Source organism: Thalassotalea litorea (genome assembly GCF_043642205.1).
GTDB classification, from domain to species: Bacteria; Pseudomonadota; Gammaproteobacteria; order Enterobacterales; family Alteromonadaceae; genus Thalassotalea_A; species Thalassotalea_A litorea.
In genome coordinates this window covers 1-45,045 of sequence record NZ_JBHZSG010000028.1, presented here as the reverse complement: position 1 = coordinate 45,045, position 45,045 = coordinate 1, and the positions used below count along the sequence as shown (strand labels likewise).

The window sequence follows — 45,045 nt, the reverse complement described above, 5'->3', positions numbered from 1 at the left end:
TATCAATAAAATCTATGTTGTAACTGAACCTCTGCCCTAACTCTGAGTTGTGCACAAACTTAATGTGATTGGTATAAGAGCTGCTTTTACCCGCTACCCGAAGCGATGTGGTTTATCGCGTACCCGAAGTGGCGCCGTTTGCCACGTACCCGGAACAATCTTCGATTGTGTACCTAGATTACATTTAATTCGGATTTTCGACCTATAGGCATTTAAAACCGATTGATTTATAATATGCGGCACTTTAGTACCATGAGTTGTTTACGAATGTTAGAGACCACCTTAGCCGTTGATTTTGATTACACCTTTCCTGCCAAGCCAGCAAAGTTGAGTGATGCCGAAAAAGCCGAATACAAAGCCAAAATCAAACAGTTGTTAAAGGAAAAGAACGCGGTTCTGGTTGCCCATTATTATACCGATCCTGAAATTCAGGCATTAGCGGAAGAAACCGGGGGCTGTGTTGCCGATTCTCTTGAAATGGCGCGCTTTGGTAATCAACATTCTGCAGACACACTGATCGTCGCTGGTGTGAAATTTATGGGCGAGACCGCCAAAGTCTTAACACCAGAAAAAACCGTGCTGATGCCAACGCTGGAAGCCACCTGTTCTTTGGATTTAGGCTGTCCGATCAAAGAATTTAATGCCTTCTGTGACCAACATCCGGATCGTACCGTGGTGGTGTATGCCAATACTTCCACAGAAGTAAAAGCCCGAGCGGACTGGATTGTAACGTCATCTTGTGCACTGGAAATCGTTGAGCATCTGGACGAGCAGGGCGAAAAGATACTTTGGGGCCCGGATAAACATTTGGGTGCTTATATCGAAAAACAAACCGGTGCCGATATGCTGATGTGGGACGGCGCCTGTATCGTCCATGATGAGTTTAAAACCAAAGCACTGGCCGATATGAAAGCCTTGCATCCTGATGCCGCCGTATTGGTGCACCCTGAGTCTCCAGCATCCGTTATCGATCTAGCCGATGCCGTAGGATCAACCAGTCAGTTGATCAAAGCCGCCCAGGAGATGGATAATCAAAAATTCATCGTCGCCACCGATCGCGGTATTTTTTACAAGATGGAGCAGTTGTGCCCAGATAAAGAGTTTTTCGAAGCACCAACCGCAGGCGAGGGCGCAACCTGTAAAAGCTGTGCACATTGCCCCTGGATGGCAATGAACGGCTTAAAAGCCATTCATGATGCCCTAATCGATGGTACCGGTCGAGAAATCTTTGTCGATATGGATCTACGCGACGGCGCATTAAAATCCTTAAACCGCATGCTCGACTTTTCGGCGCAATTGAAACTAAGCGAGAAAAATAATACATAGTGCGAAAAAACAGCAATCAGTAAGCTGTTGGTGGATTAATACTTGCGTCCTCGCAAAATTTTCCCTAACATACGCGCACATTCAAACGCACAGCGATTGAAAAAATATTTAAACAATGTGACCGAAAAATTAGCGCATTGACAAAGTGATTTAGGTGACGTGTCCGAGTGGCTGCCAAGGGGTATTAACACGCCTGGCGTGCTCAGCCAAATCACCAAAACGTGAAAAGAAACACGATTATCAAATTCTTCTACAATTCGATTTAAGGTGACGTGTCCGAGTGGCTGAAGGAGCACGCCTGGAAAGTGTGTATACGGAAACGTATCGAGAGTTCGAATCTCTCCGTCACCGCCATTATTAAAGGGATGTAGCTCGATTGGGAACTTTATGGGAACTTTTGAGCTACATACACCGACTTCTGATTTCAATTCTTTCTCTATCTACTCCTAATCATTTTCGTTCTATACAAAGCTTAATTACGGAGAGTTTCCTAGACCAGAGGAGGCTAACTTGTTCGCGGTTTCGTCACAGGGAAGAATTTTAGTGCTGAGCTACGCAGCGAAGAATTCTTTTAATATCATTAATACCTCTTAAAATCAACGTCTTATCAGTGCGTTGAGTGAGGTGTTTATGTGGTCAGTTGAAAAAGCCAAGGCTTTCTGCAAGAAAAATAAAATTAAGGGCCTGGATATCCGAGGGCCATATTCGGTTCGCGCACATATAAAACTGGATAAAACCATATATCGATTTCGCCTTGATGAGTTCGAACTCACTCCTAAGAGGGTGCTTAAAGCAGGCGATGAAGTGAAGCAATTAAAATTGCTAGCTAAATACAATTTTGAGGACTTCCTTAAAAAATATAAAGAGCAGCGTCCTAAAAGTTCCCGAAGTCCAAAAGGCCAATCTTCTAATCCTGACGCTCGCCCACTAAATGAATTCATAGAATATTTTTACATGTCTAAGCAAGGCTCGCTTGCGCCTTCGTCGATTAGCAATTACCAGAAGAAAATCGAACGCTACATCACCCCTAAATTCGGTAAAGTCCCAGTCGCTGAAATAAAACCATTACAAATTCAGCGTTGGCTACTTGAAGATTTGAGCCACTTATCGAATAAGACTGTTAAAGATCTGGTTTGCTTCCTAAATCAAATCTTTTTATTGGCTATCCTTGATGATGCAATCATGGTGAACCCTCTCGACAAGTTAAAAGCAGGAAATGTACTGAAACTAAAATCGGTAGCCCCTGAACCACAGCCTTTTACTGATGATGAAATACAAAAAATCGTGTCGACACCTACTAGCAGAAAAAGTGAAATTAACCTGTTTCACTTTAACTGCTATACGGGGTTGCGGTTGGGTGAATCAATGGCGCTTTCCTGGACTGATATTGATTTGGCGAAACAGACCCTTCATGTAAACCGTTCTGTAGTAAACAACACGTATAAATCGCCGAAAAACGCATCCAGTCAACGCACTATTAAGTTGTTGCCACAAGCCATAGCGGTGCTCGAAAGGCAATTGCAATTAGCAAGATTAAAACCACAAACGCTTGAAGTGTTGACTTGCGATAATAAAACCATGCGTAAAGATAATGTGTGTTTTGTCTTTTACAATAGCAATACCATGTTGCCATTTGACAATGATAATCAGTATCGACAAAGATTTTTTCAAAACCATTTAAAGAAAGCTGGCGTAGTCTATCGCGGTGCCAATCAAGCGAGGCATACTTATGCGTCTCATTTAGTCTCAGCAGGCTTACCGCTGACTTGGGTAGCCAGACAAATGGGACACACCAGCATAAAAATGATCGAGAAACATTATGCTAAATGGATGCCGACACATGAAGACAAATTCGCAAATTTGGCTAGTCAGGCATTCTCCTAAAATAATTTCCCTTTAACGGGCCTAGATATATCCGAGGTTAACTAAAAGAGGATATATCAATGACCCAAAAGACAGAAAACACACAGTTTAATTGGATTCATAAAATGGTACGTCGTTCTCGCTGCCCTTGGGGCAATGGCGATAAACCGGATGATTTGCGAATTTGCTGGTATCTCGACGAAGAAAATAAACAAGCAATATACGAATACCGTAATCAAGCGGGCGGCACGAATGGCTTTGCCATAACCAGTTTATTGCAAGAGCAGCTGCCAGAGCACATCAACCGGAAGTATTTTTTCCCGGAAGAGCGTGCATGGGTATTCGGCTTTTTCTTTAGTGAAATTAGTCAGTTTATCGAGCATAACGTCGATGATATGGCCTTTTTCAATTTCACCGGGGTATCGAAATCTGTGTTCTTTTCCAGTGAAAATTATGAATCGTTTTTATCGTTGTGTGAAAACTCAGTCTAATCAGGGGAGCGAAAGCTCCCTTTTCTTTTTCCGGCAATAATTTCCCCACATTGGAACTAGTTAATAGGGCAGTCGGAAGTTATGTTGGGGCAAGGTGCCGCTGTCACTTATTACAGCAAATCAGTGAAGTTTCCGAGCTTTGCGTTTTGACTGAGTTGACGTTGACCTCGATGACCAGCTCAACGCTCCGTGGGTGATCGGAAGCTCATACCGGATGTCGCCGACGTCATTGCGACAATGGTGAGAAAAGGAAAGCATATCGACTGTAAAGGGAGCCAGATTGGCTCCCTTTCCCCATATTTCGCCTGGGGTGTTTCTACATAGTTATGGAAGACAGTTCCATGAATGAAAAAGGAAACACTATGAAAAATAAAGAATCTTTAATTTATATCTATGAATCCTCACAAGGCTTATGTGAAATTGGCTTGAGGATACTACAGGCCACATCGATTTCGCTGATTATGATAGTCATCTTTTTGCAAGAAGATTTAGATACTCAGCTTCATGTCATTGTTGGCTTGACGGTATTGGCTTTGACAATGGTTGGTATCAGCATCGGATTACGATGCTATGTCGCCAAACACCGACCCGATATGATTAAAGATTGACGGGCAACCCGTTACGATTAGGCACCGCTATGCGGTGCCTGTTTTTATGCCTTTAATTGTTAGTTGGTATGTCTGGATGTTTAATGCCAAGTGTTCGAAATACATCGGTTAAGCCTTGTTGATACTCGTTGGATGAGTTTACCGAGTACAAGGCCACTGCTTGCTCAATTCTGTCTTGGTCAATTTTGATGTGACTGTCTTTATCCAACTTAGAATCCGGGTTCCAGAATAACTCGTAAAGAGTAGGGCAAAATGAATGGACATACTTTAATGACGCCGTTAATACCTCAATATCCTTATCGGTATAGCCCAGCGCATTCTCTTTGATGATTTCATCTGTTCTAGCGGCAATTTGTCGTAGGAAACGCTCACGATGACTGAAAAATAGTACCCGGGAATAGAGACCATCCTCCGCGACTAATTGACGCCGGTACTTTTCCAGAATTTCGGGGCGCAGATAATTATTAGCGGCCTTTTTATTCTTAGCGTTGGCCGTCTCAATTTCAAGAGAATGCCAGCCGGAATTGGACTCGCAATGGCGGTCGCAAAAGTAAATAAGGCTATCTACAGCCCTTTCGTTTCTGAGCTCGCCAAAACTTCCGTATCCAGCAGCCCGAAGCTCCTGCTCTGTAATAAATGCTGTATACTGGCCACTATTTTTACTTTCACTATTGTATTTGAGTAATCTGTTAATAACACATATTTGAACACTCAAGTCGTGAATTTCGTTTTTATAAGCGTGTTGGCTTGTATCGGTTTTCTGATGATATTCCAACTCCGTTTCAAAGCTGATGAATCGCTTTCCTTTGGCACTTAAGTAATACACCGCACCATCTTTGCTACCGAAACTTTTTCGCTCATTTATCAAGCCATCTATCACTAACTTTCTAAATAACTTGTTGATGGCTTCACGGCTAATTCCCAAAAGATACTGAATAACGGTTTTACTACTAAAGCCAAATCGACCAATAACATAGAGAACCGAAATTTTCCTGGCATGACCGATTTGAGTTGGATTGTTGTACTCTGGGGGAATAAGAAATTTAGTCCCCAGATTTTGATAGATTGATAATTCTTGCATCGCATCTCCTTCTTGCTTGTAAATCTTTATCAAGGTTCAGCCAAGGATAATTTTGCCACCATGTATCAAACTCGCTTTGCCTGATGCCTGGCATCAGGGTAGGGCTTCGCCACGCTTTGCATACTGCAAGCTAAATCAACTGTTGTTGTAAAAACTTCGTTTAGGCTATTTCTCTGAACGCCAGACTATTCGCGACTTGTCGCGGTCTGGCTTTCCTTCCTTCGGGCGTCTCGGGAAATAGCCCGGCCATCAGCGGTGACCGCTGATTTGGCCGATTTCCGCCCATAAATTTCGCCCGGCGGAGACGCCGGAGAGAGGCTCAATTTATTGCATCACTTCGTGACGTTAGGTTTTCCTATTTTCCCTTGGAAAATCGAAAAATTTCGCTTAAGGCGAAACTCCAATCAGCCAAATCAGCACTTGGCTGATGGCCGGCTTCACCAAACAAGCCACTCTCGTGGTTGTTTGCTTCCGCGATTTGATGCGAATTACATTCGCTTATTTTGAATTTTTAAATCCTTAAAAATTTGGTTGCTTTGCCTTCGGCAAATCATGCGCATTGAATCGGAGGTGAGCGCGAGAAGAGGCAGGTTTGTTTGTCAGAATGGTAAGAATTTTAGGTCGCGTTCGCGTACGAAGAATTCATCAAATTATCAGAAAAATCCTTAAAATGGAATAGGTTGATAATTAAGCATGGAGAAAAATATGAGACTATTAAATTGGTTATTCGGCTCTGATGATACCACCTCAACTGTACATTCAAGCTCAAGTAACACTAGCTCAACACCAATCGTAAATTGTGATGGTACACCTATGATCCCCGACTCTATGATAGATGTGGAAGGCAAGGTGTATGGACAATGCAGCAATGACATAGATATCACAAGCTCTGTCGGTATCGATACTTGCACGAACAGTTTTGATGATTCATTTTCTTCGAGCTTGATTGACGATAGCTTTTCGTCAGTCGATAGTTCTATAGGCTCATCGTTTAGCGACGACTGGTAAAAAAACAGCCCCGAAAGGGGCTGTGTTTTTTATGAAGGCAAGGACTAGTATTCCGCGCCTTCGGTTTGAAGCCTGTCAATGAATTCATTTAAGCTGAGCGCCTCATTGTCCTGCTTCTCATACCCCAGGTAATTGTCCTCAATCAATTCATAATAGGCTTCAGCCGAGGCACTAATAACAGTCCGAGTAATCGCCATTAACGCTTTGCGTTCATGCGGTAAAAGTTCAGTGAAGTATTTCTGCAGATGCTCGCAAAAAATATAATCATCGTGAACTCCCCACTTATTTACTATTACATCGCGCAATACATCTTCTTCCAGGCGAAACGCCTCATTGAGTTGGTTTAGCAATTGGCTGACAAACTTAATATTTAGATAGTTTTGTTCCATATTCATAAGTTTTCCTTGTTGTTTGGTTGGGCACAAATAACAAGGAACCGATAGGGGGAATTTCGACAATTTTGATCAAAAATGGTAGGAGCTGAGTGTCTCTTATGTGCCAGGAACGGTCTGTTAGCTATTGCTAATATACCACTCTACAGACTGTCATCTAATAAATGGTTATTCACTAGTATTTGACTTATCGTTTACCACTACAACCCATGCGATAAACCCCGTGATGAGCGCAGTCCCTGCAGCAGCTATAGCTAACCCTAAAAGTACGCTACTTATAGTTACAGAATCAGCCTTTCCATACATATACAACAAACATAGCCTTAGGCCTAGCACAAAAAGCATTGCTAAAAATATAAGCTTGAAGCCAACTTTCCAAATGGCATAAAAACCTTTTTTATTGAACATCATTTATTGATTCTCCGGCTCTTTAGCCCAATTCTCGGCGGCTTCAACGGCTGTATTGTCGATGCCATATCCTTGGTTGAACGACTGTAGCTCGCAGCTCGTTATAGTCATCCCAACCTGGATCAGACCATACTTATCTGGTTCGGGTCATGTGCCTGTTTCATACGAATATACAAATTTTCTCTGATACTCAGATTTTCTTCTTGAGTAATACAAATTGATTAATCACTGATACTACAACGATACAGAAAAGTGAACCGTAGATTAACGGGTGATTAATAAAATTGAGAACAAAACCCATGCTTGCATACTGGCCAATATCATCACCTTCAAAATAATCCAGGATCACATTTAGAGGCAAGATACCTATTAGCATGAAAACATAAAATTGAAGAGCGGCAAGAACACCTTTTTTAATTGCTTCGAGTATTTTCAACGTCACATCCAATTTTATTCAATACGTATGTCTGCAATTCGCTCAACTCAGACGCTGGCATACATGCTCATTACTGCTGTACCAATCCTAGAGGGACGGACACAAATAAAATAATGAATCCTAGCGTGTATATTGAAATAAATATCAGCATCCACTTGCTCAACGAAGCCAGTCCAGGATCTTCAATATCCCGCCATTCTCTTTTGAATAAATACTTCATAAACGTTCGATTTGTGTTTAATGAGTTATTCATGATTAGACTTGGTTCACCCATTGATTTGTATTTTTCTGGGTGTCTGGTTTCTAGTATCTTAAACAAACGATGACAAAGAAAAAACCAAACAAAAACAGAACCAAACAATATAGCAAATAGAATTGGGAAAACTTCCTTCACTCGATACTCCTTCCATTGAATGACTGTAGATCGCTCTTCAGAGACATTAACCTTTTCAAGGAGTTAATATCAACCTCGGATATAAGAATTATGGAAAGACTAATAGCTACTGACAACCCTAGTTAGGAGTTAAGTCCGAATTCATCACACAAAGTGCCTTGATGGTATAGCATTTGCCACCTTCCATTTTTCAAAGACCATATGGAACAGCGCAAAGAGAAAATCGGAGTCCTCTCACCGCTCTTTTCCATTACAGATTTATAAAGTAACTGAACACAATCAGATGCTAAATATTTAACTTCATAGTGTGATGCGTTTATTTTTGGCGGCAATTCATTGGGTAAACGATCAAGGACTTCTTTTTTACCAAATCGGCAGCCAGAGCCACTAACTTCAGTAAAGTCTTCCGCAATTAAGTTGTTTAGTTCACTAAAAGATGATCTAGTTTCAGCTCTAAACAATCGCTCTTCTAATTCGATGAGCTTTTCCTTAAGGTTTTCCACAAACTCTCCATGTTAGCCAAGCGGCTAATATTCAAATATTTGGATAGTATTCATTTTTGAATTTTGAATGACTGTAGCTCGCTCATTGAAGCCGTCCAGACTCCTGGCGGCAACTTGAGAATCAGAATATACAATCATCGGTGATAATTAAAGCGCTTTCGATAAAAGGAGCGCTGTATGAATCACTTAACTCAAGACAAACCCTTCATTCCCTGGAACAAGGCTCAAATCGTAGGACAGCGTAAACCGCTGAAAATATCTCATATCTGGGGTATCCGAGTCCGGCTTGAACTAACGAACAATCACCGTGATTTGGCATTATTCAACATGGCACTGGATAGTAAGCTTCGCGCCTGTGACCTGGTATCACTGAAAGTATCTGATATTTCCCATGGCCGTAGAATATTATCCAGAGCTACTATAACCCAAAAGAAAACCGGAAGTCCGGTGCAATTCGAAATCACTAAGGCCACCAGAGAATCTGTAATTGCCTTGATTGCCATAGCTGGACTAGATGCTAACGATTACCTCTTTAAGTCCCGTCTAAAGGATTCTGAGCACCTTAGTACGCGTCAGTACAGCAGGATATTTCATGGCTGGATATCAGCTCTGCATTTAGATCACAGCCTGTATGGTACTCATTCTTTGCGTCGCACAAAGCCATATCTGATATACAAGAAAACCAAGAATCTCAGGGTGGTTCAGTTGCTCCTCGGCCATAAAAAGCTGGAAAGTACCGTTCGTTACCTTGGCATCGAGGTTGACGATGCACTGGAAATATCGGAGTCTATAGAGGTATAAATTATTGCCTGGTGGGGATACCCCTATCAGGCCGTGATGAGCGAACAGCGGTCATAGAAGATCTAAAGTTTATTATGGGTACAAAGAAGCAAGCGACGATAAATACTCTTCGGAACGAACTGGAAAGGTTTGTTTGTGAGGTATTTTCGGGACAATACGCTGAACATCCTGAGGTTAAAAATAAGCCTGTACTAGATAATCCCTTTCTCTTGGCTGAAATTAAGAAACGTTGCCCAGGTTTCGATATGAAAACATATGCAACAGAGTTCTCCATTGCTTACCGTAATAACCGATAGGCAACCGTGTTCGTCTAGGTATGTGATTTAAGCCTTTTTACTCAAGGACTGAATTTGGTTGATTGCCTAAGTAGGCTTAATCCGGTAATTTGGATGACCCGAACCAGATAAGTATGGTCTGATCCAGGTTGGGATGACTATAATGAGCGATAAACGGACGTGGAGAGATAGGTCGAGGGATCTAATGCGAATACTAATCATATTATTGTTTTCGAGTTTATGCATTTCTTGCGCTGTAAATACCCAAAGCTTATCTAGCCATTATTCGAATTATGTTGGCGGCGAATTTGAGTTGACTGAAGATATGACTTTATATGAACAGCCAGAGGGTAACTTTAGCTTTTATAATGTTTTATTGGTAAGGCAAAGCGATTGCTGTCACCAGGGAAGGTTAATAGCAAATTTACCTGAAGGAACAAAAATTACTGTTGATGATGTTTTGCGTTATGCGTTTTTTACAAACGACTGTAACGAGGCAATTGGCAAGATTAACTTTGACGACAAACTTATAAAGTTTGAGTTTTTTATCAATTGTAATTACGAAGGATTGAAAATATCTAAGTCACTTCCTTGGGAAAATCAATAGCCTAATAATGGGATGACTATATTGAGCGAACCGCAGCCGCTGCATAGGTAACGCAATTTCACTTTTATTAGGAAAAGAACAATATAGATGTGGCTATTCAAGAACAACAAACAACATAAAAAGATTTCAAAAAATATAGAAGAACATGGTTGGCAATTTCAATTCGTATTTGATGAAAATGGTGAGAAAGTAGATTTCGCTTATACCATTGGGTTTGAAGAAACTTTTGCACATCCAGAGATTATGATTTTTGGACTCAAAAAAGAAACAATGCATACCATACTTGCAGATATTGCATATGAGCTAAAAAGTGGAAAAGTATTTACCCCCAATAATCGTATTCCTGATGTAATATCGGGAGGGTTAGATGTAATGTTTAAGCCTCTTAAAAATGAATGTATTGCAGACTTTGCAGGAATTGCGAGTCAATATTACGATAAGCCATTTCGTGTATTAGTGATGCTTTGGCCAGATAGAAATAACATTCTCCCCACGGAAGCTAACTGTGAATTAACTATCCAAAACGAAGCCTTAAAGGTTGTTTCCTAAAGCAATAATAACATTGGTGACTTTCCCCTATATTCATGAAAATGAGCGATTTGCTTACTTTTGTCTTTCTCAAAAAATTAATAACGCATATTTTTAATAACTCTGGCAACATGTTGTCAACTTTGTTAAAACTATCCCATTCAGAAAAGTGCGCGATTTGCACACTATTAAATTGTTAGGGCAACCATGAATCGAGCGATGATCCTCATAGCAGTACCATTTCTGGCGGCTGCCATAGGTGTAGCCTGGTGGGTTGACTATACCTATGAGCCTAAATCTGATGCATCAAAATATAGCAGCAAATTTTCCGCTCTTGAAATATATTCTTGCGCTGACAATAAGTATTTTACCCCCCAACAATGTGCTGAAATTGCTCACAACAAAGGTATGTTTAGCGCGATTAGAGATTTAAACCGCGATGGAGTTCAGGAACTATGGAGCGTTGGTGTCGCAAAATACAAATCGGGCAAGTATCCTTATGCGAATGTCGTCATAGTCAGCGACCTAAACACTAAAGAAATTAAGCAGGTCCTTACAGTAGATCTTAACAAACCTAGGTTTGCAGTGTTGTTTGGCAAAGCTAACGAACTATCGCTGTTCTTCTGTATGGAGTGCGGCAGTTACGCAGATATACAGTGGCAAAATAATCAGTGGGCATTGGTATGGCCTGAGCCATACGGGTAAAAGCCCTAATAAATTTAGGCAAGCGAACAAATGACTACGCCTTGAGCTGCACAAATTGCAGCGGCTAAAGGTGTTAACGCCTCGAAATCAGCGTATATTAGAAAATGCTAACAGGCAGCTATTGGCACAAAACGGTCGTTCGCTTCCAGCCAAATTCATCAATTTCACCCAGCCAGAACCTCTTGAATGCCTGGCTCAACATCGGCTCTCATACTGAATCTCCACTAACAGTCTAGACACTTTTGAGTTGTCCTCGAGAGTTTGTAAACTCACTCCTTGAGTTAGCGAACTAAATAGTAATTCAAGCAATAAAAAATTCCTGTGTTATTTCGGATACCTGTTGTAATAGGAGCTAACCGACATCCCAAAGAACTTTATAGCAGCGACAAGAGGGACGTTGTATTCTTTGACGAATGTTCTTACCGCCTCCAATTTCTCTTCTTTGTTTAATGTGTTTGGGAAAGTTGAACCGCATGCTAAGAAAAATACCTGGAGTTCCTTGTTTTCGATTTTTAGAAGATCATTAGCTCGTTCAAGTTCAATCATTTTGTCTATTTGACTTTCGGTCATTGAGCCGAATTTTCGTTTCCAGTTGACGATCGAATTTGTCGACATTCCGAGTTGCGCAGATACCTCTTTGATGGTTTTTGACGCTGAAACTTCGTCCAAAGCCTGCTTAATTTGAGCCGCAGAGTATCTGTAATTGTCTGGTTTACCCATTTGGTTTATTCCAAAATTTACTTGTTTTCACATATCAACCCCTATTTTACAGGGCTCTGATGAGAAAATGAAAAAAGGCGTCATTGAGTGAGTGTTTTTGTGCTTAGTTTTTCGGTTTACTTGAATACATTAAATTTCGAAAGAAAGGAGAATGTTATGCAAAAAATTTTACTTGGTTGGGTCTCATATCAGAAAGTGGAGGAACTGAAAGGCTTTTCTTACGACACATTAAAAAACTGGCGATCAACTTGTATGGAAGAAGGTGTGCATTTTAAGAAAAAGGGGAAAAACTATATATACCATTTTGAAAATCTGGATCAAATGCTTTCCGAAAAGTAACCGAGTACAGCCAATTTCTAGTTAATCGATGAAAAATTATTGATTTATGTTGTCAGAATTTCCTAATAAAAATATGAATGCCAATGAAGTTGTTGCCAACTTTGCGGCTACACCGGATCTTAAGTTATCAATGACTGAGATAAAATTATTGAAAAAATGCCTGAATATTAAACATCTTGAGGCGCACGGAGCTGGGTTTCGATTTGTACGAAAATTCGTGAAGTATCGGCCACAACCTTTTAAGTTCAGCGTCAGAGGCGGGTTTACCTATCAAGGGATACTAGTAGCGAAAGCGGATGCAGAGGAGTTGAAACGACTCAGCTATGATCAGCTTCTGGATAAAGAGCTTTTAGTGAGTTCAATTTACTTTGGGCAAGTGATTGATGAGTACAATAATTTTGACGGAAGCGGACTTGAAGAAAATACAACGAAGACTTATGAACGCGACTGCAAAAGACTGTACAAAGCATTTGGAACATTTTTAATTCAAGACATTAATCATAATCTCGTGGAGGAATGGGTGTATTCCTCTAAACTAGATGCTGATGGGATTCAGGAAGTTTTAAGACATTTGGGCAAGATCCTGGATCTTGCCTTGAGACAAGGGTATCTCAGAAAACACAATATAGATATCAATGATCTTAGACTTAAGGTAAGGCGAAAGGATATTAGGTCGAATAATGGGTTAACTCATCACTCTCAAGAAGAAGTAAATTGCTTGGCGTCTTTAGATCCAAAAATCGTTTCATCACATGGATTAACCGCAGTTTGGGCAATGGAAAACCTGAGAACTAAAAACAGTGGTAGTCGGGTAGGCGAGGCAATTTCGATGGCGACAGCTGATTTCAGTTATGTGGGAAAACAGCTCAAAGGCAATGTCAGAAGGTCTAAGTCTAACAACTATTACAAAACGCCTAAAATAGCCAAAGGGGATGTTTCTAGCTTTGACATCTTGCCGTCTAATAAAAAATGGCTGGATATGTTAGTGAAAGACTCTGATCAGTACATGGAACACGAAATTGAGATCTTCGAGAAGAGGCAACTTGTGCGGAAAGAGCAAGTGAAATTCTTAATGAACAATCCGAAAACCGGATTACCTTATACTGAGCAACAATATCGGAGGGCCGTTAAAAAGCTACAGGCTCTTGCCGGTATTTCCAATGTATTGCCACCTAGAAACTCTAGAACAACCTTTGCGACAAATAGCTGTGAAATGGGGGTTTCAGAGACCATGGTGGCTAATCAACTAACTCATGCTAGTGCTCAAACCACAAAAACTCATTATATAAAGGCTAAACATAAAAACACAGAAGATGAAATTAATAGAGCGGACAAAGCATTGGTTAAAGCAACCGGACGTTCTCAACGTGAAGTTATTACCACACGGACTCGCGAGGTTGTGAAAAAACTGTTTTCAGGGCTATTATCTCAAGACGAAAGCTCGTATGAGAACTCAGAGTTCGAAAAATTTGCCCGGAACAAATTTTCACGCGCTCGAGCGCTAGCAGGGGCAAATATAAGACGTATTTAATAAATCCCTCCGTTGCAATCATTTATTGCACCCATAGAATGATTGCATATACGACATTCTTATCGATAATTGCCATTTTTTAGCAAGAAGCCCCAGTAAACACCGGGGCTTTTTCGTTTCGTGAACAAGAGTAAGGGGTAAATTACTCATCTGAGTAAAGTGTCTACTCTATTCCGCTTGAGTTGTCATATCATTCAAATCAACTAGTTTTTAGACATCGTTATTTGATTCAAGCATTAACAAGTTATGTCAAAGCCTAAGATTCGTAATTGTTCTATCGGTAAAAAATGCAGTCAGAAATGGAAGCAACTTACTGAAACCGAAGATTCTGATTTACGTTATTGTGGAGAGTGCGACAAAGGCGTTTACTTTTGTCATAGTCCAGAAGAACTGGCGATGCACATAATGGAAAACCACTGTGTTGCTATATCAAATGAAGTGCTTTATGTGTTAAGACCTGCAATAAAAATTGGATTGGAAGGTGATTTTGTAGGCGAACCGTCAACAAAAGTTTTGTACGAAATTGGTGAAAAAGACGACATTGAATAATTGTAGGAAGGGTTCGATTGAATTAAATGAATAAGCCTAGACTTTTTCGTTATCTGCAACGCATACCATTTGCAATGAAACTGTATGCGTTACAGTGACAGATAACGAAACGGCTCCAATTACAGTTTCTATAAAATAAATAATTAATTCTTTAGAAACCCTGAATACTGTATGATTTAAGCATCAGATTTAGCTGGGAACTTTTTGGGAACTTTTCCCAAAAAAATTGCCCTTTAACTAACTGCAACTACCCGTAAAACCCAATAAAAACGTTGCTTTTAGGCTGGGTTCTATCTTTCGAATCTCTCCGTCACCGCCATCTTCTACATCCATGTGATGTCGGCATACAAAACATCCATGTTTATAACCGCCATTATTCAGCAAAAAGCCCCGGTATTTACCGGGGCTTTTTCGTTTCTGTCTTAGGAGAGATTAGGGCCTGAATAAATTAGATGCCTAGTTTTTTTATGAGACTTTCTGGTGCTTGTTGCTCTGGAAAGTTTGCTAACCACCATGCGTATTCCTGTTTTGCCTGTTCAACGAAATCTAGCTCTAAATTAGCTGAAATCAGTGCGAGTTGGTATCTTGGTTGAAACTCGACAACATGTTCTCTTAGCTGCGCCATTAACTTTAGTTGGAACTGTTTTTGCTCAGGCGTTTTAGCGATTTGAAAAGCGTAATAACCGTATAACGCCATATAGTTATAATCAAAAGCATCTGGCTGTTTAGCGATTTCTACGTCGATTAGATTTAACCCTTCATTTTCAGCACGAGCTAATAAATCAAAGGTGGCCTCGTCTTTAAACAATGCGCGTGTTTTTGGTTTTAATCCTAATTTAAGCACCAGGGCATCGGCCGCTTTCGCTACCGACATCGGGTTTTGTGCGGTAATTAAATTTCCGTCTTGTTCCACGTATGGCAACATGGGTTTGTTCGAAACAAAATTAGCGCCACGTTTTTCCAACTCTGTTTGTACGATAAATGGATATAGCTCAATGTGTTCTTTTTTAAAGGCCTGATCTTCGGTAAGCGTAAAACTATTGACGGTTTTTCCTGCCACAAAGTAAGTGCCATCTTGTAGTTTTATATCAACCAGCGCTGCCGGGCCATGGCAAACCGCCGCTATCGGTTTGTCTTGTTCCGCAAAGTCCTGTATCAGGCTTTGTATGCCTTGGTGTCTGGGCAGGTCGAACATTGCGCCATCGCCACCAACAATGAACAAACCATCGTAGTGTTGTGTCTTGGCTTGTTCAGCTGACAGGGTATTCGCTAACTGGGTTAATGCCTGAGTGTTGTTTTTAAACTGCTGAATATACGGTAAGTCATCTTTGTTGGTTTTAACCAGTACCGCACCGCCTTGGGGGCTGACAATATCGATGTCGACGCCATTGTTAAACAAGGTCAGGTAACTTTGCGCTAATTCTTCCTGATCATAGCTAAGTGCTGGATTGCCTTGACTTGCATACCCAGAAATCACCAAAGCGACTTTTTTCTGTTTTGTAGTCTTGTCTGCGCTTGCGGCTGTTGCTATGCAACTAGCAAGCAGGAAAATAACCAATGATAAACTTCTCATTTTAATGTCTCCATTTTGATAATATTTAATACCAATACATAAAGTTTGTGCACAATTCAGAGTTAGGGGAGAGGTTCAGTTACAACATAGATTTCATTGATATAGTCATTCTATATTAATGAAATATAAGGCCGTAAATGGGCCTCTGGTTAACCCTTACGGGTGAGTTTTAAAGGCGTTTATCCTACGTTACTGATTTTGGCTGTTTTTGAGAGCGGAATACCATTCTCTGCAGTCAAAGCCTTGCCTAAAAGCCTTTGAATTCTCACTGAGTGAGCAATAATTTAATGTGATTGGTATTCGATATTAAAGTGAGAAGTGTCGTGCTTTTGTGAAGAAATCGGGCAGGCGCGATATATCGGTGGGCTATTTATCGAAATTTAATGTTAAAACAAAATGTTTTTCAGTCGCGGAAACCAATACCTGCCAACCACATACGTCACTAATGCGTTTCACTATACTCAAGCCATGGCCAATACCCTGGCTGTTTTGGCCTTTTTCGCCGCTTTTTAAAAGCTCGGTTGGTGGCGTCTGGTGATAGGCGTTGGTAAAAGTGATGTCGTGGCTGGTGATTTTTATCGTTACCGATTTTCCCGATGTATAGTGCACGATATTTGACAAAACATTGTTAAACAATATCGATACGAGATTCTCATTAATGGTTTGATAAACGTCTTGCTCGGCTTCTATTTCAAACTCGATATCCTGTCCTTTTGAACTTAAATTGACGTCTGAATTTTGTAATAAGCACTGTTCTAACAGTTGCGTCAGGTTAGTGTTGCTTAGTTTGGTAGATTCATTTCTTGCTAAAGCGAGTAAGATTTCGGTGGTTTGTTCTAACCGGAGATTGGCGTCATGTAATGTTTGCCAGTCGCTCTGTGACACTTTAGAAAAAGGCTTTGCTAAAAGGTTTTTCGCAATGGTAACCGGCGTTCTGATTTCGTGGCTCACATCTTTGGTAAAGTTGGCTTCTCTGGCCCAGGCTTGAACCAGGCGCTCAAAAGCATCTTTAATTCGGGCTGCCAAGGTGCCAATTTCGTTATTCGGGTAGTGGCCTTGAACTTGAATGTCTTCAATGCGTTGGTGTTTACTTACTTGCTCGGCTAAGCGATTAAGCGGACGGGTGATTTTTCTGGCCTTAAAAATAGCGACAACGGCAACAACCAGACAACAACACAAACTTAATAACGCCAGCATCCATAAAATTCTCGGCAGAAAATCACGGCTGACTTCAAATCCAGCGACGTCTGCGGATAACACATAGGTTTGATTTTCGATGGTAAATAACTGCAAGTGAATGGTTCTGCCGTCGGGATAATCAAATTCAACCTTATCCGGCTTTTGTTGCTTTTCTTTCTTAAACTGTGGCGGTAATCCTTGCCAATTAAGGTGCAATGTCATGTAAGAGGAGCGAGGCTGAACTATCTCACCAGTGGCTTTGTTAACTTCTTGAATATATGCCGCTTCATCCATTACCTGACGATTAAAAATATTGTCTTCCACCACCCATGAATAAATTAATAAAAGTGTGCTGTAAAACAGGGTAATGATCAGCACAACAGATACCAGCAACTTACTGATGGCGGTGTTTATCGATCCACTCTTTGCGGTTAGGGCTGGTTTATTGATTGGCTTCATAGATTTCTATTCGTTAATGACCAGCTTAAAGCCGATACCATGCACGGTTTTGATCATCGCTTGTTCGAACGGTTTATCGACGCCATTTCTTAGGGTGTAAATGTGGCTGCGTACCGCGTCGGTTTCCGGGGCATCGTCTCCCCATACTTTTTGAACCAACTCTCTTTTGCTAACCGCATTAGGATAAGCCATAACCAGAATTTCTAAAATGGTAAAATCCGTTTGCGATAACGAGATAGCCTGGCCCTGGCGCTGAACCGTTTTTTGCCCGGTGTCCAATGTTAGCTCGCCTACGGAGGTGATTTTTTCTTGATGGAGTTTCACTCTCCGACTTAGCGCTAAGCAGCGCATGTACACTTCTTCTAACGCAAAGGGTTTGGTTAGGTAGTCATCGGCGCCTTTTTCAAAACCTTGTAATTTATCGTTTAGGCTGTCTCGAGCGGTCAACATCAGAACCGGCAAGTGATGTTTCGCATGGTTTTTCAATTGCCCACACAAATCGTATCCATCAGCATCAGGCAGCATTAAATCTAAAATAACCAAGTCAAACACATTGTTTTGTATCAGGTTCAATGCCACTTTACCGCTCGCGGCATAATCGACCAAAACGCCTTTTTGTTCCAGGTAAGTGACAATCTGATTGGCAATCTCTTGATTGTCCTCAACCAGCAAGACGGATAGCTTGTTTGTTGACATCATAGGCTCCTTAATGATGCTTTACGTGCGACATATACATTTTTCTGTGGCGGCGTATTCATCTCGTGTTGACGATTCCCCGCAGGCATTAAGGTAAACCTAAGCGTTAATTCAAGTGGAGTAAACCTTCACCAGTCAGTGTTGTTTATCGTGGCCAGGTGAGCTAAAACTGAAACCACAACTATAACCTGAACAATACTTTTGCAGTGCCAGGGTTACCAATACTCTCTAACGAGTGTGATTTTACCTTGTTTGAACTCGAACAAGCGCATTAATGGCCGCTCGTCGATGTCTGTTTTACCATTGTTGACCGTTGTCGAGATAAAGGCCACGGTTATCGCGTCAGAACCAACAACTTTTGTGGTTATGACGGAATCCATCGCATCTACAACTCCTAAATATCGAGATAAACCCTCGATAAATTGCACCTTGGTTAAGTCAGCATTGAAATTCGGGTGTTGATAACGCATGTCATCCCCAAGCAATGCGGCAACCTTATCGATATCTTTTTGAGATGCGCCTTTTACTTTGGTCGCATCCGTCAATTGGATAAATTTTTCTGCCAACTCAATATTTTCTGCGAATGATACAAACGGTAAAAATATAAATAATGCCAAGAGTTTATACATGGTTTTCCTTGATCGTATAACGATTGCTATACATTAACCGAAAAAGTGTCGTAATTTTGTGAAGCTTGCACTTTTTGTCATGATGATCAGCAAACAAGAGGTATATGTTTTTTTTAAGTCCAACAACTTTGAATTAGACTTAACAGGAATGATAACCATAACGGGTGGCTAAAACGTGTTCATTATTAAATATTACGTATTGGTGTGCCTGGTCGCTTTTGTACTTTTGTTTTCAGTTGAAAACACACTTTTAAGGCTGATTTTCTTCTGGATTGCGACATCTATGATGCTTGTCTGCATTGCATATTATCTCGATATACCAACCATTTTTAGGAAAAAGCAGGATGGAAAAATATCAGTATGGATACGCTGGGCTTTTTTACCTTTTTTGATTGCGGTCAGGTTTTACAATTGGCTTGTTATTCGTCGCGACAAGGTTGAGCCTATTCAACAAATTAGCGATAACCTTTACCTCTCTCGTCGGCTTTTTAAATCGGACGTTGATTTTTTGGCACGCAAAAACATCACTTGTATTGTTGATGTAACCGCTGAGTTTGTTGGCATTGAAGGGGCGATGACGGAGGATAAGTTTGATTACCTGAATGTGCCCGTATTGGATCATAAAGCTCCGTCACTTCATCGGCTCAGACACGCAATTAACTGGATGGATACTCATATTTCTATGGGAAATTCAGTCGTAGTTCATTGTGCATTAGGACGTGGGCGTTCGGTATTTGTGGTTGCGGCTTACTTATTGAGCAAAGATCCTTCTCTTAATGTTGAACAAGTGATGGAGGAAATCAATCAAATTCGCAGTGTCGCGCGCTTGAATAACACTCAATTGAAAGTGCTATCGGCAATCAAACGTAAAAAGCAGTTACACCTGCCTGCACCGGCATGGCTTATCGCAAACCCCATTGCCGGTGGAGGAAAATGGCAAAGTGAATCAGAATTTATTCTCAGAGAATTAACCAAACGCTACCGATTCAAGGTAATGGTAACCTCGAAACAGGTCTCGGCATCTCAATTTGCCGCTGAGGCTGCGACCGAGGATATAAAGGTAGTAATTGCCTGTGGCGGTGATGGTACTGTATGTGAGGTGGCACAAAAGTTGGTGAACACCGATGTTAGGCTAGGGGTTGTTCCCTGTGGTAAAGCTAACGCTCTTAGTCATGTCCTTTACGGACTAAGTGCAAAAGTAACGCCCATCTCCAGAGCATGTGAAATTATTCTGGAGGATAATATTAAGGAGATTGATACAGCCATATGCAATGAGCACCTGATGCTCTTGGTGGTCGGTCTCGGTATTGAACAGAGAATGATCGAATATGCTAATCGGAAACAGAAGGATAAGCAGGGGCAGATGGCTTATCTAGCTGGATTCTTAAATAACGCTGTCAGCGATAAAACTCTTTCAGTAATCATGGAACTTGATAATAAAGAATCTATGGAGCTTGAAATTCACAGTTTGGCAATTGCTAATACCGCACCGTTTACTACGTTATTAGCGCAGGGCGGTGAGGTGCCAAATGTTGACGACGGCAAGCTGCATATCACCTATCTAAAAGCTTCCGAATCGATGCCACAGCAATTATTAGCTTTGTCGGACTTGGCATTATCGAGTTTGGGAGTAAAACATGAAAGTGATATCTTTGAATACGCGCAAGCTTTCTGTGTGACAATCTTGCCAGCCTTTGAATCTGACCTTATCAATTATGTTGTTGACGGGGAGATGTATTCCGCCTCAAAGCTGAATATTCGGTTGCAACCGAAATCGCTAAAAGTTTTTAGCGCGTGAGTGCTTTCAGAGCCGTATTTTGAAGCACCCAGTGCATCAAGGGTTTACCCGGGAGAATCTGCACATTTTGCTCAAATAATAAATTCATCACCCATGAATATTTTAAGCATGACCGCGTGAAATATTCAGTTATTGATTGCAAGGAGTAACAGTTACCTGTTATCCCGGTAGTGAGCACTGATGTCCGGATAATCGGTAAAAATACCGTCGACACTTAATTCTGTAAAGAATAGCTGATGCAACTGCTTAAAGCTGCTGGTGCAGTTTGGAATTTTATCACGCCGAAAAGTGAAGGCATGAACCATGAGACCATAATTCTGAGCTTGCTCGATCCAGCGTTTCCCTCCCTGATACGAACAATCTTCAGAAAATACGTGTTTAACATTGATACCAATGCCTTGGGCGTAACTGGCGATTTCCCGTAAGCCTTCGTCTTCTAACATGCGTTGGTAATTAAAGGGCTGGGCTTTACCATTGGTATTTTGAAAGGCCTGTTGCCAGCCGTTTTCTCCGATTAGCTGCACAATAGGGATATGCCAATTTGCCTTATCGAGTTTCGCCTTAAGAGCGGTTAACGCCTTAGCATCAAAGCTTTGCAGGATAATTGGTGTGTTGGCTAATAGCGATTGTGCATCGATAAGCTGATTAAAAAGGTGGGTGCTGATGTCTTTGCCATGTTCGGAGTGAAGTTGTGGCGCTTTTATTTCAATATACAGGCCAACCGGCGTTTCTCGGTTGACATTCAACCTTTGGATAAAGTCGATTTCTTCTTTAAATGTTGGGATTTTCATCGATTTCGCAGAGGCGGCTGCGGCAAATGTGCTAAAGCGAAATCTTGGCAGTTTCCTGCCATTGTCAAGGTACTCAAGCTGACGGATCTCATTGAGGGTAAAGTCGATGACATAATAATTATTATCCGCGCGTTTTTTATCAGGGAACTTATCGGCGACGTTGGTTTTGTCTTGTAACGTCAGGTCGTGAAAAACAATGAGATGATTGTCCTTGGTCATCACCAAATCCTGCTCGACAAAGTCGGCCTTCATGGCGTGGGCGAGCGCTTTGCTGGCGAGCGTATGCTCGGGTAAATAACCGCTGGCACCACGATGTGCAATGATCACCGGCTTATGACTCGTGCCTGCCGCGTATACTGGCTTTGTGTGTTGTATCCAAATGAGTGCTACAACTAGACAAATGGTGCAATACATCGCGGATAACTTACCAATCATAATACTCAAAGGCCATTAATTGTGAGCGTTTAATACACTCTGTCAGAGCATAAAATAACGTCTTTAAAGCTAGGCGAAATATACGGATTACGACAGTTTTGAATGAATATATCGGTACTATTTATTGTTTAGGTAATATGAACTCCACGAGGTATTTACAGAAAAGATAAGCAGTAATGAGCCTATTGGTAAGGTTCCTGACTTTTGTTTTTATCTAAAACCATAGAAATTCGTTGTTGATGACTTATTTCAAGTGGCGCTAACGGGGTGGTCAGTTTTTCAATATAAGGAGCAAATGTTTGCCACTTGCCAATGGAATTGGTGGAAATTGGTTGCCTGACTTGCTCACTGCTTGGCGTTCGTACTAGCCGTGCATTATTTTGCGGATGAAAACATGCGTCATCGATATCAAGACCTAACTGAGTTAATAGCATTGTAATTTGCTTTTTCGGCTGACAGGCTAAATTTTCATAAACCAGCTCTTTACAGGTTTCAGGCAATTGAGTTAACCAATGCACAGTTAGCTGGTGACATTGCTGATAATGCTCTGCTAATGCGTTTAACGTATCTGAATAGGCCTGGCTTTCCAAAGGGTGTTGATAAATTGACAGGCAGTTATCAAGAGGAGAACGTCTGCAAATAACCACCTTGCTGCTGGGAAACATCTCATTAATAAAACCGATGTAAAACAAATTGTTGGGACTGGCATCGACGATACACTTATCAGTCGGAAAACGTCGCATGCGGCATTGGTGTTCGATCAATTCTTGTTTTCTTTCTATGGATAGGTCGTAAACGCCCAGATAGTAGGGTTTACCTGTTAAGCGCTCTACATGTGTTGCGAGTTGACTGACCAGCCCAGATTCACCGATGGCAAAGGTATTGTGATGTCCTGCTAAAATCTGCTCCGTCAATGTTGTTCCCGAGCGAGGTAATCCGGTGATGAATACAAAATCTGGCGTTTCCATTTTTCTGCGGGATTCGACCATCTGATTCGTTATCGGCATTTGTTTTAACTTGACAAAAGGGCGGGGCTTTACGTTGGACGTATTGCGATGCAGTGCAAAGCACTGTCTCGCCTTTTTAAGAGACTCGAAAGATTTTTGGTACTGTTTATCGCCCTCGTAATATTTTGCACAGGCAAATTGTAACCAATAGAGATCCGGATGCCCGTCATGTTTGCGCGCGAGTTCCAGCATACTCTTGGCTTGCTGGCCACTAAACATATACTTAGGGGAATAAGCCAAATGAAAATAGGCTTCAAACCAATTTTTATGGATATGAATGGCACTTAGAAAGTGATTTTGGCTTAGTGTTGTCTGGCCGAGTTCTTTATATAAAAGGGCGAGATTAAAATGTATCTCGGCATTATTGTTATTTTGCTTAAGCGCAGACAAATAATAATCCGTGGCTTCGGCAATATTTTCTGATTTCTTTGCAATTACCGCGAGTAGATTATAAACCTTATCCAGTAATTTAGATTGTTGCAATAATGGCCGTAACTGCGATTTCGCCCGCTCAGGCTCTCCTAATTTATACCAGCACTCAGAGATCCCCAGATGCAGTTCCACTCTATTCGGAAATGCAATAAGCAGCTGTTTAAAACCTTGCTTCGCAACCTCAAAATGACCAATTTTAAGGTTTAATAAGGCGATATTTTCTACAATGCCCGGATGATTAGGTGCTAGACGCTGAGCTTTTTGCAGATATTGCAGGGCTAAATCGAATTTACCGACTATCCGATACAAATTGCCAAGCGAATTTAATACATCGATATTATCTGCAGAAAGCCTTTCACATATTTTAAATGATGCAATCGCCGAATCATATTGGTGAGCTTGCGCCTCACAGATAGCCAGATTGACTCGAGACTTCAGGTGGGTGGGATTAACGTCAACCGCTTTGCTAAAGCAGAGTGTCGCTCGCTCAGTCATCGCCTCTTTTTGATAGCACAGCCCTAATAAATTTAACCCATCAACGCAATCTGGTGATGTTTTTAAATACTGTTGTAGAGACTTTTTACTTTGCTGCACATCACCTCGATGTATGGCCGACAAAATTGCTTTTAAATTCATATCTTTGAATCTTTTTGTGACTTCGGAGTCAGTTATTTGCCTTACTTTCATTTATCAATGATGCTCTATTTATAAAGGGGTTGTCTATAGGTTAAATTATTTTGCGTAAGACTTTATGATTTGCTGTTGACTAAAAAATGAATTCGAAGTACAAAATTAAACCAAGTCGTTAAATTAATAACAATAACAAAGGAGAATACATGGAGCGTTCACGATTTAAGTTACATGCGCTGTCGGTCGGCATCATTTCAGCCTTGAGTATGAACGCGTTTGCTGAAGAGCAAATTGCTGAAGTTGATGACGAGATTGAACAAATTGTTGTAACAGCGACAAAACGTAATGCTGCTGTGCAAGATGTTTCTGTTGCCGTAACAGCCCTTGACGCCGAGGCCATTAAAAGAGCGGGTATTGAAGATATTACCCGTTTAGAACATGTTGTACCTGGCATGAAGTTTGGTCAGTCCGGTAATGAAGTGCGTCTTGCGCTTCGGGGAACCCGAACCAATAACGTTGGTACCGAAGCTGAACAGGTTGTCGGTATTTTTGAAGACGGTGTTTATGTCGCTACCACCACTCAGGCCCTTGGCGCCTATGTTGATGTTGACCGAATCGAGGTGTTACGTGGGCCGCAAGGCACGCTATACGGTCGCAATACCTTTGGTGGAACCATCAATATTCACACTCGAAAGCCAAATTTTGATGAAGTTGAAGGGTATCTTAATGCCGTAGTCGGTTCCTATGATCGTCTGCGTTATGAAGGCGCGATCAATATTCCAATTGGTGATACTTTCGCCGCGCGGTTTGCGGTAATGGGTGATAGCCATGATGGTTACATCGAAAATACTTACGTGGATGGTACTAGTGACGATCTGAGCGATAAGGATATTGACTATTTTCGCGGTGCATTTCGTTGGTCGCCAGTAGAAGAGCTGGACGTTACATTGCGTTTAGGTACGTCAACCTCTAAAGGCAATGGTAATGCGATTTGGGGGTATCAACAAATCGGTGGTTACATCGATGGGATGTATTCACCAGGTCATCTGTACTCTGATGCGTACGAAGGTGCTTCTGAACCATCGGTATTTGACCAAGGCCCTTGGAAAGTGGCTCGTAATATGCAGTCAGGTGTAGATATCCAAACGGATTTTTATACTCTGAATGTGGAATATGATTTTGACTTTGCGACTTTGCAGTACACCGCAAACTTAACTGAATTTGATGGGGCACAATGGTACGATCCTGATTACACCGATGGTGCTGACCCGGTAAACAGTGGTTTTGTCGGCTGGACATCTACGCAGGATACCACCTCACACGAACTTCAGTTAATTTCCAATACGGATAACGCTCTGGAGTGGTTACTTGGTTTGTATTACTTCGAGCAGACAGCCAACTGGAACTGGTTGCAGTTAAATAACGATGAACTGGAAGTGCCTCACTGGGATCGCGATGGCGATTACATCAGTGATTCATTTGGTGCATTCGCGCATGTTACTTATGACCTTGATGAAGATAACCGTGTTGTCGGCGGTCTGCGTTATGCAGAAGACAGCAAACAACAGCGTGATCCTCTGGACTGGGACAATGCTGACTGGAGCGTATGGCCACCAGTCATTCCAGTTCTGTATGGACAGGGTGAGAAAAGCACCTGGGACAAGGTATTGTGGAAACTTGGCTATGAGCATGATCTAAATGATGATGTTATGGCATACGCGCAGGTATCCACGGGCTATCGTGCTGGTGGTATCAATGGTGCAGGCGGTAACGGCGTACCAGCATCTTATGATCCGGAAACCGTAACCGCATGGGAACTTGGTTATAAGAGTACCTGGTTGGATAACAGTCTGACTTTCAATGCCTCGGCTTATTATAATCAATACGAAGATATGCAGGCGCAGTCTTTCGTGCTGATCAATGGTAATGCCAGTGAATATACCGAAAATGGCGGTGAATTGGATGCAATGGGGCTTGAATTAGAACTGGCCTATCAGCCAGGTAATGGCCTGAACGTATCGGCGCAACTGGCATTAATGGATGCAGAATTTGGTGATTATAAAGTTTCCAAAGTCACGGGTCTTGGTGATATCAATGACAGGCAATCTGAGCCAAGTGATAGTCCGCTGATTAATCTAAGTGGTTGGCGCCCGGCTTTGGCCTCGGATCTGACGTTAGGATTTCAAGCCAGTTATGATTTCGATCTCGCCGATTTTGGTGTGATTCGCCCATACTTCCAGACTTCCTATGTCAGTGATTACTATGCCTCTGATTTTAATCTTGATGGCGTAAAACAAGACGGTTATACCAAATCTGATTTTCGTGTGATTTGGCAATCAGCCAGTGGTACTTTGGAAGCGCAGGCCTTTGTGTTGAATATTGAAGATGAAGCGGTGTTAAACCGAGTTGCGGTATTTAATCCGGGCGCAGCGCCTAATGTCGCATCGCTGCAAGCGAACTGGGGTAACCCTCGTACCTGGGGAGTTAGCGTCACCTACAACTTCTGATAAGTTGTCAAATATTCGTTTGTTAAACAGCCAGTCCGAATTCGGGCTGGCTTTTTTGTGAATAGTAGCAAGTGTATTGAAGGGATTATGTCCTTAGCTCATTCATAGTGTGGATTAAGTTAGCAAGCATCGATGACGTTGCTATACCATCCTGAAATATGCAAAGCTAAATGCGGCAATGACTAGGCAAAGCATAAAAACTACTGTAAATTCAATGGACAAGTATGGCTTTTGATTAGCTTCTTCTGTTTGTACACAGATATCTTCGCTCGTTGCTTTTGCCGTTGTTTCTTACGGTAATCATGCCTATAAAAATAATGATTAGAAAAATAATAATGAATTCATTTGTTCATAATACCGAAGGTCAAAATACTGTAAGCCAAAGCGCTAGGAGTCTTGATACAAGCACCACAGGGCAAACCCACGCAACCAAGACCATTGGAATTTGGCGTTCTTGGGCGCTAGTTGCGGGGATGATGATAGGCTCGGGAATTTTAACCATGCCAGCCTTGCTAGCGCCGTATGGCAGTTATAGCTTTATTGCTTGGGCGGTAACTGGCTTTGGCGCGATATGCTTAGCGTTAAGTTATAGTTTTCTCTCTGCTCGCAAGCCGGGTTTAGGTGGTCCTTATTTTTATGTACAAGAAGCGTTTGGGCGCAAATTCGCCGGCATTGTGGCCTGGGGCTACTGGATATCTTTAGTTGCTTCGGTAGCAGCTCTGGCGTTGTCATTTACAGGCTATAGCAAAGCTTATCTGCCATTTATCGACAACAATTCATGGTACAGTGGCGTATTCGCGATTGCGATAATTCTTGTCTTTACGACGATTAATATTCGCGGCGTACGCGAGGCGAGTGCTGTACAACTGGTTACCACGGTGATTAAAATTTTGCCTCTGGTTGGTTTAGGCATTGCCGGCGCTATGTTTGGCGAGGTAAATAACATTCCAGCTCTGAATCCGGATAACGACACATTATTTAGTATGGTATCGGGATTATGTTTACTGGTGATGTTTGCCTTTATTGGGGTTGAATCGGCGACTTTACCATCGGAAGATACGATAGAACCGAAAAAAACCATTCCCCGAGCCTCGATTCTTGGTACGCTCACCGCCGCTGCCGTTTATATGATCGCGATGTTTGGATTGATGTCGATTATTCCTTTGACTGAGTTGCAACATTCCGCCTCGCCTTTTGCTGATGCAGCGCAAATCCTTGTCGGTAGTTCAGGTGCGGTAATTATTACGATTGGCGCACTATTTGCGATAAGTGGCACGTTAAACGTGTGTATTATGATCACCGGTACAATTATGAACGCTGGGGCGAGAGATGGCATGTTTCCTAAATATTTCAGCCAACAAAACGCCAAAGGAACACCCGTACGGGCGCTGTTATTTTCAAGCACTGTCGGGGTGATTTTATTGTCTTTTAATCACTATGAGTCACTGATCAAAAGTTATGAGTATTTGCTGATTATTGCCACATTCGCGGTCGTTATCGTATACCTTGCTACGGCGCTAGCGAGTATCAAACTGCAATGGCAAGATTATAAGCAACAGCAACCAATAAGTATTCTTCAGCTAACCATTGCCCTGTTGGCAGCGCTATTTTCACTCTTAGCGCTATTAGGCACATGGGTTGTATACCAATAAACATTAGGAGTAAATATGTTTACCAGAGCCATTGTCCGTAAACCTTGTAAAGCAATGCTAAGTGGACTTACCACCGCCAATATGGGGTTACCGGATTACGAATTAGCCTGTGAACAACATCAGGATTATATCAGCGCACTTAAGGAATGTGGTTTGCAGGTTACTGAATTGCCAGCGTTGGAAGCCTATCCAGATTCGTGTTTTGTCGAAGACGTTGCTCTGCTTACGCCTAATTGCGCCATTATTACCAATCCAGGCGCACAAAGCCGTAGAGGCGAGACCGAACACATTGAAGATGCCATCCAAGAATTTTATCCACAGTTGCTACGTATTGGTAGCAAAGGTCACGTGGAAGCGGGTGATATCATGATGGTTGGTAAACACTTTTATATTGGCCTCTCCGAACGCACCGATACCCATGGGGCCAGTCAGTTAATGGATATGTTGGCACTACATGGAATGACGGGTTCCATGGTGGCCATGTCTGAGCTTTTACACCTGAAAACCGGTTTAAGTTATTTGGAAAACAACAACCTGTTAACCTATGGCGAGATGCATACGCATCCCGATTTTGCTGATTTTAATCGGATTGAAATTGATGCGGATGAAGACTATGCCGCCAACTCGGTATGGATAAACGGCACGGTGTTAGTGCCCAAAGGCTTTCCTAAAGCGTTGCATAAAATTCAGCAGTTAGGCTACAAAACCCGGGAAGTGGACATGTCGGAATTTCAGAAGTTAGATGGCGGATTAAGCTGCTTGTCTCTGCGTTTTTAATTGACAAAATTGTTGAAAAAGCGCCGGCAGGGAACCCGGGGCTTTTTAGGTTAGGACTTTGATTAAAACTCTGGTTTGGGTTTGTACGATACCCATTTGGTATAGAATAAAGCTACGTAATAGAATAAAGCTACGTAATTTACTGACAGCGCCGCTGAATGAAGTCATTTAATATCCCCCTGGTGTTTCACCCGATTTATAGTCAGCTCGACCTGCCTGAGCGGCATCGCTTTCCCATTGATAAATATCGAACTATTTATGAGCGCTTGATAACCGAGGGCGTATCTAAAGAGAGCTTTCACACTCCTGAGGAGTTACCACACACGAAAGCGTCGCCGTTAATTGATAAGGACTACGTCCAGGCTCTAGTTTCCAATCAACTGGATCACAAAGCCATGCGCCGTATTGGCTTCCCCTGGTCCGAACAATTGGTAAAACGCACTTTTACCGCAGTTGGCGGTACGCTACTGACCGCACAACTTGCCTATCAACATGGCATTGCGATTAATCTTACCGGTGGCTACCATCATGCATTCGCCGACTTTGGCTCTGGCTTTTGTATGATCAATGATTTGTATCTGGCGGCAGACCAAATGCTGAAATATGAAGATATACATCGTGTTTTAATTTTTGATTGTGATGTCCACCAAGGTGATGGTACTGCAGCGCTGGCACAGGGTAGGGATGACATCATTACTGTGTCGTTGCACTGTGAAAAAAACTTCCCTTATCGTAAACAACATTCCGATATGGACTTTGCTCTGGATAAGCACCTAAACGATGAGGAATACCTACAGACCGTTGAACAGGCGTTACAGCTGGCGCTAAATTGCTACGATATTGATGCAGTGATTTATGATGCGGGTGTTGATATTCATGAAGATGATGATCTGGGTCATCTGAACATAACAACCAAAGGCATATATCAAAGAGACCGGTTGGTTTTTGCGCAATGTCTGCAACGCGGCTTACCGGTGGCTGCAGTGATTGGTGGTGGTTATACCAATCCCATTAAATTATTGCTCACTCAGTGAGAATTTAAAGTCTTTTAGACAAGGCTTTGATTGCAGAGAATGGTTATTCCATTGTCAAAATCAGTAACGCAGGATAAATGCCTTTAAAACTCACCCGTAGGGAGTTAGTGAGAGGCCCATTTACTGCCCTATATTTCATTAATATAGAATGACTATATCAACGAAATCTATGTTGTAACTGAACCTCTGCCCTAACTCTGAGTTGTGCACAAACTTAATGGAATTGGTATTATCAGCGTGATATGCAAGCTTTAGCGGATGTGCATATGCAGCTATTTAAAGCGGCCTTTGATGTTGTAATCGGAAAATAATTCGGTTGAAAATTGCTAAAAGCCCTGAGCTCACGCTCAGGGCTTTGCCGTTATTGGATGTTGACCTCAATTAACGTCGCTGTCGAATTACCGGCTTTGTCGAAAGCCACGGCTTCCAGGGTTTTCTCGCCACTTCTCAGATTACTTACATTAATCTTATGGGTAAAAGGTGCTTCGGTCATTAGTTTTGATGCACGCCCGCGGAAATAGAGCTGCACATAATCCAATTCCTGATCGTCGGACGCATCAATCTCGATATCCAGGGTACCGCTTACCGTTTGATTGGCTACAGGGGTAACAAATGTTACCTGAGGAGCGACAGTATCAACACCGGGATCCGTTGGCTCAGGTACTTCTGGATCTGGCGTTGGCTCTGGATCCGGGTCAGGTTCTGGCGTTATCGGGTTTAACGAGTTATTGACGCGAATATAGTAGTTGTTGGTTTTGGTTTTGTTACCCGCTTTATCATAAGCCACAGCTTTTAGCGGCCTGTCGCCATCGTTCAGGTTACCGACATTAATAGTTAGCTCGTAAGGGCCTGTTTTAAAGGTTTTAACCAAAGAATTGCGGAAATAGATCTCAACATAATCGATGGCAACATCATCAAATGCATCAAACGTAATATCAACTTCACCGGCAACTTCTTTATATTCAGTCGGCGTAACAAAATAAACGGTTGGTGACGTTGTATCATTGCTGACATCTGGCGTTGGATCAGGCGCAGGTTGTGGATCACTTACCAGATTGACAGTAATTTCTTCTGATTCACCAACATTGCCCGCCGCATCAATGGCACGGGCATATAAAGTTTTGGCACCTTCTGCCAGGTTGCTGGCATCGATATTAAATTCATAAGGAGCATTTTGGTCGGTAGCGAACAGATTACCTCTGAAGTAAAGCTCGACCGAGGTAACGCCAATATTATCAGCAGCATCGATACTGACATTAATTGAGTCTGATACATCTTGATTATGCACTGGCGAGGTAATCGCTACCGATGGAGCGCTACTATCCTGATCGGGCTCGGGTACGTAAACCCCTTGATAGACGGCGGCATACGCGTCTACCCGGCCATGACCAAACTTAGCACTGTACTCACCGCTAAACATGCTGGTATCGGCGTTAGCTTCTAGTAAGCTTTCGAGTTCCGAATTGCTGAGCTTGGGATTTTTTTGCTTAAGTAATGCCAGAACCGCAGCGGTAGCCGGAGATGCGAAAGACGTTCCACTTACGCTACCATATCCACCATTTTTAGTCGTGGTCTGAATGCCGCTGCCCGGTGCAGAAACGTCGATGCAATTACCAAAGTTTGACCAGCTGGCCAGTGCATCTTTAGACGTTGTTGCTGAAACCGTGATGATGTATTGATTGTCTGAACAATTTTGGTCACTGCCGTTGTTACCTGCGGCAGCTACTACCAAACCGCCTTTTTCATAAAAGTATTTTGCGGCGTTTGTTATGGTACTGCTTTGCGTTACCCGGTAACTGATATTGGCAATATCGGCACCATTATCGGCGGCATAGACCAGCGCATCGGCGATATCGAGAAAAGACGCGACACCATCACTTCTTTCGGAAACTTTAATCGGCAATATTTTGCTGTCCCAGGCGATGGATGTCACTCCAATATTGTTGTTGGATGTTGCAGCAATGACTCCGGAAACTTTGGTACCATGACCGTGAATATCGGTAAGATCGCTGTTATTGCTTACCGCGTTATACCCCGGCAGCAAATTTTCGACAAGGTCCGGGTGGGTTTCATCGACACCCGTATCAAGTACCGCAACCACAACACCTTGTCCTGTCACAGAATCCCATACCTGATCTACATTCATTTTTGACAGGTGCCAGGCATTTGAAAATTTGGGGTCGTTTGGTGTTGCGGCCAAATCAACAAGTTCGTTGACCTCAGCGCTTTCGATAAATGGATGATTCCTTAACGTTTTCAACTTTTGTGATAATTTATCTTGGTTTACCTTGACGATTCTGGCATTAAAGCGCTCAATCAGCCGTTGATATTTTTGTTCATGTTTAAGGTCAAACTCTGTATCAATATGTTTGAGCTGATTTAGCAATGACGTTGGCGCAACACCGGCTTTAGGGGTAATGATGATTTGTTGTTCTGCTTCGGTATTTGCATAAGCACTGACAGATAACCCCACTGCCAATAAACTGCTTGCTAATGGTACCAAGTTCGTCGATACCTTGTTATTTTTGTGACGCTTTAAACCCATGAAAATTTACCTCTGATGCCGTGAATTCAGGCAAGCATTGAAAATATAAATTTGTTAGCTCTATACAAGAGAAAGGGTGCCGTTGATGGCCAATGCAGGATAACGTCGGAAAACGGTCAAGCGATGTTACGTCAGTAACCTAAAGGCTGATGTTGAGCATCGTTGACGGGGTAAACCGGTTTAACGAGTTATTCTTATTGTTCGTTCTCTGGTGGTATAAGCACGTGTTTGATAAGCAATGTAAGTATCATGGGGGATCAGATCAACGGTATAATTGCTCATTTTACAAACTACTAACATTTAAATTGTCAAAGTTTGTACGCTGATTGAGCAATGATATTGTTTTCATAGAGTTAGACGAAAAATTGTTCAAAATTTACATGTTAATTTCTGGTTAACAAGGTTTACCAAGATTCATGGAAAATTCGATTACGATTGTATTTACGATTAAACACCTAAAATCTATATGTTTTATTGCTATTAATCGCTCCCGTTTGGCCGCAAAACTTGTGCTTTAAACTAGTATTGAATCTATATCCATCTGATTTATAAAAATAATGGACGAGGCTTCATGATTCGATCTTACTTTGTTTGTGTTTTCGTTTTTGTCATTTTTTCTATCGTAACTCATAGCAAGGCTTACGCGGGGACAGACCGACAACGCGAAAATCCCTTGTTATTGCGACAGGTCGATATTCACCAAGATACTTTGGTGTTTACCTACGGTCAGGATATCTGGCAGGCAAGCTTGTCAAATCTGAAGGCATTTCGTTTAACCTCATTTCAGGATCAGGCACAAAGTCCGAAAATTTCACCCGATGGCAAGTGGATAGCATTTAGCGCACAGTTAAATGGTAATTTTGATGTGTTTTTGATGCCGGTAGGCGGTGGCAACATTACTCAGCTTACCTGGCATCCCGGCAACGATTTAGTTCGGGGCTGGAACCCGGATTCTTCGCATGTTGTCTTTGCATCTAGTCGAGAAACCGCACCAATTAGCTTACCCAAATTTTTCACTATCCCGGTCAAAGGCGGCACACCTGTATCATTACCGATGCCAAGGGCTGAGCACGGAAGCTATAACCTGAACGGCGACAAATTTGTCTATCAAAAAATCACCCCATGGGATGATGGCTGGCGTAAATATCGAGGTGGACAGAATCAGCCACTTCGCGTTGTTGACCTGAATACTCTGGAAGAGACCATGCTCCCATGGCAGCAGGAAAAACAAGCTCAGCCGGTATGGGTAAACCCATTTATTTACTTTTTGTCCGATCGGGACGGGGTGATGAATGTTTACCGCATGCCCAGCAATGCCCGTGACGACAACCAAGCAGAACAACTTACTCACCATAAAGATTATGACGTAAAGTCATTCTCTGTGTGGAAAGACACCTTAGTGTGGGAGCAACACGGTCGGTTGTATCAAAATCATTTTTCGAAAGCCAATCACACAAAAGCTACTCAAGCAAAAGGTGATCCAAAAATAAGCAAAGCGTCAGCAATAACGAAACAGGCAATAGTTTCAGATAGCCTGCTGAACATTCAATTGTTCGGTGACTTCCCCTGGACACGTCAGCATTGGGTTAAGGCAAACAAACATATCGAATCGGCTGCAATATCCGCTAGTGGCAAGCGGGCTTTGTTTGTTGCTCGGGGCGAAGTGTTTAGTGTGCCGGTTGAACAAGGTGAAGAGCGTAATCTAAGTCAGAGTTGGCAGCGTGAGGTGGATGCTCAATGGTCACCTGATGGTAAGCATATTGCCTGGTTTTCCGATAAGTCAGGTGAATATCAATTAGTCATTACTGACCAGTTCGGTCACAAGCCAAAAAGCTACCCGTTACAAAGTGAAGGTTTTTACAAAAATTTACGATGGTCGCCAAATAGTAAAAAGCTGTCATTTACCGATCAAAAGCAACGGATCTGGATAATTTCTACAGATACAGGGGAACTTAAACACATTGATCAAGACACTCAGGTTATCCCCTATGGAATGATCGCTCCGAGTTGGTCACCGGACAGTCATTATCTGGCTTATCGTAAAGCAGGTCGAAATTTTTTGATGGATATCTTTATTTACGATTTTACTGCTAATAAGTCTTATCAAGTTACCGACTCTATGGCCGATAACCGCAGCTATGCCTGGGATAGAAAAGGCAAGTACTTGTTTATTACCGCAAGCGTTGATTTTGCCAGCAAAGCGCCTTGGCTGGATTTAAGCACTACCGGGAAAGCCAAGGAAAACTATCAGGTTTATGCGACTTTGCTGCAAAAGGATGGCGAAAGTCCGTTGCCATTTAAGCGGGATCAGGAGCCAGATAAAGCGAATCATCAGGATACAAGTAGCGATGATGATAAACCCAACGATGAAAAACCCTCGAGTGACAAAAAAACAATCAGTATCGATTTCGCTGGCATCCAAAATCGTCAGATTGCGGTACCGGTAGGGAAAGGACACTTTAGCGAGCTGGCCAGTTCCGAGTCTGGATTATTGATGATCAAAGCCATCAATGATGATGAAAAAAACCTGTATTTATTCGATTTTGATGAGCAAAAATCTCGATTGCTATTAAAAGGCGTAAAGGAATATGCGTTAGCGGCTAATGGTGAAGCATTATTGGCACAACAGGGCAGTTTATGGAAGCTTTCACAAGACGTTGATGGCATCAAAGACGCACCAGGATTAAGTCTTTCTCTGGATATGTATTTACAGCCTAAACGAGAATGGCAACAAAAGTTTCGCGAAGCCTGGCGCTATCAGCGGGACTATTTTTATGTGAATAATCTTCATGGTGCCAATTGGCAAAAGATTTGGCGGGACTATTCACCGCTACTTGCCGGTGTTAATCATCTGGCCGATCTTAACTATCTGCTCGATAATCTAGGGGCGGAAACGTCCGTGGGTCACTCCTTTAATGGCGGTGGGGATTTCCCGGATATTCCGCAGAGTCAGGTGGGCTTATTGGGAGCCGATATCACCGTAAAAAACAATACATTCACATTCGCGCGCATATTCACGGGTGAGCAATGGAATGCTGCCATTAATCAATATGCGCCACTATCGCGTTATCGTAATCAGATTGCATCCGGTGATGTTATTGTTGCAGTGAACGATCGCAGACTGTCCGTTGAAAATAATTTTTATGAATATTTCAATGGCACCTTAAATAGGCAGACAAAAATTACCATAAGATCAGCCAAAACCGGTAAAACCAAAGACTTTTGGATCAAGCCTATTGAGAACGAATCCAGCTTGCGACAGATGGCCTGGATCGAAGACAATCGGCGGTATGTGTCGATGGCATCTGACAATCAACTGGCTTATGTCTGGGTGCCAGATACCGGGGCTAAGGGGTATGCGTTTTTCAATCGTTACTTTTTTGCTCAGGCCGACCGTAAAGGCGTGATTATTGATGAGCGCTACAATGGCGGTGGGTTTATTGCCGATTATATGATTGATGTGTTAAGCCGCAAGTTAAGTGGTTATTTTAATAATGTGTTACGCCCTGACCAGCCATTGACCAGCCCAGGAGCAATCATTGCTGGGCCCAAGGTTTTAATGATCAATGAGATGGCTGGTTCCGGCGGCGACATGTTTCCGTATTTATTTCGTTTTCATAAACTCGGTACGATTGTTGGCACCCGCACCTGGGGCGGTCTGGTGGGTATTTGGGGCGTTCCTTCGTTCGTCGATGGTGGCTTTATGACAACGCCGCGCAGTGGATTTTATGATCTACAAGGGCGCTGGGCGGTTGAAAATGAGGGGGTTTCGCCGGATATCGAAGTGCATGAAAATTTACTGATGAGTGTTAAAGGTAAAGATGCGCAATTACAAAAAGCGGTGAAAATAGCGTTGCAACAGCTACAAGATTATCAGGACAATCGCAGTCAACAGGCACCTCAAGATCCGGTGCGGGCGGTACCCTTGCAAGACTAGCCCAAAATTGGCGGCGCTTATACATGTTTAGTTAAATATCGATGATGTGTAATTTCTTATCTGATCTATGAAAGCGCACACTTTCCAGGGCCCTGTATGGTCTGAATTTTCTCAGGATTGACAACAACATCACCGTCTATTTAGCTTAGCTCTGGCATTAAGCTGCTAAACTCATTACACTTCCTTTTTTTTCTATTAGAGCCGCATATGAACAGCGAATTGTTTTTTATCTACGACTCCCATTGTCCATGGAGTTATGCCGCCACCCCTTTGGTTCGGGCATTGGTTAACGCCCATCCTGAAATGCAATTGCATCTGTTGAACGTTGCTTATTACGATGGCAGTGACGGTGTAAAAAAGGCGCTGGCCCAGTCGGTCGCGAATCAAAGCACGGCGACATTTTCCGAGGGTTACTTGCAAGGTTGTGAACAACCACAGGATGCGACATCCGTTGTTAATCTGATGGCATGGTTAACCGGTAAACAGCCGGAAATCGCCTTAGATGTATTAGAAGAGATCCAGAAGCTGCATTTTCAGCAAGGGTTGAAGATGGTGGAGCCGGAAGATTTCGATGCTTTGGCCAAGCATTTTAATCTATCCATGCCAGGCAAAGTTTTTAAAGACAAATTATCAAAAGACGCAGAGCATCAGTTGGCTGATGTAGCTGAGCTTCAGGAAATAATCCAAACTACCGCTTTTCCGGCACTGCTTGTCGCTCAGGACGAGCGTATTGTCTTGCTTAATCATAACCTGTACTTAACCCATCCCGATAAAATTGTCGAAGGGGTGGAAATGGAGCTTTGTTAGTTCGCAAGATATTGCTGCATATTCTATTCTAAGGAGAGGTTAACACTGCTGGCAGAGAGATTGTTGCTGGGCTGGCAACGGATGTGACCGTTGCCTATCGCAAACGTCGAGCCTTTTTAAAATGTTAGGGTGCACTGCCGGCCTGATCTAAATTCCAGACAAATTCGTAGTGATCTGACACGATTTATCAGTCGAATGTTGTCATGCTCTGGATGCATTATGAAAGCCTTGAAGACGTTGGCATGCTTAACATTGACCTGGGGGCTGTTCTCCGGGAAAAGTGCGTGGTCGAATGAAATGAACATTGTCGATTTTTCTGACCGCGGTGAATTGCAGCAGTGGTTGGTGGTTAACGATACCGTTATGGGAGGAGTTTCCCAGGGGCAGCTCTTGGTGGAAGACGAGAATGGTATTTTTTTCGGCGAACTTTCACTGGAAAACAATGGCGGTTTTGCCTCGATACGGCGATTACTCCCATCGAGTGTCGATGCTCAGGCCGAGCGAATTTCGGTGCGGATCAAAGGCGATGGCGCTCGTTATCAGTTTCGTCTGCGCACCAATCGAGAATTCGATGGCTATGCCTACCAGGTTAGTTTCAATACCATTGAAAATCAGTGGATTACCTTATTCTTCGAACCCAAAGATTTCATTGCCACGTATCGAGGCATGGTGCTTGAGAATGTACCCCCTTTAGATTTTGCTGATGTTGAACAAATTGGCTTTTTAATTTCCGAAAAACAGCATGGCCCGTTTTCTCTCCATATTCATACCGTTAAATTTTTGACGGAGCCCACATCCAGTGACCAATCAAATTAACCCGAAAAAATTGCTCAATAGTAAGTGGACCAGGTGTGTGGTTGAAAACCGTCAAAAGCACTTTATTGTCGTGGCAGTGGAGTATGATGAGGAAAACCGAGTGCAGGACTGCCAAATTCAGGCGGTATTGAATGGTTGTCCGTATTCAATAGACTGGCGTGAGCTCAAAGACAGCAATCTATGGCGGTTGGGGTGGAAATGATATGTGAACTTTGAGTTCCTGTGCTGAACGAACTCAGCTTTTTCTGCGACAATGAATAGAGATACCGACCGAAGAATTTATATAAGAGATTAATACTTAATGAAAAAAGTTGTACTTTATACTCGCAATCGCTGCCCACATTGTGAGACAGCGAAATCGTATCTGCAGCAGAAAAATATTCCTTATCGGCTTTGCAATGTATCAACCCCAGCGGGTCAAAAAGAGTTTAGTCGAACGGGTTTTCGTGGAGTTCCAGTATTAAAAATTGGCGATCGTTTTTTGAATGGGTTTTCAGTTAAAGGCTTTGAAGCGATGATGAAGGAATAGTTGGATCGTAGAGATGGATGGTTAAATCGATTGAATTGGTGACAGGGCAGAGCGGCCTATAGCGGCTGCATATTCATGGCCATGATGACATTGTTCATATCGAATTCGATCATTAAATGGTACATCGGACTTTGTAAATCTATTTCATTTTGGATGATTAAGTTGGATTCTTCTTCACTAATTACCTGCAATGTCTCACTATGCTGGGAAAAATAATACTCTAGCACCTTTCCTTGTTGTAGCTGCCTGGCAGGTCGGCCTAGTGTGTTTAGCACTTGTGCCCGCTCCGTCACCCCAATTTCCAAATCTGGGATGTAGGGGAGGTTGGCATTGGGAATGTAGCTATCACTGCCAGCATTACTGGCAGTGGTATCATCATCGGCAAACTCTTCTTCATTGGTCGTATCATTGATTGTGCTGCTGACCGCACTACCCACAACACCGTTTACCTCATCGTTAACGTGAGTGTCAGTATCACTCACGGGCATTGAGGTGGGTGTTGAGGTATTGCCGAGGGCAGGACGCCGTTGCATCGGCTCATTAAGGCCCTGAGGGCTTAGGGCTTCATCAGCGGTGTTTTCCATGATTGGGAGAACGAAATTTTCTTGATCTAAAAAGTCAGATTGAGGAATAACGAAATATAATCCGATAAACGTCAGCCAGATAACCAGCCACAGTTTAATCGTCATATTTTGATGGAACATACAATATACTCCACCCGTTAAGTTAATCTCTATTAAAACGTCATAGATACTGCATAGCTTATTGGGATTAACAGGTTATTAAGGAAGTTTAGTTGTTAATATTATGTTTGCCACTTCGCGAACATTTGTAATACTCAGAAAACAACCGGGTTAAATTGAGTTAAGTCAAGGCTGGTAAATTTTGCAACCGGGATTGTAAAAAATACTAACATTTTGTAAAGATAAGCATTATACCAATCCCATTAAATTTGTGCACAACTCAGAGTTAGGGCCGAGGTTCATTTACAACATAGATTTTATTGATATAGTCATTCTATATTAATGAAATATAGGGCAGTAAATGGGCCTCTCACTAACTCCCTGCGGGTGAGTTTTAAAGGCGTTTATTCTGCGTTACTGATTTTGACCGATTTTGAGACAATGGAATAACCATTCTCTGCAATCAAAGCCTTGTCTAAAAGCCTTTAATTTCTCACTGAGTGAGCAATAATTTAATGGGATTGGTATTATTGGTGCTTGGGATTTTCTATAAGGACATTAGTTAATGATCGCATTAACCTTGATAAATACTTTGGTCGTCGCCACGGTTGTACTGATTCATTACGAATCACTGTGGTACCTGTCTAAATTATTACCACGACTTAATATCCCAGCAAAGTACATAATCTTATTTGGTGTGGTTGGCTCGTTAATTGCCCATACGATTGAGATTTGGATTTTTGGCCTGGTATTTTACTGGATGCACCATGAACCGGGATTTGGTGAATTTAAGGGCGAATTTTCCGGCACCCTGCTAGATTGTGTGTACTTTGGGTTTACGACCTATTCAACCCTGGGCTTTGGTGATATTACGCCAACCGGAGATATTCGTTTTCTAACCGGGATTGTTTCGCTAACCGGACTAGTGTTGATTACCTGGACCGCGTCATTTTTGTTTTTAGAGATGCAGCGCTATTGGAGGCGCAACATATAAAGCGCTGTGCGCAAAAATTTAAGAACAAACTACACTAGATCAGACGGACTTAAATGGAAATTTGGTTTGCTCTGGTCGAAAACTTTTCAAAACTTCAGTCAATTTATAAACGTGAGTTACCTGCTTAAACGAATGTTAAGGGGCGCGCTTGCGGCCTGTTGCCTGTGTGTTAGTGCTATGCCTTTGGCTAAGGCCTTACCTGGTCATAACGATCTGCTTTCGCAAAAACCGCAGCAACAGATCCATGCCATTATCGACAGTCGCAAAGCGCTAGATACTGGCGCGAAAACCATTAATGACCATTTAAAGATACTGGAAACTTTAGCCTCGACTAAACATCCCGCCACCGCTTTGATCATCATCGACGAAATCATCAGTGTGGGTTATGTATATCTGGATGAACGCAATCTCAACGCCTATGCCTATTTTGTAAATGCGTTGCTCGAACCCTGGTTGCAAAAAGTTGGGTTTAAGGAGTCGCCGGGCCAATCCTATGAAATCGTTTACTTACGGGCTCGGATGTTGCGGGCACTCGCCCAGTTTGGGCGTAATAAACAGGCCATTACCTATCTGCAAAGCTTGGTTTCGCCCTATTTAAAAGAGAACTCAGGGATCAGTGCAGAACTCGGTACCGAAGCCCTTAGGGTGACGGCAATTTTTGCCAACCGTAGTCAGCAGGATCTGGTGCATCGTTATTTTCAGGTAACTAAGTCCACCAAAAATCCAGAATTGCGTAAAAGCGTTGTTCAAGCCATGTATTTTCGAGATCCTACGGCTATTCACTATATTTTTGAAAACACACCACAGGCGAATTTAACCTCGGGCGAACGCATGTACATATTACAGCGTTTGTTTTGGCAGAATAAACAACAGGAAATCCTGTATCAGTGGCTGGAAGATGATTTTGGCAAATGGGTGGCTAACTTACCGTTACTTTACCAAAGTGTGCTGCCCGAAGTGTTTACCCCGTCCTGTCAATGGGGCAATGCTCAGGCTCTGTATGATTTTTTTAGTGAAAAACGTAGTATTTTTCAATCCAGTTTACAAAAGCAACTTCGTGAAACCGCACAATGCCTGCAAGTAAAACAACTACAAAAACCCCTGCTTAACGACTTTCTTGTGTCTTATCATTAAGTACCGGCTTTCTAATAAAGAGAATCTTATGAGTGAACACCCTTTATCATTGGTCGAACTGGGTTGGCGGCCCTTTTTTCAGCAGCAATTAACACTAGACGAATACGAAACCATGAAAATAGCTCGCGTTGTCGAGCATCATCGCAGTCAACTGAAGGTTGCATCCGATGAGGGCAGTTTTACTGTTGCGCTTACCAAGCAGGAGCTAGGCGTATGCGTGGGTGACTGGATATTGTTTGATGACAATTTTCAGCTTTTTCGGGTATTAGAGCGTCAGTCTTTGTTTCAACGTAAAGCCGCTGGATCTAAGGTCGATACTCAATTGATTGCTGCGAACATTGATTTGGCATTAATCGTGTCTTCTTTGAATCAGGATTTTAACTTGAGCCGCATCGAAAGATATCTGGTGATGGCTCGGGAAGCTGAGGTGGCGGTGCTAATTGTGTTAACCAAAGCGGATTTATGTGAAGAGGTAAGCCAGAAACTGCAACAGGTTAAGGATCTTGATAGTCACTTAAACCTGCTCAGCGTGAATGGCCTCGATACTGCTCAGGTTGCGGCAATTTCCGAGTATTATAAACAGGGAGATACCATAGTGCTTATTGGTTCGTCTGGTGTGGGTAAATCTACCTTGGTGAATACCTTGATGGAGGAAGACGTTATGGCAACGGCTTCGATTCGAGAAGATGATAGTAAAGGCAGGCATACCACCACTTATCGCTCATTAAAGGTGTTACCCAGCGGTGCATTAATTCTTGATACGCCTGGTATGCGTGAGTTGCAGTTAGTGGCAGCTGAACAAGGCGTACAGGAAACCTTTCAGGAAATTATTGAATTGGCGAAACAGTGCCGATTCGGTGATTGTAGTCACACCAGTGAGCCAGGTTGTGTTATTCAACAGGCTCTTGATGACGGTAGGCTCGATCAGCGTCGCTATGACAGCTACCAAAAACTTCTCAAAGAGCAAGCCTTTAATAGCGCGTCTTTGGCACAAAAACGCGCAAAAGATAAAGCGTTTGGCAAAGTGATAAATAGCATTCAAAATGAGTCCCGAAGCCGGAAGCGGGGTAAATAAAACTTGTGGAAATTTACGTATGCGTGAATCACTGGCACAGGGTGAGGTAATTTAGCAGGCGGTAAACGTTTTAAACGATGAATGGCGTTTGTGACGGAAACTCGGGGAAATGGGGATCTTCTGCCGGTGGATAACTGCAAGGTTAACGCTCCTGGCATCAAGTAAATGCAGGAACGTTTTCAGGAATTTTATTGGGTACGTTCGCAAAGATAGCGCTCGTAATCGGGAATGTTTTTATCGAATGGTTTATCAAACAGGCTGGACGTAATTAATAGATCTGCGGTAGCGACGTTACAAGCGACCGGAATATTCCACACGGCGGCCAGACGCAGTAGAGCTTTTACGTCGGGGTCATGGGGTTGGGCTTCTAATGGATCCCAGAAAAATATCATTACATCAATTACCTGTTCCGTGATCAGGGCTCCGATTTGTTGATCGCCACCTAGTGGACCACTGATGAGTTTGTTAATTATCATTCCCGTTTTCTGTTCTAATACACTTCCGGTTGTGCCAGTTGCATAGAGCTTGTGGGGCATTAATTTGTCTTTATGCGCGACCACCCAGTCCATTAAGGCCGGTTTCATATTATCGTGCGCGACCAAGGCGATGGTTTTTACGTCTGAGGTGGTGACTTTCTTAAATAACATCCACTTATACCGTTGAGGTTTATTTTGTGTTGAAGTTTTTAACTTAAAGTAATTGTTCAGAAACTACAACCTTCAAGCTAAGCAGACCTGGGGCTGATAAATCCATTAACGTCACATGACTTTTGCATCGCAACGCTTTTAGTGTTTAAATGACTGTAAATATAATCAGTGGTTTTAGGCCCCGACCATGGAACAATTACAGGTTACTCATCTCACGTTATTTTGTCTGATCAGTACAGCGCTAGTGCTGTGTTTATTTATCTGGCAATGGTTGCAGCATCGAAAGACCCTTGCCATTTTGCAGCAACAAATAGAAAACCCTCTGATAGAGCAATTACAGGAATCGTTGCTACCGCAATTAAATGTCTCGATACAACATAGCTTTCAGCAGGGGCTGCATACCCAGCAAAATCAAATTCAAAAGCTGTTATTTCAAATGCAGCAACATCAAAGTAAAGCCAGTAATGAACACCATCTGGCGTTAATGCAAGCGTTACACGACCATAAAGAAAAGTTCAGCGAGCATCAAAATAGCGGCTTTAAACAATTAATCGAACATTTACAGCAATCAACTCAAGCCCATCGCCAGGAATTGCAAACAAGTCTGCAACAAAGCTCGAAAGCGTTGGCCAGCAGCATGAAAGAACTGACAGACTCAACCGATAATCGTTTAAAAGACATTTCTAAAGAAGTCGAAAATCGCTTGTCTGAAGGGTTTGAGAAAACCACGAAAACCTTTAATGATATTCTTAAACGTTTAGCGCTAATCGATGATGCGCAAAAGAAGATCACCGAGCTTTCATCAAATGTGGTTAGCTTGCAGGAAGTGCTTGCGGATAAGCGTTCCCGGGGCGCGTTTGGTGAAGTGCAACTCAATGCATTGATCCGAAATGTACTACCTGAAAAGCATTTCTCTATTCAACACACATTGTCGAATGGAAAAATTGCCGACTGTATGTTGTTTTTACCAAAACCAACAGGCAATGTTGTGATCGACTCTAAATTTCCGTTAGAGTCTTATCAGCGGATGCAGGACTTACAGCTTACCAATGCCGAGCGTAAAGCGGCACAAACTCAATTTCGCCAAGACATCAAAAAACACATCAAAGATATCTCAGAAAAGTATCTTATCAGTAATGAGACTGCCGATGGAGCGGTAATGTTTATTCCGGCAGAAGCCATCTTTGCAGAAATTCATGGTCATTACCCAGATTTGGTGGAAATCGCGCACCGGGCACGGGTATGGTTGGCATCGCCAACGACATTAATGGCGATACTGACGACGGCACGTTCGGTGTTAAAAGATGAGGCAACCCGGCAACAGGTGCATATTATTCAGGAGCATCTGGCAATGCTTGGCGAGGATTTCAATCGATTTACCAGTCGCTTTGATAATTTGGCCCGACATATTGATCAGGCAGCTAGCGATGTTAAGCAAATCCATACCAGTGCGCATAAGATAAGTCGTCGTTTTGCTAAAATTGATCAGGTGGAAATGGTGTCAGAATCGGTCGAGGAAAATGATACGGTGTTGGAGGTAGGAAGCGAATCTAAAAAGCTAGTGAATAACTTCAATTAGAATTGCTAACAGTCAATGGATAATTATTCTGGTTGATTGTCATCCCTGGATAAGAATGCTAATACCAATCACATTAAGTTTGTGCACAACTCAGAGTTAGGGCAGAGGTTCAGTTACAACATAGATTTTATTGAT

Annotated in this window: 41 protein-coding genes and 1 tRNA gene; 27 read left to right on the top strand and 15 right to left on the bottom strand. The window is 42.4% G+C overall.

The window, feature by feature from the left end; genetic code table 11:
- The first annotated feature begins 267 nt into the window (after nt 1–267).
- The 5 genes from nadA (at nt 268) to ACHUFQ_RS12195 (ending at nt 4,288) form a co-directional block, all read left to right on the top strand.
- Nucleotides 268–1,326 carry a quinolinate synthase NadA gene (nadA, locus tag ACHUFQ_RS12215; RefSeq protein ID WP_394175937.1) on the top strand — a complete coding sequence of 353 codons (1,059 nt, stop codon included), beginning with the start codon at nt 268–270 and terminating at the stop codon, nt 1,324–1,326.
- Between the two features lie 266 nt (nt 1,327–1,592).
- Nucleotides 1,593–1,680, top strand: a tRNA-Ser gene (locus ACHUFQ_RS12210).
- A gap of 450 nt (nt 1,681–2,130) precedes the next feature.
- Nucleotides 2,131–3,210: a tyrosine-type recombinase/integrase gene (locus ACHUFQ_RS12205; protein ID WP_394175935.1), complete on the top strand. Its 1,080-nt coding sequence runs from the start codon at nt 2,131–2,133 to the stop codon at nt 3,208–3,210.
- Between the two features lie 59 nt (nt 3,211–3,269).
- On the top strand, nt 3,270–3,680 hold the full coding sequence (locus ACHUFQ_RS12200) for a hypothetical protein (protein ID WP_394175933.1): 411 nt from the start codon (nt 3,270–3,272) through the stop codon (nt 3,678–3,680).
- 362 nt (nt 3,681–4,042) lie between these two features.
- A complete protein-coding gene (locus tag ACHUFQ_RS12195; protein WP_394175551.1) occupies nt 4,043–4,288 on the top strand; it encodes a hypothetical protein in 246 nt (81 codons plus the stop codon).
- A gap of 52 nt (nt 4,289–4,340) precedes the next feature.
- Here ACHUFQ_RS12195 and ACHUFQ_RS12190 read toward each other — a convergent pair whose 3' ends face one another.
- Nucleotides 4,341–5,369 (bottom strand): hypothetical protein, encoded by a 1,029-nt coding sequence (locus ACHUFQ_RS12190; protein ID WP_394175931.1) that lies wholly within the window; start codon nt 5,367–5,369, stop codon nt 4,341–4,343.
- 705 nt (nt 5,370–6,074) lie between these two features.
- On the opposite strand from ACHUFQ_RS12190, the gene ACHUFQ_RS12185 reads away from it, so the two are divergent.
- Nucleotides 6,075–6,377, top strand: coding sequence for a hypothetical protein (locus tag ACHUFQ_RS12185; protein ID WP_394175929.1), 303 nt, complete (start codon nt 6,075–6,077; stop codon nt 6,375–6,377).
- A gap of 44 nt (nt 6,378–6,421) precedes the next feature.
- Here the strand turns inward: ACHUFQ_RS12185 and ACHUFQ_RS12180 are convergent, their stop codons facing one another.
- The 4 genes from ACHUFQ_RS12180 to ACHUFQ_RS12165 form a co-directional block, all read right to left on the bottom strand.
- Entirely contained in the window at nt 6,422–6,772 is a 351-nt protein-coding gene (locus ACHUFQ_RS12180; RefSeq protein ID WP_394175927.1) for a hypothetical protein, read from the bottom strand.
- Nucleotides 6,773–6,937: 165 nt separating this feature from the next.
- Entirely contained in the window at nt 6,938–7,180 is a 243-nt protein-coding gene (locus ACHUFQ_RS12175; protein ID WP_394175925.1) for a hypothetical protein, read from the bottom strand.
- A 187-nt stretch (nt 7,181–7,367) separates the two neighbouring features.
- Nucleotides 7,368–7,613: a hypothetical protein gene (locus ACHUFQ_RS12170; protein WP_394175924.1), complete on the bottom strand. Its 246-nt coding sequence runs from the start codon at nt 7,611–7,613 to the stop codon at nt 7,368–7,370.
- A 516-nt stretch (nt 7,614–8,129) separates the two neighbouring features.
- A complete protein-coding gene (locus tag ACHUFQ_RS12165) occupies nt 8,130–8,510 on the bottom strand; it encodes a nuclear transport factor 2 family protein (protein ID WP_394175922.1) in 381 nt (126 codons plus the stop codon).
- A 177-nt stretch (nt 8,511–8,687) separates the two neighbouring features.
- Here ACHUFQ_RS12165 and ACHUFQ_RS12160 point away from each other — a divergent pair, with 177 nt between their 5' ends.
- The 4 genes from ACHUFQ_RS12160 (at nt 8,688) to ACHUFQ_RS12145 (ending at nt 11,426) form a co-directional block, all read left to right on the top strand.
- Nucleotides 8,688–9,311, top strand: a complete 624-nt coding sequence (locus ACHUFQ_RS12160; RefSeq protein ID WP_394175921.1) for a tyrosine-type recombinase/integrase — start codon at nt 8,688–8,690, stop codon at nt 9,309–9,311.
- Between the two features lie 588 nt (nt 9,312–9,899).
- A complete protein-coding gene (locus tag ACHUFQ_RS12155) occupies nt 9,900–10,193 on the top strand; it encodes a hypothetical protein (protein ID WP_394175919.1) in 294 nt (97 codons plus the stop codon).
- 87 nt (nt 10,194–10,280) lie between these two features.
- Nucleotides 10,281–10,742, top strand: coding sequence for a DUF4262 domain-containing protein (locus ACHUFQ_RS12150; RefSeq protein WP_394175917.1), 462 nt, complete (start codon nt 10,281–10,283; stop codon nt 10,740–10,742).
- 198 nt (nt 10,743–10,940) lie between these two features.
- On the top strand, nt 10,941–11,426 hold the full coding sequence (locus tag ACHUFQ_RS12145) for a hypothetical protein (protein WP_394175916.1): 486 nt from the start codon (nt 10,941–10,943) through the stop codon (nt 11,424–11,426).
- A 324-nt stretch (nt 11,427–11,750) separates the two neighbouring features.
- Here the strand turns inward: ACHUFQ_RS12145 and ACHUFQ_RS12140 are convergent, their stop codons facing one another.
- Nucleotides 11,751–12,146: a transposase gene (locus ACHUFQ_RS12140; RefSeq protein WP_394175914.1), complete on the bottom strand. Its 396-nt coding sequence runs from the start codon at nt 12,144–12,146 to the stop codon at nt 11,751–11,753.
- A gap of 156 nt (nt 12,147–12,302) precedes the next feature.
- On the opposite strand from ACHUFQ_RS12140, the gene xisR reads away from it, so the two are divergent.
- The 3 genes from xisR (at nt 12,303) to ACHUFQ_RS12125 (ending at nt 14,565) form a co-directional block, all read left to right on the top strand.
- Nucleotides 12,303–12,485 (top strand): excisionase family protein, encoded by a 183-nt coding sequence (xisR, locus tag ACHUFQ_RS12135; RefSeq protein ID WP_394175912.1) that lies wholly within the window; start codon nt 12,303–12,305, stop codon nt 12,483–12,485.
- Between the two features lie 46 nt (nt 12,486–12,531).
- Nucleotides 12,532–14,016, top strand: coding sequence for a tyrosine-type recombinase/integrase (locus ACHUFQ_RS12130; RefSeq protein ID WP_394175910.1), 1,485 nt, complete (start codon nt 12,532–12,534; stop codon nt 14,014–14,016).
- 246 nt (nt 14,017–14,262) lie between these two features.
- Nucleotides 14,263–14,565, top strand: coding sequence for a hypothetical protein (locus ACHUFQ_RS12125; protein WP_394175908.1), 303 nt, complete (start codon nt 14,263–14,265; stop codon nt 14,563–14,565).
- Nucleotides 14,566–15,013: 448 nt separating this feature from the next.
- Here the strand turns inward: ACHUFQ_RS12125 and ACHUFQ_RS12120 are convergent, their stop codons facing one another.
- The 4 genes from ACHUFQ_RS12120 to ACHUFQ_RS12105 all read right to left on the bottom strand — a co-directional run bounded on the left by ACHUFQ_RS12120 (nt 15,014) and on the right by ACHUFQ_RS12105 (nt 19,101).
- Complete coding sequence (locus ACHUFQ_RS12120) at nt 15,014–16,138, bottom strand: type 1 glutamine amidotransferase domain-containing protein (RefSeq protein WP_394175906.1); 1,125 nt, start codon at nt 16,136–16,138, stop codon at nt 15,014–15,016.
- 366 nt (nt 16,139–16,504) lie between these two features.
- Complete coding sequence (locus ACHUFQ_RS12115) at nt 16,505–17,776, bottom strand: sensor histidine kinase (protein WP_394175904.1); 1,272 nt, start codon at nt 17,774–17,776, stop codon at nt 16,505–16,507.
- Nucleotides 17,777–17,782: 6 nt separating this feature from the next.
- Complete coding sequence (locus tag ACHUFQ_RS12110) at nt 17,783–18,472, bottom strand: response regulator transcription factor (protein WP_394175902.1); 690 nt, start codon at nt 18,470–18,472, stop codon at nt 17,783–17,785.
- A 215-nt stretch (nt 18,473–18,687) separates the two neighbouring features.
- Nucleotides 18,688–19,101: a hypothetical protein gene (locus ACHUFQ_RS12105; protein ID WP_394175900.1), complete on the bottom strand. Its 414-nt coding sequence runs from the start codon at nt 19,099–19,101 to the stop codon at nt 18,688–18,690.
- A gap of 175 nt (nt 19,102–19,276) precedes the next feature.
- Here ACHUFQ_RS12105 and ACHUFQ_RS12100 point away from each other — a divergent pair, with 175 nt between their 5' ends.
- Nucleotides 19,277–20,899 (top strand): diacylglycerol kinase family protein, encoded by a 1,623-nt coding sequence (locus ACHUFQ_RS12100; RefSeq protein WP_394175899.1) that lies wholly within the window; start codon nt 19,277–19,279, stop codon nt 20,897–20,899.
- A 152-nt stretch (nt 20,900–21,051) separates the two neighbouring features.
- On the opposite strand, the gene glpQ is transcribed toward ACHUFQ_RS12100, so the two are convergent.
- Both glpQ and ACHUFQ_RS12090 read right to left on the bottom strand, forming a co-directional pair.
- Nucleotides 21,052–22,125: a glycerophosphodiester phosphodiesterase gene (gene glpQ / locus ACHUFQ_RS12095; RefSeq protein ID WP_394175939.1), complete on the bottom strand. Its 1,074-nt coding sequence runs from the start codon at nt 22,123–22,125 to the stop codon at nt 21,052–21,054.
- A 182-nt stretch (nt 22,126–22,307) separates the two neighbouring features.
- A complete protein-coding gene (locus ACHUFQ_RS12090) occupies nt 22,308–24,200 on the bottom strand; it encodes a tetratricopeptide repeat-containing sulfotransferase family protein (protein WP_394175897.1) in 1,893 nt (630 codons plus the stop codon).
- Nucleotides 24,201–24,400: 200 nt separating this feature from the next.
- On the opposite strand from ACHUFQ_RS12090, the gene ACHUFQ_RS12085 reads away from it, so the two are divergent.
- From ACHUFQ_RS12085 to ACHUFQ_RS12070, 4 genes are all read left to right on the top strand, one after another.
- Complete coding sequence (locus tag ACHUFQ_RS12085) at nt 24,401–26,701, top strand: TonB-dependent receptor (RefSeq protein WP_394175895.1); 2,301 nt, start codon at nt 24,401–24,403, stop codon at nt 26,699–26,701.
- 335 nt (nt 26,702–27,036) lie between these two features.
- The gene (locus tag ACHUFQ_RS12080; RefSeq protein ID WP_394175893.1) at nt 27,037–28,353 is read left to right on the top strand and encodes an APC family permease; all 1,317 of its coding nucleotides are present in this window, start codon (nt 27,037–27,039) and stop codon (nt 28,351–28,353) included.
- 15 nt (nt 28,354–28,368) lie between these two features.
- Nucleotides 28,369–29,130, top strand: a complete 762-nt coding sequence (locus ACHUFQ_RS12075; protein WP_394175891.1) for a dimethylarginine dimethylaminohydrolase family protein — start codon at nt 28,369–28,371, stop codon at nt 29,128–29,130.
- A 158-nt stretch (nt 29,131–29,288) separates the two neighbouring features.
- Entirely contained in the window at nt 29,289–30,164 is an 876-nt protein-coding gene (locus ACHUFQ_RS12070) for a histone deacetylase family protein (protein WP_394175890.1), read from the top strand.
- Between the two features lie 361 nt (nt 30,165–30,525).
- On the opposite strand, the gene ACHUFQ_RS12065 is transcribed toward ACHUFQ_RS12070, so the two are convergent.
- Entirely contained in the window at nt 30,526–32,709 is a 2,184-nt protein-coding gene (locus tag ACHUFQ_RS12065) for a S8 family serine peptidase (protein ID WP_394175888.1), read from the bottom strand.
- A 571-nt stretch (nt 32,710–33,280) separates the two neighbouring features.
- Between ACHUFQ_RS12065 and ACHUFQ_RS12060 the strand changes: the two genes are divergently transcribed.
- The 5 genes from ACHUFQ_RS12060 (at nt 33,281) to ACHUFQ_RS12040 (ending at nt 38,798) form a co-directional block, all read left to right on the top strand.
- Nucleotides 33,281–36,646: a S41 family peptidase gene (locus ACHUFQ_RS12060; RefSeq protein ID WP_394175886.1), complete on the top strand. Its 3,366-nt coding sequence runs from the start codon at nt 33,281–33,283 to the stop codon at nt 36,644–36,646.
- Nucleotides 36,647–36,853: 207 nt separating this feature from the next.
- Entirely contained in the window at nt 36,854–37,453 is a 600-nt protein-coding gene (locus tag ACHUFQ_RS12055; RefSeq protein WP_394175884.1) for a protein-disulfide isomerase, read from the top strand.
- Between the two features lie 219 nt (nt 37,454–37,672).
- The gene (locus tag ACHUFQ_RS12050) at nt 37,673–38,269 is read left to right on the top strand and encodes a CIA30 family protein (protein WP_394175882.1); all 597 of its coding nucleotides are present in this window, start codon (nt 37,673–37,675) and stop codon (nt 38,267–38,269) included.
- Nucleotides 38,253–38,471 (top strand): TIGR02450 family Trp-rich protein, encoded by a 219-nt coding sequence (locus tag ACHUFQ_RS12045; protein ID WP_394175881.1) that lies wholly within the window; start codon nt 38,253–38,255, stop codon nt 38,469–38,471. Before ACHUFQ_RS12050 ends, ACHUFQ_RS12045 begins: the two co-directional genes overlap by 17 nt.
- Before the next feature lie 99 nt (nt 38,472–38,570).
- Nucleotides 38,571–38,798, top strand: a complete 228-nt coding sequence (locus ACHUFQ_RS12040; RefSeq protein WP_394175879.1) for a glutaredoxin family protein — start codon at nt 38,571–38,573, stop codon at nt 38,796–38,798.
- A 56-nt stretch (nt 38,799–38,854) separates the two neighbouring features.
- On the opposite strand, the gene ACHUFQ_RS12035 is transcribed toward ACHUFQ_RS12040, so the two are convergent.
- Nucleotides 38,855–39,502, bottom strand: a complete 648-nt coding sequence (locus ACHUFQ_RS12035) for a hypothetical protein (RefSeq protein ID WP_394175877.1) — start codon at nt 39,500–39,502, stop codon at nt 38,855–38,857.
- A gap of 544 nt (nt 39,503–40,046) precedes the next feature.
- On the opposite strand from ACHUFQ_RS12035, the gene ACHUFQ_RS12030 reads away from it, so the two are divergent.
- The 3 genes from ACHUFQ_RS12030 (at nt 40,047) to rsgA (ending at nt 42,684) form a co-directional block, all read left to right on the top strand.
- Nucleotides 40,047–40,475 (top strand): ion channel, encoded by a 429-nt coding sequence (locus ACHUFQ_RS12030; protein WP_394175875.1) that lies wholly within the window; start codon nt 40,047–40,049, stop codon nt 40,473–40,475.
- Between the two features lie 132 nt (nt 40,476–40,607).
- The gene (locus ACHUFQ_RS12025) at nt 40,608–41,609 is read left to right on the top strand and encodes an ERAP1-like C-terminal domain-containing protein (RefSeq protein WP_394175874.1); all 1,002 of its coding nucleotides are present in this window, start codon (nt 40,608–40,610) and stop codon (nt 41,607–41,609) included.
- Nucleotides 41,610–41,637: 28 nt separating this feature from the next.
- Nucleotides 41,638–42,684 carry a ribosome small subunit-dependent GTPase A gene (gene rsgA / locus ACHUFQ_RS12020; protein WP_394175872.1) on the top strand — a complete coding sequence of 349 codons (1,047 nt, stop codon included), beginning with the start codon at nt 41,638–41,640 and terminating at the stop codon, nt 42,682–42,684.
- 188 nt (nt 42,685–42,872) lie between these two features.
- On the opposite strand, the gene ACHUFQ_RS12015 is transcribed toward rsgA, so the two are convergent.
- Entirely contained in the window at nt 42,873–43,331 is a 459-nt protein-coding gene (locus ACHUFQ_RS12015) for a methylglyoxal synthase (protein WP_394175870.1), read from the bottom strand.
- Nucleotides 43,332–43,518: 187 nt separating this feature from the next.
- Here ACHUFQ_RS12015 and rmuC point away from each other — a divergent pair, with 187 nt between their 5' ends.
- On the top strand, nt 43,519–44,910 hold the full coding sequence (gene rmuC, locus ACHUFQ_RS12010; RefSeq protein ID WP_394175868.1) for a DNA recombination protein RmuC: 1,392 nt from the start codon (nt 43,519–43,521) through the stop codon (nt 44,908–44,910).
- The last annotated feature ends 135 nt before the right edge of the window (nt 44,911–45,045 follow it).

What these genes read in the sequence shown, in the direction of transcription:
- ACHUFQ_RS12190 (WP_394175931.1), bottom strand. Translation starts at nt 5,369, where the DNA reads ATGCAAGAATTATCAATCTATCAAAATCTGGGGACTAAATTTCTTATT.
- ACHUFQ_RS12065 (WP_394175888.1), bottom strand. Translation starts at nt 32,709, where the DNA reads ATGGGTTTAAAGCGTCACAAAAATAACAAGGTATCGACGAACTTGGTA.
- ACHUFQ_RS12150 (WP_394175917.1), top strand. Translation starts at nt 10,281, where the DNA reads ATGTGGCTATTCAAGAACAACAAACAACATAAAAAGATTTCAAAAAAT.
- ACHUFQ_RS12200 (WP_394175933.1), top strand. Translation starts at nt 3,270, where the DNA reads ATGACCCAAAAGACAGAAAACACACAGTTTAATTGGATTCATAAAATG.
- ACHUFQ_RS12030 (WP_394175875.1), top strand. Translation starts at nt 40,047, where the DNA reads ATGATCGCATTAACCTTGATAAATACTTTGGTCGTCGCCACGGTTGTA.
- ACHUFQ_RS12145 (WP_394175916.1), top strand. Translation starts at nt 10,941, where the DNA reads ATGATCCTCATAGCAGTACCATTTCTGGCGGCTGCCATAGGTGTAGCC.
- ACHUFQ_RS12120 (WP_394175906.1), bottom strand. Translation starts at nt 16,138, where the DNA reads ATGAGAAGTTTATCATTGGTTATTTTCCTGCTTGCTAGTTGCATAGCA.
- ACHUFQ_RS12115 (WP_394175904.1), bottom strand. Translation starts at nt 17,776, where the DNA reads ATGAAGCCAATCAATAAACCAGCCCTAACCGCAAAGAGTGGATCGATA.
- ACHUFQ_RS12195 (WP_394175551.1), top strand. Translation starts at nt 4,043, where the DNA reads ATGAAAAATAAAGAATCTTTAATTTATATCTATGAATCCTCACAAGGC.
- ACHUFQ_RS12125 (WP_394175908.1), top strand. Translation starts at nt 14,263, where the DNA reads ATGTCAAAGCCTAAGATTCGTAATTGTTCTATCGGTAAAAAATGCAGT.
- ACHUFQ_RS12185 (WP_394175929.1), top strand. Translation starts at nt 6,075, where the DNA reads ATGAGACTATTAAATTGGTTATTCGGCTCTGATGATACCACCTCAACT.
- ACHUFQ_RS12140 (WP_394175914.1), bottom strand. Translation starts at nt 12,146, where the DNA reads ATGGGTAAACCAGACAATTACAGATACTCTGCGGCTCAAATTAAGCAG.
- ACHUFQ_RS12060 (WP_394175886.1), top strand. Translation starts at nt 33,281, where the DNA reads ATGATTCGATCTTACTTTGTTTGTGTTTTCGTTTTTGTCATTTTTTCT.
- ACHUFQ_RS12160 (WP_394175921.1), top strand. Translation starts at nt 8,688, where the DNA reads ATGAATCACTTAACTCAAGACAAACCCTTCATTCCCTGGAACAAGGCT.
- ACHUFQ_RS12105 (WP_394175900.1), bottom strand. Translation starts at nt 19,101, where the DNA reads ATGTATAAACTCTTGGCATTATTTATATTTTTACCGTTTGTATCATTC.
- ACHUFQ_RS12015 (WP_394175870.1), bottom strand. Translation starts at nt 43,331, where the DNA reads ATGTTATTTAAGAAAGTCACCACCTCAGACGTAAAAACCATCGCCTTG.
- ACHUFQ_RS12025 (WP_394175874.1), top strand. Translation starts at nt 40,608, where the DNA reads ATGTTAAGGGGCGCGCTTGCGGCCTGTTGCCTGTGTGTTAGTGCTATG.
- ACHUFQ_RS12090 (WP_394175897.1), bottom strand. Translation starts at nt 24,200, where the DNA reads ATGAATTTAAAAGCAATTTTGTCGGCCATACATCGAGGTGATGTGCAG.
- glpQ (WP_394175939.1), bottom strand. Translation starts at nt 22,125, where the DNA reads ATGATTGGTAAGTTATCCGCGATGTATTGCACCATTTGTCTAGTTGTA.
- ACHUFQ_RS12040 (WP_394175879.1), top strand. Translation starts at nt 38,571, where the DNA reads ATGAAAAAAGTTGTACTTTATACTCGCAATCGCTGCCCACATTGTGAG.
- ACHUFQ_RS12050 (WP_394175882.1), top strand. Translation starts at nt 37,673, where the DNA reads ATGAAAGCCTTGAAGACGTTGGCATGCTTAACATTGACCTGGGGGCTG.
- ACHUFQ_RS12085 (WP_394175895.1), top strand. Translation starts at nt 24,401, where the DNA reads ATGGAGCGTTCACGATTTAAGTTACATGCGCTGTCGGTCGGCATCATT.
- ACHUFQ_RS12130 (WP_394175910.1), top strand. Translation starts at nt 12,532, where the DNA reads ATGTTGTCAGAATTTCCTAATAAAAATATGAATGCCAATGAAGTTGTT.
- rmuC (WP_394175868.1), top strand. Translation starts at nt 43,519, where the DNA reads ATGGAACAATTACAGGTTACTCATCTCACGTTATTTTGTCTGATCAGT.
- xisR (WP_394175912.1), top strand. Translation starts at nt 12,303, where the DNA reads ATGCAAAAAATTTTACTTGGTTGGGTCTCATATCAGAAAGTGGAGGAA.
- ACHUFQ_RS12080 (WP_394175893.1), top strand. Translation starts at nt 27,037, where the DNA reads ATGAATTCATTTGTTCATAATACCGAAGGTCAAAATACTGTAAGCCAA.
- ACHUFQ_RS12035 (WP_394175877.1), bottom strand. Translation starts at nt 39,502, where the DNA reads ATGTTCCATCAAAATATGACGATTAAACTGTGGCTGGTTATCTGGCTG.
- nadA (WP_394175937.1), top strand. Translation starts at nt 268, where the DNA reads ATGTTAGAGACCACCTTAGCCGTTGATTTTGATTACACCTTTCCTGCC.
- ACHUFQ_RS12175 (WP_394175925.1), bottom strand. Translation starts at nt 7,180, where the DNA reads ATGATGTTCAATAAAAAAGGTTTTTATGCCATTTGGAAAGTTGGCTTC.
- ACHUFQ_RS12110 (WP_394175902.1), bottom strand. Translation starts at nt 18,472, where the DNA reads ATGTCAACAAACAAGCTATCCGTCTTGCTGGTTGAGGACAATCAAGAG.
- ACHUFQ_RS12070 (WP_394175890.1), top strand. Translation starts at nt 29,289, where the DNA reads ATGAAGTCATTTAATATCCCCCTGGTGTTTCACCCGATTTATAGTCAG.
- rsgA (WP_394175872.1), top strand. Translation starts at nt 41,638, where the DNA reads ATGAGTGAACACCCTTTATCATTGGTCGAACTGGGTTGGCGGCCCTTT.
- ACHUFQ_RS12180 (WP_394175927.1), bottom strand. Translation starts at nt 6,772, where the DNA reads ATGAATATGGAACAAAACTATCTAAATATTAAGTTTGTCAGCCAATTG.
- ACHUFQ_RS12075 (WP_394175891.1), top strand. Translation starts at nt 28,369, where the DNA reads ATGTTTACCAGAGCCATTGTCCGTAAACCTTGTAAAGCAATGCTAAGT.
- ACHUFQ_RS12055 (WP_394175884.1), top strand. Translation starts at nt 36,854, where the DNA reads ATGAACAGCGAATTGTTTTTTATCTACGACTCCCATTGTCCATGGAGT.